Genomic DNA, 56973 nt, shown 5'->3' on the forward strand with positions numbered 1-56973 from the left:
GACGACGGTCGGGCCTGTGCCGGTCTGCGTGATGGTGCGCAACGCGTCGGCGCCCGTGGCGAAGTCTCCGAACGACCACGCCTCGTAGCGGGTGGCCGCCGGAATCGGGTGTACCCGCACCCGCACGCGCGTGATGATTCCGAACACGCCCTCGGAGCCGATCAGCAGTTGGCGTAGATCCGGCCCGGCGGCGGACTCCGGCGCGCGCCCGAGGGTCAGCATGCCGGCCGGTGTCACCGCGCGTAGGCCGCGGACCATGTCGTTGAATCGCCCGTAACCCGCGGAATCCTGGCCAGATGACCGTGTGGCGGCAAAGCCGCCGATCGTCGCGAAGCAGAAGCTCTGCGGGAAGTGGCCGAGCGAAAATCCACGCTCGCCGAGCAGTCGTTCGGCGTCCGGACCGGTCAGCCCGGCGCCCAGCTCGGCCTCCCATGACACCTCGTCGAGCGAATGGAGTTGGTTGAGCCGCCGCAGGTCCAGTGAGATGACGGCCTTGAAGTCGCCGCGCAGCGGGTCAAGACCGCCGACCACACTGGTGCCGCCGCCGAACGGAACGACGGCGATGCTCTTGCGCCCGCAGTACTGCAGGATCGCGGCTATTTCTTCTTCGTCAGCGGCCAGCAGCACCGCGTCGGGCGCATCCTGTACGCCGGAATCCTTGCGGCGTAACAGATCCAGGGTCGACTTTCCACCAGCGCGCAGCAGCCGGGCATTGTCGTCGACGCCGCAGTACTCGGGCCCGACGATCGCGGCCAGGCCCTCGCGATCAGTGTCGGACAGCGCCGACGGCCGCAGCCTCACCTGCTCGGGCTCCAACTCCGCGGTGGTTGAATCCTCGACGCCCAGCGCCTGCCGCAAAAGCGAGCGGATTCCCTCGGACAGGGGTTTTGCCTCAGCTGGGTCGCCCCATGCGTTCCATTTCATATCCGGACGCGTCATGAGTTACAGTATTACACATGTCGTCAACTCGTAACTCCAAGCCGGTCGAGGCTCGGATCCTCGATGCTGCCGCGGCGTGCGTGCTGGCGAATGGGGTGGAACGGATGACGCTGACCGATATTGCGCGACGCGCCCGGGTCAGTCGTCCGACCATCTACCGCCGCTGGCCCGATATCCGCCATGTGGTCGCCGATTTGCTGACTGCGCGCATCGCCGGCGTTCTCGATGAGGTACCGACCAACGGTGTCGGACGCGAAGCGATGGTCAAGCGCATCGTCGTGGTCGCCGAACGTCTGCGCGGCGACGAGGTCGTCATGTCGGTGCTGCACAACGCCCCGAGTATGGCGATGGTGTACATCACCGAGCGGCTCGGCACCAGCCAGCAGATTCTCATCGACGCACTGGCCCACGCAATCAAGCTCGGGCAGGACGAGGGCAGCGTCCGGGCAGGCGATCCCCGTCAGCTCGCGGCGATGTGCCTGCTGATCACCCAGTCGGCGATCCAGTCCGCCCAGATGGTCGCGCCGATCCTCGATGCCAATGAGCTGGCCGTCGAACTCGCGCACTCGCTGAACGGATACCTCAAGCCGTGACGGGCTCGACGGCGCTCAACGAATCCCGCCGCGCGGCCGATCTCGCCGCGCTGGCCGACGGCGAAACGCTCGACGTGATCGTGGTCGGCGGCGGCATCACCGGCACAGGCATCGCGTTGGATGCCGCAACCCGCGGCCTGCGCGTCGCGCTGGTGGAAAAGCACGACCTGGCGTTCGGCACCAGCCGCTGGAGCTCGAAGCTGGTGCACGGCGGCCTGCGGTACCTGGCGACCGGCAACGTCGGCATTGCCAGGCGAAGCGCCGTGGAACGCGGAATCTTGATGACGCGCAACGCTCCTCACCTCGTGAGGGCCATGCCGCAGCTGGTTCCGTTGCTGCCGTCGATGAGCCGGGGCAGCCGTGCCTTGGTGCGTGGCGGGTTCTTGGCCGGCGACGCGCTGCGCCGGCTGGCCGGCACGCCCGCATCGACATTGCCGCGCTCGTGCCGGGTCGGCGCCGAGCGTGCGATCGAGCTCGCACCAACGGTGCGTCGCGACGGTCTCGACGGCGCGTATCTGGCCTATGACGGGCAGCTGATCGACGACGCTCGGCTGGTCACCGCGGTGGCACGCACGGCGGCTCAGCACGGCGCCCGCATCCTGACCCGCGTCGCCGCGTCGAACGCGACACGCACCACAGTGACGCTGACGGATCGGCGCTCCGGCGAGTCGTTCGACGTGTCGGCCCGCGCGGTGATCAACGCCACCGGTGTATGGGCGGCCGACGTCGATACATCGATTCGGGTGCGGCCAAGCCGCGGAACGCATCTCGTGTTCGACGCCAGTGTGTTCGGCAATCCGATTGCGGCGCTCACCATTCCGATTCCCGGCGAGATCAACCGCTTCGTGTTCGCGATGCCCGAGCAGCTCGGCCGCGTGTATCTCGGCCTCACCGACGAGGACGCCCCTGGCCCGATTCCCGATGTGCCGCAGCCTACTTCGGAGGAGATTGCCTTCCTGCTGGACACGGTGAATACGGCGCTGGACGTCGCGCTCAGGCCGACCGACGTGATTGGCACGTACGCCGGGCTGCGCCCGCTGATCGACACCGGCGCTGGGCGAACCGCCGACGTGTCACGTGAGCACGCGGTCGTCGAGTCCCCGTCCGGGGTGATCAGCGTGATCGGCGGCAAACTCACCGAATACCGGTACATGGCAGAGGATGTCCTCGACCGCGCCGTGCAGTTGCGCGGCCTGGCGGCGTCGGCATGCCGTACCCGCAACCTGCCGCTCGTGGGTGCCCCGTCGAATCCCGTTGCGGCGCTGCGCTCACCGGTCGAACTGCCGTCGTCACTGGTTGCGCGCTTCGGTGCGGAGGCGCCGAACGTGATCGCCAAGGCAAGCTGCGAGCGGCCGACCGATCCGGTGGCTGACGGTATCGATGTCACCCGCGCCGAATTCGAGTACGCGGTGACCCATGAGGGCGCGCTCACCGTCGACGACATCGTGGACCGCCGGACCCGCATCGGGCTCGTCGAGTCAGACCGCGCCGCAGGGGTGGCCGCGGCGGAGGAGATGCTCACTCGAGTTTCTTGATGGCGGAATAACTGCGGCCGAAAGTGGGCAATCACTGTCCACCAAACGAAGGCCGGAGGGCGCCATGACCGCGACACCAACCCTGAAGAAAGCACTCAACCAGCGCCAATTGAGGATGATCGCGATCGGTGGCGTCATCGGCGCCGGTCTGTTCGTCGGCTCGGGGGTCGTCATTCATGACACCGGACCCGGTTCGTTCATCACGTACGCGATGGCCGGCGTCTTGATCATCATGGTCATGCGCATGCTGGCCGAAATGGCCGTCGCGAATCCGTCCACCGGATCGTTCGCCGATTACTCGCGTGACGCGCTGGGCAACTGGGCCGGCTTCTCGGTGGGCTGGCTGTACTGGTACTTCTGGGTGATCGTCGTCGGGTTCGAGGCGATCGCCGGGGCGAAGATCGTGCAGTACTGGATCCATGTCCCGCTCTGGTTGTGCGCATTGGTCTTCATGATCTTGATGACCGCGACCAATCTGTTCTCCGTATCGTCTTACGGCGAGTTCGAATTCTGGTTCGCCGGCATCAAGGTCGCGGCGATCCTCGTGTTCATCGGGCTCGGCACCCTGTTCGTCCTCGGTCTGTGGCCGCACAAGTCGATCGATTTCTCCAACCTCACGGCCCATGGCGGATTCACGCCGATGGGCTTCGGTGCGATCACGGTCGGCATCGTGACTGTGATCTTTTCTATGGTGGGTGCCGAGATCGTCACCATCGCCGCCGCGGAATCGTCAGATCCGGAGCGAGCGGTGTCCAAGGCCGCCAACTCGGTGATCCTGCGGATCCTTATCTTCTACGTCGGAGCGGTGTTCCTGCTGGTGGCGATCCTGCCGTGGAACGACAAGGGGCTTTCCGCGTCTCCGTTCGTCTCGGCGTTCACCAACATGGGCATCCCATACGCCGACCACGTGATGAACGCGGTGGTGCTGACAGCGGTCCTCAGCTGCCTCAACTCGGGCATGTACACCGCTTCACGGATGCTGTTTGTCCTCGCGGCCCGGCGCGAGGCGCCATCGGCGCTCGTCCGGGTGACCCGGCGAGGAGTGCCGGCCACGGCGATTCTGGCCTCCTCGATCGTCGGTTTTCTGTGTGTCATCGCGGCAGCGGTATCCCCGGACGCGATCTTCGCGTTCCTGCTGAATTCCAGCGGGGCGATCATTCTGTTCGTCTATCTGCTGATCGCCATCTCGCAGATCGTGCTGCGGTACCGGACGCCCGATTCGCAACTGCGGGTGAAAATGTGGCTGTTCCCGGTGCTGTCGATTCTGACTGCCGCAGGCATTCTGGCGATCCTCGTGCAGATGTACATCCAGAAGGATCTGCGGTCGCAACTGGAGCTGAGCCTGTTGTCCTGGGCGGTTGTGCTGGTGCTGTTTTTCCTCAACAAGTGGTTTGTGAATCGCCGCCCCGAGGCGGAGGAAGCCGCGGTCACCGTGCCGCCTCACCGTGTCCTGGTGATGGCCAACGAGACCGCCAACTCCGACGAGCTTCTCGATGAGCTTCGCCGCATCGGGGCTGGCAAAGACGCCACATATTACGTGGTCGTACCGACCAGTCCTATCGAGACCGGAGTCGCGGCCACCCACGGCCCGCTCGATCTGTGGGAGGCCACCCAGCGGGCGGCGCAAGCCAGGCTCGACTACACCTTGGACACGTTGCGATCGGAGAACCTCGAGGCTGACGGCGCAGTGGGGGATCAGCGACCTCTGCGCGCCCTCGCCGAGGCCGTCGACTCGTTCCATCCCGACCAGATCGTGATCGCAACGCTGCCGCCCGAATACTCGGTCTGGCACCGCTTCGAGGTCGTGGACCGCGCACGCGCTGCATACGACGTGCCGGTCACGCACGTGGTGGCGACCCCGGCAGAGGTCGCGCACACCATGCGCTGAACGCCTGAATTACAGCGGGATGTTCTTGTGACGGCCGCGGCGCTGAGGGGCCTCGGCCAACGCCTGAGTCAGCTTGCTGCGCGTGTGCGCCGGATCGATCTTCTCGTCGACGACACCGATCTCGATGGCGGAATCCACGCCACCGGCGATCCTTTCGTGCTCAGCAGCCAGCTCATCGTGCAGCGCGTCACGCTCGTGGTCGGGCGCGGCGGCCAACTTCTTCTTGTGCAGGATGCCGACCGCGGCCTTGGCGCCCATCACCGCGACCTCGGCATCCGGCCACGCGAACACCTTGGTGGCGTTGAGGGAGCGCGAGTTCATCGCGATGTAGGCACCGCCGTAGATCTTCCGTGTCACCAGCGTTACCCGCGGCACGGTGGCCTCACCGAACGCGTGCAGCAGCTTGGCACCGCGGCGCACGACGCCGCCCCACTCCTGATCGACGCCGGGTAGGTATCCCGGCACGTCGACGATGACCACCAGAGGAATCCCGAACGCGTCGCACAGCCGCACGAAACGCGCCGCCTTCTCCGCACTTTCGGAGTTCAGGCAGCCGCCGAGCCGCAGCGGGTTGTTGGCGATCACGCCGACCGTCCGGCCCGACAGCCGACCAAGGCCGACGACGATCGACGGAGCCCACTTGCCCTGGAACTCTTCGAAGGGCGCGTCGTCGTCGAGCAGCGCCTCGACGATCGGGTGTACGTCGTAGGCGCGACGCGACGAATCCGGCAGCAATGCGTGCAGATCGGTGTCTCCCGACTCGGCCTTGCTGCGGTCGAAATGGCCCTGCTGGCAGAACAATCCGACCAGACGGCGACCGCGGTCATAGGCGTCGAGTTCGTCGTCGGCGACGATGTGGCACACACCGGACTTCTTGTGATGGGTGTCCGGGCCGCCGAGCGACGCCATATCGACGTCCTCGCCGGTGACACTGCGAACGATGTCGGGTCCGGTGACGAACACCCGGCCCTCCTGCGCCATCACAACGACGTCGGTGAGGGCAGGCCCGTAGGCGGCGCCACCCGCGGCGAAGCCGACCACCACCGAGATCTGCGGTACATAGCCGGACGCGCGGATCATGGCCTCGAACACCAAACCGACCGCGTGCAACGCCTTGACGCCCTCGGCCAACCGCGCACCACCGGAGTGCCAGATGCCCACGATGGGGCTCTGCTCCTCGATCGCGGTGTCGTAGGCGTTGACGATGTGCGCGCAGCCTTCGGTACCCATGGCGCCGCCCATCACGGTGCCGTCGGTGCAGAACGCAATGGTGCGCACGCCGTTGACGGTGCCGGCCGCGGCCAGTACGCCCGAGCGGTCACGCTCGTGCAGCAGCTCGACGCTGCCGTCGTCGAAGAACGTGTTCAGGCGCAATAGCGGATCGCGTGGATCGAGCGATTCGCCGACGGCCTCGGGAGCCATGATCGTCATAGAAACCTCCTGTAGCCGGTCGGATGTCGGCTTGCGCCGTCGAGAAATCCTGTGTGTCAGTACTTCCCGAAGGCGAGCGCGACGTTGTGCCCACCGAATCCGAACGAGTTGTTGATGGCGTACTGGTAATTGCCCGACCGCGGCTCCCCGGCCACCACGTCCAGATCGATCTCCGGATCGAGGTTTTTCAGGTTCAGCGTCGGCGGAATGATGCCGTCCCGCAACGCCATTACGGTCAGGATGGACTCCACCGCACCGACCGCTCCGACCGAATGGCCGAGCGCCGCCTTGGGTGCGTACACCGCCGGCTTGTGGCCGCCCATCGCGTTGTTGATTGCCTTGCCTTCGGCCACATCGCCGACGCTGGTGCCAGTGGCATGCGCGTTGACGTGGTCGATGTCTGTGGGCTGCAGACCGGCAAGCTGGATTGCCCGCGTCATCGCGTGCCCGGCTTGTTCGCCGTTGGGGTCAGGCGCCACGATGTGGTAGCCGTCCGAGGTGATGCTCGCACCCATCAGCCTCGCGTAAATGGTCGCACCGCGAGCCTTGGCGTGCTCCTCGGTCTCGATGACCAACAGCGCAGCGCCCTCGCCGAATACGAATCCGTTGCGGTCCTTGTCGAACGGGCGGCACGCCCCGGCGGGGTCATCGTTGGTGTTGGACAGCACGATTCGCATCTGCGCGAACCCCGCGATCGGCACCGCCTCGATCTTTGTCTCCACGCCGCCGCAGATCGCGACGTCGGCCTCGCCGAGCACGATCTGCCGCCAAGCCTGCGCGATGCCCTCGGAGCCGGATGCGCAGGCCGAGACCGGGGTGCTGACCCCGGCCCGCGCCTTGCGCTCCAGCCCGACCGCGGCGGCCGCCGCGTTCGGCATGTACATCTGCACCGCGAGCGGTGACACGGCACGCAGACCCTTGGCCCGCATGCCGTCGTAGGCGTACACGAGTTCCTCCGTCGAGCCCATCCCGGTGCCGATCGAGACCATCAAGCGCCTCGGATCCACCTCGGGCGAACCCGCGTTCTCCCACACCCTCCGACTGAGAATCGTGGACATCTTCTGCAGATACGAGAGTCGGCGCAGTTCAACGCGCGTCAGCTCATGGTCGAAATCTTCGAGAAGATGCCCGCCGATGCGGACCGGAAGGTCGTACTGCTTGACGAACGGGTCCTCCAGTCTGCGGATCCCGCTCTGTCCGTCGAGCAGCTTCTTCCAGGTGTTGTCCGCGTCGGTTGCCAGTGCAGTCGTCATCGCATAACCCGTGACGACAACATTTGGGAAACCGTTCCCCGTAGCCAACCCCGCCATTACTGCTCCGAAAATTCCTCTCGCTCAGTAACGCCCGAACGCCAGGGCGACATTGTGTCCACCGAAACCGAACGAGTTGTTGATGGCGTACTGGTATTCGCCATATCGAGGCTCGCCCGCGACGATATCGAGATCGATATCGGGGTCAGGGGTTTCATAGTTGAGTGTCGGCGGAATGACACCGTCACGCAGCGACAGCACCGTCAGCAGCGATTCGAGAGCACCGACCGCACCGATGGAATGGCCGAGCGCCGACTTCGGCGCATACACCGCGGCGTGCTCCACTCCGGCGACCCGAATCGCATTGGCCTCGGCGACGTCACCGATCGAGGTGGCCGTCGCGTGGGCATTGACGTGCTGGATGTCCTTGGGGGACAAGCCTGCCGTCTCGATCGCACGCTTCATCGCGTGGCCGGCCCGCAGACCGTTCGGATCTGGTGCCACCATGTGGTAGGCGTCCGACGTGATGCCGGCACCCAACAGCCGAGCCAACGGCTTGGCGCCGCGAGCCTTGGCGTGTTCCTCGGTCTCGAGGATCATCATGGCGCCGGCCTCGCCGAACACGAACCCGTCGCGGTTCTTGTCGAACGGCCGTGACGCACCTTCGGGGTTCTCGTTGTTGGTCGACATGGCGCGCATCATCGAGAACGCCGCAATCGGCAGGGCCTCGATGCCGCCCTCCACGCCACCGCAAACGGCGAAGTCAGCGTCACCCATCACGATCTGACGCCAAGCGTGGGCGATGGCCTCCGAACCCGACGAGCAGGCCGACACCGGGGTGATGACCCCGGCACGCGCTCCGAGTTGAAGACCGACGACCGCGGCTGCGCCGTTGGGCATGATCATCTGCACGGCGAGAGGCGACACCTTGCGGGGGCCGCCCTCGTTCATCGCGTCGTAGGTTTCGACGATCTTCTCGCCGCCACCGAGACCGGTGCCGATGACCACTGCGAAGCGATCCGGGTCGACCTCGGGCGTACCCGCGGCCTCCCATAGCTGGCCGGAGAGGTGCTTGGCCATCCGCTGGACATACGACATGCGTCGCATGTCCAGACGGGTCATCTGATCGTCGATGGACTCCTTGAGGTGTCCACCGATGCGGACGGGCAGGTCCCATTTGGTGACGAAATCGTCCTCGAGGACGTGGATGCCGCTTTCACCGGCCAGCAGACCCTTCCACGTGCTCTCGATGTCTGGCGCGATCGACGTCGTCGCCGTGACAGCGGTGACTACGACGCTCGGAAAGCCGCCGTTAGCAGTGGAAGGTTTGGTCATGCTCGGTCCGATTCAATCTGCGCGCGGATGGCCGCGGCGGCCTCGGGGTTCTCTTCCTCGAGCTTCTGGATGTAGTTCACGACGTCACCAACGGTGCGCAGACCGGCCAGGTCCTCGTCGGGAATCTTCACGCCGTACTTGTCCTCGGTCTGCACGGCGATCTCCACCATCGACAGCGAGTCGATGTCCAGGTCGTCGACGAACGACTTCTCGGGGGTGACCTCCGACGGCTCGATACCGGTGACCTCTTCGATGATCTCGGCGAGACCGGTGATGATTTCTTCCTGAGTGGCGGGCACAATGGCTCCTTCTAATTGGGTTGATACTGCGGAAATTACGTTTGTTATGCGGTTGTCTGGCTAGGCGCCCCTGCTATAGCGCAGCAAGCCCGTCCAGGTCAGCGGGGGACTTGACGGCGTGCGTCGGCACCCCCCGAAGTTCACGTTTGGCGATCCCGGCCAGGGTTCCCGCGGGCGGGAACTCGACGATCGCCGTCACATTGTTTGCACGCATGGTCTCGGTGCACAGATCCCAGCGCACCGGGCGGGTCAGTTGCGCGACCAGCTTGCTCATGGCGTCGGCGGCCGATGCCACGGGTTGTCCGTCGGCATTGCTCAGCAGCGTGGCGTTCGGCGGCAAGGATTCAGCCGTCGTGACCTTTTGAACTGCACTGGCATACCCGTCGGTGGCCGAGGCCATGAAGTGGGTGTGGAATGCGCCCGCGGTGGCCAGCTGCCGGACCCGGGCCTTGGCCGGTGGATCCTCTGCCAGCTTTTCCAGCGCGGACAGCGCACCGGCGGCAACGATTTGACCGGCGGCGTTGCGGTTGGCAGGCACCAGGTCGAGCGCCTCGAGACGGGCGAGCACCTCGGCCTCGTCGCCACCCAGCACCGCGGACATACCCGTCGGCTCCAGCGCACAAGCCTTGGCCATCTCGGAACCGCGCGTGGCCGCCAGCTTGACGGCATTGTCGGCCGAGATCACGCCGGCAATCGCGTACGCGGCGATCTCACCGACAGAATGGCCGGCGACGATGGTCTCGGCACCGCCGAGCAGGCCACGCTTCGTCAGCTCCTCGTGGGCCAGCAGCGTCGCGGCCACGACCAGCGGTTGCGTCACGGCCGTATCGGTGATCTCCTCGGCCGTGGCGGTGGTGCCCAGACGGGCGAGGTCCAGGCCGCTGATCTCCGACCAGGCAGCCAGGCGGTCGGCAGCACCAGGCAGCTCAAGCCACTCGGTGAGCATGCCGGGAGTCTGGGAGCCCTGTCCGGGCGCGAGCAATGCAAGCACGTCTCTAAGAGAACACTGTGAAGACGGTTTTGCGCGGTGTAAGAGATTATGAACCTTGTCTTATGTTTTTGTGGGTAGTCCACAAAACGACATGTGATGGGACTCCATCGATACCGGCTCGCAACCTGTTACATCGCGCGATGCACACCTAGGGCCGGGGTTCGGTCGACGGAACCGGTCCGCCCTGGGCGTTTGACGTGCTGGAGAGGTGCGCCTGTCGGCCGAGCCGGCCTACCGTCGCCGCGACGCGCAGCACGTATGCGTCGCGCGGAAGGGTCGGATCGCGGCCGGTGAAGTCGGCGATCCGTTTGAGCCGGTAGCGGACCGTGTTTGGATGAACGAACAATTTGCGAGCACAGGCCTCTATCGCGCCTCCTGAGTCCAGGTAAGCGTCGAGTGTCTCGGTCAACGCCGGTCCAGCGTCCGCCAACGGTCGCATCACCTCCGCCTCGAGCCCCGCGATCGCCGTCGCATCGCCCAGCAGCGCCCGTTCGGGCAGCAATTCCCGCGCCGACACCGGCCGCGGCGCCCCAGTCCAGCCCGCGACGGCGTTCATTCCCGCGATCGCTTCGGTGGCGCTGATGTAAGCCGCGCCCAACGTCGGCGCTGTCGGCCCGATCACCACCGGCCCGTCGGCGAAGACCGTGAGTAGTTCGGTGAGGAACCGGTCGGTCGGCGAGAGCGGGCCCGAGATGATGGCCACCAGCCATGTGCCGTGCACATCCGATAAGGCGCCGCGCCCGTTGCGGTCGACGACGTCGTGGACGTCGTCGCTGGCGAGGTCGATTCGATCGGGTTGGGGCAGCCCGACGACCACGGTGGCGGGCGCGGTGGCATCCCAGTTCAGTGCCGCGGCCTGGGACTGCAACTCCGGACCGGTGTCACCGCGGACCACGGCGTCGACGACGTTGGCCTCCATCCGCGTGTCCCACGCGCCGCGGGCCTCAGCCTGGTCGGCGTAGGCGGTGGCCGCGGCGAACGCCAAATCCCGGCTGTAGCGCAGGATTCCGGCCGTCAGCGCGGTCAGCTGCTCCTCCGAGCGCGCCAGCAACGGCACCACTTCCTCGAAGAACTCCATGGTGGTCCGCACCATCTCGACGGATTGCCTCAGCGCGATGCGCCGCCGCAGGTCCTGCGGAACCACCTCGAAGGCCTGCGCCGTGTAGCCGACGTCGCTCCGCGGGTCGCGCATCCACTCGACGAAGTTGACCACCGCGGTCTGCACGACGAGTTGCACGCTGGCCCGCTGCGACGCCTCGAGGGCGGCGAAGAACGGCAGCCGCTCCTCCAGGGCGCGCACCGCTTGGGTGGCCAATGTGCCCGAGTACTGCTTCAACCGGCGCAGCACCGAGTCGGGCACGGTCTCCAGCACCTCGACCGTGGACTTCGGCGGGATGTACCGATTGTCGACCATCCCTAAAATCTACGCGACTACGCTGTGGGATTCCTATAAAGCTAAGCCACTCCGGGGTCTGATGTCGTGGCCTAAGCCACTCCGGGGTCGGATGTCTGCTCGGGCGCCGCCATCACGTCGTCGATCTTGTACTTGTTGGCCGCGTCGACGGCCACCGACTTGTCGATGTTTCCGTCCCGGGCCAGGCCCTCGAGCACGGCGACTGCGATGGATTCGGCGTCGGTGTTGTAGTAGCGACGCGCCGCCGGGCGCGTGTCGGAGAATCCGAACCCGTCGGTGCCTAGCGTGATGTAGGTGCCGGGGACCCAAGGCCTGATCTGCTCCGGCACGGCCCGCATCCAGTCCGATACCGCGACGACCGGGCCGGCGGCGTCGGCGAGCGCCTTGGTGATGTACGGAGTGCCCGCGGGGCGTTCGGGGTGGCGCAGTTGCTCCTTTTCGATCGCCACACCGTCGCGGTTGAGCTCACCCCAGCTGGTCACCGACCACACGTCGGCCGCCACGTCCCATTCGTCGGCCAGCAGTTCGGCGGCCTTCAGCGCGGACGGCATGGCCACGCCGGAGACCAGGATCTGTGCGACGTTCGACCGCCGCTCCGGCGCAGGCCGGTAGCGATAGATGCCGCGCAGCAAGCCCTCCACGTCCAGCCCCTCAGGCTCGGCGGGCTGCACATAGGGCTCGTTGTAGATCGTCATATAGAAGTAGACGTTCTCCGGGTTCTCGCCGTACATGCGGTGCAAGCCGCTTTCGACGATGTAGGCGATTTCGAAGGCGAACGCCGGGTCGTAGGCGACAACGGCGGGGTTGGTCGCGGCCAGCAGGAGCGAATGCCCGTCGGCGTGCTGTAGGCCTTCACCGACCAGCGTCGTGCGCCCGGCGGTGGCGCCGAGAACGAAGCCGCGGGCCATCTGGTCGGCGGCCGCCCAGAACCCGTCGCCGGTGCGCTGGAAGCCGAACATCGAGTAGAAGATGTAGAGCGGGATCATCGGCTCGTTGTGCGTGGAGTACGCCGTACCCGCGGCCGTGAACGAGGCCGTCGACCCCGCCTCGTTGATGCCCTCGTGCAGGATCTGGCCGACTTCGCTTTCCTTGTACGCCAACATCAATTCGGCGTCCACGGAGGTGTAAAGCTGGCCGAGACGGTTGTAGATCTTGAGGTTCGGGAACCACGAGTCCATGCCGAACGTACGGGCTTCGTCGGGGATGATGGGCACTATTCGGTACCCAATCTCCTTGTCGCGCAACAGTTCTTTAAATGTGCGCACGGTGGCCATCGTGGTGGCCACCTCCTGAGTGCCCGAGCCTTTCTTGAGGGCCTTGTAGGCGTCGCGGCCAGGCAGCGTCAGCGCCTTGGATTTGGTGCGCCGCTCGGGCACGAAACCGCCGAGCGCGCGCCGGCGTTCGAGCATGTACCGAATCTCCGGCGCCTCCGGGCCGGGGTGGTAGTACGGCGGCAGGTATGGATTCTGCTCGATCTGCTCGTCGCTGATCGGGATGCGGATGGCGTCGCGGAAGTACTTGAGGTCTTCTATCGCAAGCTTTTTCATCTGATGCGTGGCGTTGCGGCCCTGGAAGTGAGCACCCAGTGAATAGCCCTTGATGGTCTTGGCGAGGATGACCGTCGGCTGGCCCTTGTGTTCTATTGCCGCGCGGTAGGCGGCATACACCTTGCGGTAGTCATGGCCGCCGCGCTTGAGGTTCCAGATCTCGGTGTCGGACATGTTCTGCACCAGCGCCTTGGTGCGCGGGTCACGACCGAAGAAGTGATCGCGCACGTAGGCGCCGTCGTTGGCCTTGTACGTCTGGTAGTCCCCGTCGGGCGTGGTGTTCATCAAGTTCACCAGCGCGCCGTCGCGGTCGGCGTGCAGGAGCGCATCCCACTCGCGGCCCCACACCACCTTGATGACATTCCAGCCGGCGCCGCGGAAGAACGACTCCAACTCCTGGATGATCTTGCCGTTGCCGCGCACCGGGCCGTCGAGGCGCTGCAGGTTGCAGTTGACGACGAAAGTGAGGTTGTCGAGGCCCTCGTTGGCGGCCACCTGAATCAGCCCGCGGCTTTCCGGCTCGTCCATCTCGCCGTCGCCGAGGAACGCCCATACGTGCTGATCGGAGGTGTCCTTGATCCCGCGGTCATGCAGGTAGTGGTTGAACCGGGCCTGGTAGATCGCGTTCATCGGGCCAAGGCCCATCGACACGGTGGGGAATTCCCAGAAATCCGGCATCAGCCGAGGGTGGGGGTACGACGGAAGACCGCCGCCAGGGTGGCTGTGCTCCTGGCGGAAGCCATCAAGTTGCTCTGCGCTGAGTCGCCCTTCTAAGAATGCGCGCGCGTAGATTCCAGGTGAGGCATGGCCCTGGATGAACACCTGGTCGCCGCCGCCCGGATGAGCCTTGCCGCGGAAGAAGTGATTGAAACCGACCTCGTACAGCGCCGCCGAGGACGCGTACGTCGAAATATGGCCTCCCACACCGACTCCCGGCCGCTGCGCGCGGTGCACCATGATCGCGGCGTTCCACCGGATCCACGCCCGGTATCGCCGCTCGACGTCCTCATCACCGGGGAACCACGGCTCCAACTCGGTTGGAATGGTGTTGACGTAGTCGGTTGACGTGAGCGCGGGGATGGCCACGCGCTGTTCGCCGGAACGCTCCAGCAGCCGCAACATCAGATACCGCGCTCGCGCAGGGCCGGAGCGCTCGAGCAACTCATCGAACGACTCGAGCCATTCGGCGGTCTCTTCGGGATCGATGTCCGGCAGGTATGACGCGACGCCTTCCCGAATGACCCGAACCCGGTCGGGTTCGGCTGTGGTGCTGGAGTTTTGGGCCAGGTCTTGGCGCACGAACTCGGTGGTCAACTTCCGCTCCTTGTTAGGCGGTATAGGTGCGTACGCGATCGGCGTAGCGGCCTCCATACTTCTCTCATCCTGCCCCACTCGCACCGTCGGGGGTGGCCAGTGGAATGAACCCGCGATTGAGTGAACAAACCGGTAACGTCTGCAGACCGTGCTGATCGCGGGGCTGGGTGGCAAGCGGCTGCGGATCGCCGCCTTGGCGGTGGGCAGCCTGGCTGCCATGGCGATGATCATCGTCGGCTGCACCAGCGTCACGCAGGGCACCGCGACAGTCGACAAGGCCGACGGCCCCGTGTACCGCGCGTCAGTGTCGGCGTCGATCGAGGAGTCGGCCGCCAGTTCCAGTACGCGCGAGTCGGAACGGCAGGCGTCGCTGACCACGCAGGCGGTCCACTCGTCATGTGAAGCGCTCAGTTCGAGCAGTGTGGACGCCGTCACCGCGGTGAACAACTACGTCGACGCCTTCAACAAGAACGCCGCCGACGTGGCTGCTAAGGCCGGCCCGGCCATCGACGCGCTGAACCACAGTGCCGACCTTGTCGCACGCAGCCTGTCCGACGCGCTGAGCACGCAGTTGAGGGACGCGCTGAACGCCTGGGTCGACGCCGCCAGGGGCGTCGCGACCGCTGTCGCGGGTAATTACGGGCCCGACGAATTCAACGCGGCGATCACCAAGTTGAACGACACGAAGACCACCGCGCTGAACATGTGCGACGCCGCATATCGATGAACCTGACCGGCAGGCGTCAGTCCTCGGGGCGCGGCGTGCGACGATAGGGCAAGCGCACAGTGCGTCGAGCTGGCTGAAGGAGGACCGACCGTGGTCGCGGCGGATGACGCCCCGAACTACGCCCGCAGACTGGGCATCCAAAAACAACAGGTTGTGCAGGAGTTGGGCTGGGAAGAGGACGTCGACGACGACATCCGGGCCGACATCGAAGAGGCGTGTGGCGGCGAGCTGCTTGACGAGGACGCCGATGAGGTCATCGACGTCGTCTTGTTGTGGTGGCGCGATGATGACGGCGATCTCGTCGACACGCTGATGGACGCCATCACGCCGCTGGCCGACGACGGGGTGATCTGGGTGGTCACCCCGAAGACGGGCAAGCCGGGCCACGTGGTGCCGGCCGAAATCGCCGAATCGGCGCCGACGGCCGGGCTGATGCAGACGTCGTCGGCCAATCTCGGTGACTGGATCGCCAGCCGGCTTGTGCAACCCAAGTCCAAGGCGGCGGGGCGGCGCTAGTGCTGGAGGTGGGTGCCGAAGCCCCGGACTTCACGCTCAAGGACCAGAACGGTCAGTTGGTCACGCTGAGCGATTTCCGGGGCTCCAAGAACGTGCTGCTGGTGTTCTTCCCGCTGGCGTTCACCGGTATCTGCCAGGGCGAGCTCGATGAGATCCGCGACCATCTGCCGCGTTATGAGAACGACGACACCGCCACCTTGGCCATATCCGTGGGTCCGCCGCCGACGCACAAAATCTGGGCGACACAGAGCGGCTTCACGTTTCCGGTGCTGTCGGACTTCTGGCCGCACGGCGAGGTCGCCCAGGCGTTCGGGGTGTTCAACGACGCTGCCGGCATCGCCAATCGCGGCACGTTCGTCGTGGATCGGTCCGGGGTGATCCGATTCGCGGAGATGAAACAGCCGGGGGAGCCGCGCGATCAGGCGGTGTGGACCGAGGCGCTGACGGCGCTGTCGTCTGGTTGACGGATTTCCACATGCCCGTTGCAGGCCTGTAGCCTGCCCGGCAAGGGGCGCGTAGCTCAGTGGTAGAGCTCTGGTTTTACACACCAGCGGTCGGCGGTTCGATACCGTCCGCGCCCACCAATCACTCCGGCGGAGCGAAGAACTCCAGCGCGATGCCGTCGGGATCGCGGAAGCTCAGCCCCGACCCGTACGGCGCGTCGACGATGCCGCCATGCTTGATGCCTAGGAGTTCGAGCCGCTCGACCCATTCCTGCAACTCGGCGCGGCTGGCGCATCCGAATCCAACATGGTCGAGCCCGGCTTTGAACTCGGTGAACTGCTCGTCCGGGGCCGACCGATCGTGCTGATGGATGCCGAACAGCGTGCCGTTGTCGAATGCCCAGACCAGATGATGGAACCCCGTGTCGGTGTGCTCGTCGAGCACCGGTTCGGTGCCTATCAGCGCTTTGTACCAAGGTCCGCTGATGCTGAGGTCACGCACGGTGAGCGCGACGTGGTTGAGCGCCGGGAAAGCCATCGTGGACTCCTCACTGTTCTCCTGTGATCATCGGCTGTCCCGCAGATCTGCGCGGCCAAACGTCGCTATCTGATTTGCGGATCAAGCTCACACGATTCGCCTGCCGCGGCGCGCCCGCGACCGCATATCGCGCAGGTACAGCTGATAGCCCAGCATCCAGAAATCGCGCGGGATCACGCGGTCGGCGATCCGCAATGCGGTCAGCAACCACTCGAACCTCCGCTGTTGTGCGGTCGTCCATTGCAGGCCCATCCGGGAGCGGAACTCCACGGGCAGGAAACCGGTGGTCGCGAATGAGTTCAACGGGCCGGCCAGCTGCCGCAGCGGTGTTGGCAGGAAGGCCATCGCCGCCACTCCGCGCAGGTGCTCGCGCACCGGCGGGTCTATCCGAAGTTCGTCCAGCGATCGCTTCCAGAACTCGTCGAATGCGACGCGGTCGGCTGGCCACATGTCCTCGCGAACCTGCAACGTGGTGCCCAGCTTTTTGGCGTCCTGGTACACCGCGTCGGCGGCATCGTCCTCGAGTGGCCCGTAGAGAAATTCGTGCTGGTCGACGTAGTAGCGATACAGGCAAGCGGCCACCCACAGTTGCAGCCGGGGGTCGAACGCGTTGTAGGGCACCGGGCTTGACTTCGTCGAACGCACGAGTGCGTGTACGCGGTCGACCTCGTCGCGGATCAGCGTGCGGTCCGCATCTGTGCCAAGAGTCGCCGCGGCCAGGTAGGTACCCGTGGTATGTGCCCGCTTGAACGGATGTTGGTAAACGTTTCCGCTGTCGACGGGGCTCTCGAGGACGCCGTATCCCACTGCGGGCGAGGCCAGCTGCATGATCACGTTCGCCGCGGGCAGCAACACCGCGGCGGGGTTGAGAAGATCGACGACCCGCGTCGGCCGCCGTGGCGGACCCAGCCTCATGAAATTTCAGTAGACCATTTGTGAGACGCTCCCGGGGTGTTTGAGTCAGCGCGGCGGGGCCGCGCCGCGGGGATAGCGGTCGGATACCTGGCCGACCTGACGTTCGGCGACCCCCGCCGCGGGCACCCCGTCGCGGTTTTCGGTCGCGGCGCAGCGGCTTTCGAGAGGCTGACTTACGCCGATTCCCGCGTCGCCGGCGTGGTGCACACAGGCGCATTGCTGGGCGCACTCGCCGTATTCGGATTTACCGTCGAGCAGGTCGGCAGCCGTCGGCGTGCCCTGTGGACGGCGGCGGCCACGTTCGTCGCACTCGGCGGCACCTCGCTGTGCCGTACCGGCGAACAGATGGCGGACCTGCTGACCGCCGGAGACGTCAGCGGCGCCCGTCGGCTGTTGCCGTCGCTGTGCGGACGTGATCCCGCGGTGCTCGACTCCGCTGGCCTGACCCGAGCGGCGCTCGAGTCGGTCGCCGAGAATACGTCCGATGCCCAGGTAGCGCCCCTGGTGTGGGGCACGGTAGCAGGCATACCGGCGGTGCTGGTCTACCGCGGCGCCAACACGCTGGACGCGATGATCGGTAACCGTTCGCCCCGCTACGCCCGATTTGGCTGGGCCGCAGCATGTTTCGACGATACCGTGAACTTTGTGGCCGCGCGGTTGACAGCGGCTCTGGTGGTGACGTGCGCACCACTGGTCGGCGGATCACCCGCAGGCGCGGTGCGCGCGTGGCGCCGTGACGCCGCCCGCCATCCCAGCCCCAATGCGGGCGTGGTGGAAGCGGCATTCGCCGGCGCGCTGGGGGTGCGGCTCGGCGGTCCGACACAGTACGCCCACGAGCTAGAGATCCGGCCGACGCTGGGGGACGGTCGTCCGCCCGATGTGTCGGATCTGTCGCGGGCAGTGCGCTTGTCGCGAGCGGTGCAGGGCGCGGCCGCGGTTGTTGCGGTATTGCTCAGCGCCGTCGTCCGTAGCGGTTGGCGAGTTTCTCCTCGGTCGTGAGTGGCGCCGAGGGTACCTGCGACGGTGCGGCCGCCGCCTTTTCGCGTCGGCGCTGACGGACCTCGGCGTAGATGAAGTAGCCCAACAGGATCGGGGCGATGATGCCGAAGGCGATCCACTGGATTCCGTACGACAGGAACGGCCCGGCATCGAGGTGGGGCAGCGCGATCGCGCCCAAGCCGCCGGGCTGATCCTCGACCAGCTGCAGATACGAATCCGCCAACGGCGTCCCGGCGAGCGTGCCGATCTGGGATGTGCTGATCGAATACACCTGCTGCGCACCGTCCTGGCGGAACGGGTCCTTGCCCTGCACGACCGGTTCCGAATCACGAAGGCGCGCTGTGATCGTCACCGTGCCGGTCGGCGGGGGCGGAATCGCCGGCACTTGTGAGCCATTGACGGGTCGCACGTAACCCCGGTCCACCAACACCACCGGGCCGCCGTCGACGGCGAACGGCACCAGCACTTCGAACGCGGGATCGCCGTCGACCACCCTCAGGCGGGCGAGTACCTGGCCGTCGGGCAGATAGCGCCCGGCCGCGGTTACCCGCCGCCATTGAGCATCGGGAGCCGACGAATCCTGATGTGGCAGAACGCTTGTGACCGGTACCGGGTCAGCGGTCAGCGAATTGGAGATCTGAGCGTTCTCCCGCGACGTCTTGGTGTTCTTGCCGAGCTGCCAGGGCGCCAGCACGGTAAAACACAGGTAGGCGAACGCGATCACCACGACGAACAGGGCCAGCCATGCCGGCCGTAGCAGGAACGCCCAGCGTTGCATCAGCTCGCGATTCCCGGACCGGCCAGCTGTTCGTCCACCCACTGGTGCAAGCCCGGCAGCGCGGCATCGATGACGGCGAAAACGTCTTCGAAGTCGTCGTGTGTGCCGTAGTAGGGGTCCTCGACATCGAGCGCATGTGCGCCCGACCGCGGGTCGAACGACCGCAGCATCCGAATCCTGTTGGCTGGGATGCCCATTTCCATCAGCATCCGGAGGTGGTTGCGTCCCAACGCAACCACCAAGTCCGCGGACACGTGGTCATCGCCGATCTGCGCGGCGTGATGCGCACTCGGGTAGCCGTGTTCGCGCAACACGTGGATGGCTCTGTGGTCGGCCGGCTCACCGGCATGCCAGCCGCCGGTTCCGGCGCTGGTCACCCGCACCGCATCGGACAGGCCGCGCTCCTTGATCTGGTGGGCGAACATCTTCTCCGCCATCGGCGAGCGGCAGATGTTGCCCGAGCAGATGAAGGTGATGTGCAGCGGCTCAGACACCGAGGACCTCACGCAGATCGTCGACCGTGGACACATGAGCCAGCCCAGCAGCGGAGTCGAGGTCGTCGAAGTCCGCTCGGCCATAGCCCCAGCCGACCACCACCGTGTCGATGCCGTGCTCGGCGGCGCCCTCGACGTCGTGAGAACGGTCACCGACCATCAGCACCCGGTCCGGCAGTGGCTGCAACTGCGCCAGCGCGTGCGCGACCACGTCGGCTTTGGTGGCGCGCGAACCGTCGACGCTCGCGCCCGCGATGACCTCGAAATGCTCGTCGAGCCCGAAATGCGCGAGAATCCGCTGCGCGGTCGGTTCCGCCTTGGACGTGGCGACCGCCAACCGAATACCGGCCTCGCGCAGGTCCTCCAATAGCCCCGGTATCCCGTCGAACAGCCGGTTTATCGCCCACCCGCGGGTCATGTAGTCGGCCCGGTAGGCGGCGATCGCGGCATCCGTGTCCTCGCCGAGCCCCATCTCACGCAGCGTGTGATGCATCGGCGGGCCGACGATGCGGCCTGCCAGATCCCCGTCGGGAACGACGGCGCCGACCTCGCCGAGCGCATGGCGGAAACTGGACACGATGCCCTGGGCCGAGTCGGTCAGGGTGCCGTCGAGGTCGAAGATCACCAACTGCGGGCGAGTCGCGGCCGTGCTGTCCAGAGTTCTCCTCACCGGTCCATTGTCCCCGACGTCTAGTGTCGTGATGTGGCGAGTCAACCCCGTGCGGCTGCGCGCTACCACGGCGATCAGGCCGCGGTTCCCGGCATGCTGGATTTCGCGGTCAACGTCCGCGCCGCCGCGCCGCCGTCGTGGCTGGTCGAGCGCCTCGCCGCCCGGCTTCCAGACCTCGGTCGCTACCCGAGCGCCGCCGACGAGCATCGCGCCGTACAGGCCGTCGCAGCGCGGCACGGGCGCAGTGCCGACGAGGTGGCGCTGCTGGCCGGTGCGGCCGAAGGCTTCGCCCTGCTGGCCGACCTGCGGCCCCGGCTGGCCGCGCTGATCGCGCCGTCCTTCACTGAGCCAGAGGCGGCGCTGGCCGCGGCCGGCGTGCCGTTGCGGCACGTCGTCGTGGCTCCACCGTTCGACTTGACCGATGCGGAGGTGCCCGACGAGGCGGACTTGGTCGTCGTCGGAAACCCGACGAACCCGACCGCGGTGCTCCATACCCGCGAACAGATCCTGGCGCTGCGCAAACCCGGCCGCATCGTGGTCGTCGACGAGGCGTTCGCCGACGCGATTCCCGGTGAGCCGGCTTCACTGGCGAACCACCGCCTGCCCGACGTGGTGGTGCTGCGCAGCCTGACCAAGACGTGGTCGGTGGCCGGGCTACGGGTCGGCTACGCGCTCGGTGACGCCGACGTCCTGCAAGAGCTGAACGCGCGGCGCGCCCATTGGCCGCTGGGCACACTGCAATTGGAGGCGATCGCGGCCTGCAACACGTCCGAAGCCGTGGCCGAGGCCGACCAGGCTGCACGGCGGCTGGCGACGCTGCGCGCCGAGATGGTGGCGGGCCTGACTACCATCGGCGTCGATGTTGTCGACGGCTGCGCACCTTTCGTGCTGTTTGCCGTTCCCGACGCCGAGTTGATGCGAAAACATCTGGGCACCAAGGGAATCGCTGTCCGGCGCTGTGACACGTTCGTGGGCCTTGACGGCGAGTTCCTACGGGCAGCAGTCCGTCCCGAGTGGCCGGTCTTGGTCGAGGCGATCGCCGAGGCGCTGCGATGAGTGCCAGGCTTGCCGACATCATCGATGTGCTCGAGGCCGCATATCCGCCGCGGCTCGCGCAGGACTGGGATTCTGTCGGCCTGGTCTGCGGCGACCCGTCGGAAACCGTCGAGTCCGTGACCGTCGCGGTGGACGCGACCGCGGCCGTCGTCGCAGAGGTGCCGGACCGTGCCCTGCTCCTGGCGCATCACCCGCTGCTGCTGCGCGGGGTCGACACCGTCGCTGCCAGTACGGCCAAGGGTGCCCTGGTGCATCAGATGATCCGTACCGGCAGGGCATTATTCACCGCGCACACCAATGCCGACGCGGCCTCGCCGGGCGTGTCCGACGCGCTCGCCGGCGCGCTCGGTCTCACGGTCGAGGAGGTGCTGGCGCCGGTCTCCGCAGGAGCCGAGCTGGACAAGTGGGTGGTGTTCGTGCCGGCCGGCGACGCGGAAGCGGTGCGGGAAGCGATGTTCGGCGCCGGGGCCGGCCACATCGGCGACTATTCGCATTGCAGTTGGAGCGTCGCGGGCACCGGCCAGTTCCTGCCGCATGAGGGCGCGTCGCCGACGATCGGCAGCGTGGGCAGCGTCGAGCAGGTTTCGGAGGACCGGGTGGAGATGATCGCGCCGTCGCGGCTGCGCGCACATGTCCTGGCCGCGTTGCGCGGCACTCATCCGTACGAGGAGCCCGCCTTCGACATCTATTCGGTGGCACCTGTTCCTGGCGATGTCGGACTCGGCCGCATCGGCTCTCTACCACGGTCGGAACCGTTGTCGGCGTTCGTGTCTCGCGTACACGACGCGCTGCCCGGCACATCGTGGGGCGTCCGGGCGTCGGGTGACTCCGAGGCGCCCGTGACGAGGGTTGCGGTATGCGGCGGAGCCGGTGACTCGTTGCTCGACGTGGTCGCGGCCGCAGAGGTGCAGGCCTATGTCACGGCCGACCTGCGACACCATCCCGCCGATGAGCACCGGCGGGCGTCGGACGTCGCGCTCGTCGACGTCGCGCACTGGGCAAGCGAGTATCCGTGGTGTACCCAGGCGGCAGAACTGCTACGAGATCGATTCGGGGAGTCGTTGCCTGTGCGAGTGTCGGCGATACGCACCGATCCGTGGAATATCGAGAGAAACGGGACATGAAAGCTGAAGTAGTCCAACAACGTTCGTTACTCGAGCTGGCCGAACTGGATGCCGAGCTGCGCCGTATCGAACACCGCGCCAAGAACCTGGCCGAGCAGCGCCAGGTCGAGGAGGTTCAAGCAAGCCACCGAGACGCCAACGACCGCTTGGCCGCACTGCAGATCGCGCTCGACGATCTTGACGCCCAAGCGGCGAAGTTCGAGTCCGAGATCGATGCGGTACGCCAGCGTGAGGACCGCGATCGGGCGCTGCTCGACGGGGGAAGCATCGACGCCAAACAGCTCACCGACTTGCAGCACGAGCTGGAGACGTTGCAACGTCGCCAATCCAGTTTGGAGGACTCGCTGTTGGAGGTGATGGAGCGGCGCGAGCAGCTGGCCGGACAGCAGGCCGACGAGTTGGCGACGATCGACGAATTGCAGACGAAGCGGTCGGACGCCCAGAAGGCGTGTGACGATGCCCGCCACGAGATCGATCAACTGCGGCATCAGTCCGTGTCGCGACGCGATGAACTGGTCGCCGAGTTGGACGCGGACCTGGTGGCCTTGTACGAACGCCAACGGGCCCACGGCGGTGCAGGCGCCGGGCTGCTGCAGGGCCGACGCTGCGGTGCGTGCCGGATCGAGATCGACCGCGGCGAGCTCGCACGGATATCGGCGGCAGCGGAGGACGAGGTGCTGCGCTGCCCCGAGTGCGGGGCGATCCTGCTGCGTGTCAAGGGGTCTGGCCAGTGAGGGTCGTCGTCGAGGCCGACGGCGGGTCGCGTGGCAACCCTGGCCCCGCCGGTTACGGGTCGGTCGTGTGGTCGGCTGATCGCAGCGCGGTGCTGGCCGAGAGCAAGCAGGCCATCGGCCGGGCGACCAACAACGTCGCCGAGTACCGGGGGCTGATCGCCGGGTTGGACGAAGCGGCGAAGCTGGGCGCCAGCGACGTCGAGGTTTTCATGGACTCCAAGCTTGTGGTGGAACAGATGTCGGGACGTTGGAAGGTCAAGCATCCCGATCTGGCGCCGTTGCATCAGCAGGCCACGGCGCTGTCGACGCGGTTCGGACGGATCAGCTACACGTGGATTCCGCGGGCCCGGAACAGCCATGCAGACCGGCTGGCCAACGAAGCCATGGACGCGGCGGCCGAGATCGAGGCGCCCGCAGAGGCGCCCAAGACGGCGCCCGCGCCGACGTCTCCGGTGGGGTGGATCGGGGCGCGTGGTGCACCGACCCGGTTTCTGCTGTTGCGGCATGGGCAGACCGAATTATCTACGCAGCGGCGCTATTCCGGCCGCGGTAATCCAGCGCTGACGGATGTCGGTCGCCGCCAGGCCGACGCTGCCGCCCAATATCTCGCGGCCAAGGGCGGCATCTCGGCGGTCATCACGTCGCCGTTGCAGCGCGCGTATGACACGGCCGCGGCCGCGGCCAAGGCGCTCGGCCTCGACGTCACCGTCGACGACGACCTGATCGAAACCGACTTCGGGGCGTGGGAAGGACTGACGTTCGGCGAAGCGGCCGAACGGGATCCCGACGTTCATCGGCGATGGTTGCGCGACACGAGCATCACCCCGCCGGACGGGGAGAGCTTCGACAGCGTGGCGACGCGCGTGCGGCGGGCGCAGGCCCGCATCATCAACGAACATGGCGGGGACACGGTGTTGGTGGTCTCGCACGTGACGCCGATCAAAACGCTGCTGCGGCTGGCGTTGGACGCCGGCGAGGGCATCCTGTACCGCCTGCACCTCGACCTGGCGTCGCTGTCGATCGCGGAGTTCTACCCGGACGGGGTGGCATCGGTTCGGTTGGTGAACCAGACGGCCTACCTGTAGTCAGCTCTGGAGGTGAAGCCGCTCACCGTGCGCCCCGAACAACGTGATCGCCTCGACGGGGCCGTCGACCGCGCCGAACCAATGCGGTGTCCAGGTCGAGAACTCCACGGCCTCACCGGGTTTGATGGTGAAGTCGCGCTCGCCCAATATCAATCGCAGCCGACCGGAGAGCACATATATCCAGTCCTGGCCCTCATGCACCGGTAGCTCAGGCGGCGGGATGCGTCTGCGGGCGCTCACCCGGATCTTGAACGCGTGCAGTCCGCCTGCTGGGCCGTGGCGGGTCAGCGGCCAGTAGGTCACCCCCTTGTGCGTATGCGGGCCGCTCCGCACGCGTGGGTCCTCGGCCTCGGGTGCCCGGAGCAGCTCGTCGGTGCTGACCGACAGCGCTGCGGAGAGGCGGGGGAGATGGTCGAGCGCGAGGCGCCGTTTGCCCGACTCCAACCGGCTCAGCGTCGACACGTCGATGTTCGACCGGCTGGCCACATCTTCAAGGGTCAGTCCACGCTCCATACGCAGCTGCCTCAGCCTCTGGCGTACCCGCGCGTCGACGTCTTCCTCACCCGGACTCTTTGCCTGCATGGCAAATGAGTTTGGTTGAGCCCACGATTGTGGGCAAGCTCGGGACATGGATTCGATATGGGATTGCGATTCCGGAATGGAGGACAGATGTCAACGCCTGATGCCAAGTCGACCTGGGAGGAGCGCTACGGCGAGCAGGACCGGATCTGGAGTGGTCGGGTCAATTTCCGTCTCGCCGAGGTGGCGTCGACGCTGAAGCCGGGCAGCGCACTGGATCTGGGGTGCGGAGAGGGTGCGGATGCGTGTTGGCTCGCCGAGCGTGGGTGGCACGTCGTCGCTGTCGATATCTCCGAAACCGCTCTGCTGCGCGCTGCCGAGGAAGCCCGTGCGCGTGGGCTAGATGATCGAATCGATTTCCAGCAGCACGACTTATCCGACAGCTTTCCGGTCGGCACCTTCGATCTGGTATCGGCGCAGTACCTGCACTCCATGGCGCACCTGGACAGGCCGCGAATCTTCGAGGAGGCCGTCGAGGCCGTCGCTTCGAACGGGCTGTTGTTGATCGTCGACCACGCCGGTCCTCCGCCTTGGGCGTCGAAGCTGGCACATCACCATGAGTTCCCAACTGTCGAGGAAGTGGTCGAATCGCTGAATATCGATGCGGCCGAATGGGAAAGGCTTCGGGTGGAAGTCGCCGAGCGGGAAGCCAGCGGGCCGGACGGGCAGAGCGGCCCGCTCATCGACAACGTGATCGTTCTGCGCCGGCGGTAGCGCTTCGCTTCCAGTCGCGGTACCGCTCGGGCAGACAGCGCGCGCAGGGCCGGTATCCGGCGGCGATGGCGGTGAATTCGTCGGCGAAGAACACCCGCTGGGCGACATAGCCACCATTGGCGATCGCGCGCAGCGCCGACGGGCACTCCAGCCGACCGTAGATCCGGGTTGATTTGTGGCCTCCGAACTCTCCCGGCTTGGTGGACTTGTGCGGTGTTCCGTCGGGACCGATCAGCTTGTACTGCTTCATCGTTCACGCGGCGTCGTGGAATACCAGCCCGAGCGTGTACCGCTCCCCGGAGCGAATGGTCGAGACGCCATGGCGTACCGGCGACGCGGACCAGCCGCGTGTGGACTGCACCGGCCGCTCGCGGGTGGTGAACACGAAGCCATGTCCGTGAGGCAGCAGTGTGGCGGTGCCGCGGGATTGGGCCCGCGGGCGCTGTTCGACGAGTAGGAATTCGCCTCCGGTGTGGTCGACCCCGGCCTCGCTCAGGTTGATGACGACTTGCAGCGGAAACACCAAGTCGCCGTATAGGTCTCGATGCAGCGCATTCCAGTCGTCTTGGCCGTACTTGAGCAGGATTGCCGTCGACTTCTTCTGTCCGGCGGCATGGCACATCTCCAGCCAGTCGTCGAGGGAGTCTGGCCACGGCGCTGTGCGGCCCAGCTTGGTCCACCAGTCTCGCGCGATGGGCAACAGCCGTGGATACAGCGCCTGCTTGAGCTGTTCGATGGGCTCAGGGTAGGGCTGCTCGAAATAGCGGTATTCGCCCTCGCCGAATCGGTAACGGCGCATGTCTATGGTGGCGCGGAAGAGATGGTCGTCGGGATAGAGCTTGCGGATCTTCTCCGCCTCGGACTTGGTGAGCAGCCGAGGCAGCAATGCACCGCCGAAGTCGTTGACCTCAGCGGTGATTGCGTCCCAGTCACCCGAGTCAACGCGCTTCTGCCATGTGGACTGGGCCATCAGAACAACCTGGCCGCCTTCGCTTCGACGGGCTCTTCGAGTTCGAGCAGAAACTGCTTGCGTTTCAGTCCGCCGGCGTAGCCGGTGAGCTGGCCGTTGCGGCCGACCACGCGATGGCATGGGACGACGATGCACAGCGGATTGCGGCCGACGGCCTGTCCGACCTCTTGGGCGGTAGTGCCGTCGGCGAGCGTCGTGGTCAGTTCGCCGTAGGTCACCGTCTCGCCGTAGGGGATGGCCGTCAGCAGGTGCCATACGCGGCGCTGCGCGTCATCGCCGATCAGCGCGATCGGAAGGTCGAAGTCGTTTCGGTCGCCGGCCAGGTAGTCGGCCACCTGTGTTCGCGCCGTCGCGAGCAGGGGGTCGGCGTCGGCGTCGAATTGTGGTCCTAATGTGCCGGTGCCGGGCCGATACCAGTGATGCCGGAAGTACAGTCCGGTCAACGCATCGCCGTCGGCTACCAGAGTGAGCTCGCCGAGCGGGCTGTCGATTACCGCATGTCTGGTGTCCATACCCAGTAGACGATGCCCACAGCCCATGTGTGAGATTTGTCGGCCCCGCCCTCTAGGATCGAATGTATGTTCGAGGCCGTGGAGGATGCCGAGCTCGTCGAGGTGATGGGTGAGGCGACGCGGGATGAGTCGGCGGCGGTTGCGCAGCGGTTGTTGGCGGTGGGTGAGTTGTATGCGCGGCGTGCTGTGGAGCTGTCGGAAACGTTTTGGTGGCGTAGCGATCCGACCGATGAGGTCGCCGCGGAGGTGTCGGCGGCGCAGAACATCAGCCATGCCGGCGCGGTGGGCCAGATCCACTACGGGCGCACGTTGCGCGAGCGGCTGCCCCGGCTGGCCAGGGTGTTCGCCCGGGGAGTGATCGATTTTCGGATGGTCTCGACGATCATTGCGCGCACCGACAACGTGGACGACGCGATCATCTCGGACCTCGATGAGGCGGTCGCGCGCCATGCCGAGAAGTGGATGAAGCTCTCCGGGCCCAAGCTGCGCGACCGGGTGGATCTGTGGGTGGCCAAGTTCGACCCGGCCGCGGTGCGGGTCCCGCCCCAGGTCGAGGACAGTCGCTATATCGAGATCGTGCCGACCGATGTGGGGATGGCCGGCATTTTCGGCAACGTCCACGCCGCGGACGGGGCGGCGCTGGACAAGCGGCTGGAGGCCTTGGCCGCCACGGTGTGTGCGAACGATCCGCGCACCCAACAGCAACGCAAGGCCGACGCGGCGGGCCCGTTGGCGCGCGGCGAGGACCGGTTGGCGTGCCACTGCGGATCCGACCAGTGCCTGGGCGCCGTGGAGCGCAACGCCGCGGCGACGGCGGTGATTCACGTGCTGGCCGAACAAACCACCCTCGACGGCAGCGGTGACACACCGGGGTATCTGCCGGGGTTTGGGATCCTGCCAGCCGAGTCGGTGCGTGAACTGGCCAAAACCGCCACGCTCAAGCCCGTGACGCTGCCGACCGCGGTGGCCCCGGATCCGGGGTATCGGCCCTCGGCGTTGACCAAGGAATTCGTGCGCTGGCGGGATTTGACGTGCCGCTGGCCGGGCTGTGATCGGCCCGTGGATCGCTGCGATGTAGACCACACGGTGCCGTGGCCCTACGGGCCGACGCATCCGTCCAACAACAAGCCGTACTGCCGCACCCATCATCTGATCAAGACGTTCTGCGCTGGCTGGACCGATCAGCAGCTGCCCGACGGCACCATCATCCTCACCGCACCGACCGGGCACACCTACACCACCACACCCCACGGCGCCAGCATGTTTCCCGCACTAGGCCGGCACACCGGTGAACTCGACATCCCGCCGTGCGCGATGCCGCCCGACACCGACCGCTCGGCAATGATGCCGCGGCGCAAACAAACCCGCGACCAAGACCGCCACGACCGCATCAACGCTGAACGACGCCAACGCACCGAACTCATCGCCGCAGAAGAACGGCAACGCCAAGCCTGGCTCGCCGCCAACTACGAACCACCGCCATTCTGAAGCACAGGTGTCCAGGGCCGCAGGCGTGGAATCCACGCAGGCACATTGCGGCGGTACTCCTCGTACCGCTCGCCGTACTGACGTACCAGGGTCGGCTCTTCATACCAATGGACGAATGACGCAGTGACGATCCAGCCGATCGCCGCGTACACCAGCAGCCACTGACTGTCGAACAGCAATGCCTGGCCGAGGATCGCGGTGAGCAGTCCGGCGTACATGGGGTTGCGGATAAATCGATTGAATCCAGTGACGACCAGGCGCTCTGTTGGCGCGATCGGCATTGGCGTTCCGCCCGCTTTGGCGAATTGGATGAACGCATGCATGGGCGGAATCAGGCCGATGACGATCAACAGCACACCCAGGATCACCCGCACCGGTGGGCTCGACGCCGGTATTTCCCAGTGGGTGATCAGCCAGGGTCCCAGCCCGGCAAAGGTTCCCGGTGCGACGACAAAGAAGGCCGCTGAGCCGACCGCTGCGGGGAGGGTTCGCACCTATCCAGTATTGGCCCCGATGTCGGCCAGTTGGGTCAGTCGCACACTGTTTCCGGACGGATCGCGAAATCCGCAGTCGATCCCGTACGGCATCTGGTGGGGTTCCTCGGTGAACTCGACACCGCGGGACTTCATTTCCTCATAGGAGGCCTGGCAGTTCTCGGTTGTGAGGAAGACGGTGCCGGCGAAACCTTTGGCGGTCAGGTCCAGCACCTGCTTGCGGGTGGCTTCGTCCATCACCGGCTCGCCGGGCACCGCCATCAGCACGATCGACACGTCGTCCTGGCCGCGTGGGCCGACTGTCAGCCAGCGGAAGGTGTCATCCAAATCGGGCAGCGAAACGTCTTGGCGCACTTCCATACCCACCTTTTCGGTCCAGTACTTCAGTGCCACTTCTTGGTCGTGTACCCACAAGTGGGCGCTTGCAATTTTGATCATGTGCACGACGCTACGGTCGGTCGCCGCGGCCCGTCTTCTCCCGGTGTGCTGTCTTGCGGACGCGGCTGTCGGCAGGCGGGCGGGTATCGCGCTTGAGAATGCAACTCGGCACCCGGGCGTGTATCGCCGCGGGCGGCATGCTGGCCCGATAGGCGGCGGGTGGCATTCCGTACACGCGCGCAAAGCTCGTGGTGAACGACCCGACGCTCTGCAGGCCGACCATCACGCAGATGTCGGCCACCGAGCGATCGGTGTGGCGCAGCAGCGCCGCGGCACGCTCCAGCCGCCGCGTCTGCAGATACGAGCGCGGCGATTCGCCGAACGTCCGGGTGAACATCCGGCTGAAATGCGCGCGCGACAACCCGGCCGCCGCGGCCAGATCGTCGATGGTGATGGGATCGGCGTACCGGGCATCGACCAGATCCTTGGCCCGCAGCAGGTAGCGGGCCGGTGGCACGTGCGCCATGCCGTCAAGTATGGCCTGCTCGCGGAATCGGTATCCGACGCAGTACGTTTATATTGCGGATGAGTTGGCTGGGCGGCCGCGGATCATTTGTCTGTCTATGGGGGAAAGGGCAGGCGGTGGTTCGAGGAAAGTCCGGACTTCACAGAGCAGGGTGATTGCTAACAGCAATCCGAGGTGACTCGCGGGAAAGTGCCACAGAAAACAGACCGCCACCCTTGCGGTGGTAAGGGTGAAACGGTGCGGTAAGAGCGCACCAGCATTCCGGGTGACCGGAATGGCTAGGCAAACCCCACCCGAAGCAAGGCCAAGAATGCTGCATGAGGGGATGCGGCAGCGCAGGCGCCTGAGGGCTGCTCGCCCGAGCCTGCGGGTAGGCCGCTTGAGGCACCCGGCAACGGTGTGTCCAGATGGATGGTCGCCGCCTTGCCGCCGTGGTAATTCGCGGCGGCGAGGAACAGGATCCGGCTTACAGGCCAACTCATCCGCCCCGTCGGGCTAGCGCGCCCGGCGGACCGACCTGTCCAGCTTCTTCAACGCGTCGTCGAGCTGCTCGCGGGAGCGCCGCGCCAGGTCGTCCTCGAGCTGATAGAGCAGCCCGTAGGTAAAGGTGTCTTCGCCTGCCGCGTGTGCTGCTTCGGCTTGGTGAGTCAGATGCGTGCGGCTGACCACGCTGTCTTGATGGTCACCGAGCAGCGTCTGGATGGTCTTGGCCCGACCGGACACCTTGTCCGCGCCCGTGGCCGAAGCCGTGTAGCGAAGTCGCTTGGCGCCCTTGCGGATTCGGTGCAGTGCCTCATCCCGGTCGGCGTCGACGGCCTCCGCGGCGGCTTTGGCTGCCTTGCGCACCCGCTTGTACGCCGAGTCGATCGTCAGCTGTGCCGGTTGCTGACCCGGCTGGGTTGGCGCCGGTTCGGAGGCCACGACCGCTTCGAGCGCGTCGAGCAACCTGAAGTAGCGCTCCGACCGCATCGCGATCAGCGACCGTCGCAGCCCCGACTGATAGTGCCGCTTGGCACCGTCGACCAGTCTTTCCCGCACCGGTCCTCGCACCAGCTCATCGGGCAGTTCGTCCAATGCCCGTTCGTAGCGCTCGGCGAGCACCTCGGCATCTCGCGCAACACCCAAAACGGCTGCCAATTGGCGCAACTCGTCGAGAATCCAGGCGTCATCGGAGATCCCGAACGTGTCTTCCGACGCCTGTAGCAGACTGCGGATCTTTCGCGTCGTCACACGCATCTGGTGCACGGAGTCGTAGACGTCGGCGCGTACCGCGCGATCCCACTTCAGCAGTTCCTCTACCTGTCCGGCCACCGCGCGGTGCACCGGATCGGCCGGCGGCGCGACGGGTTCCGGTTCAGGACCGCCTGCCGATTCCAGGACGCGTGCGAGCTTTGAGCCGTGGCCGGCCCGCACCGCACCCGCATCGAGCAGGCGGTTCGACAGCCGATCGAGTAGAGATGGGTCCGCGCCGTCGACCAGCTCCAGCTCCCATTCGCGCCAGCGCTGCTCCTCACCGTCGGGCTCACCCTTGGCCGTGACCAGGTCGTCGCAGAACTCGGCGATCGCGACGCCGTCTGGCCCGTACAGCGTGTCAACTGTGCGGTTCGTCGTGATGCGCGCGACCGGGCTCAGTGGGTGGTCCCGCACGATGGCCAACACGACGTCGAGCAACGCCTCCGGCACGCTGTGCGCATCACCGGACCCAAGCGGCGCCCGCACCTCGGTCCGCGCATCGGGCCCGGCCGGCAGCTTGACGTGCCATCCCTCGTCGGCGCCGCCGGTGCGGCGACGCAACGTGACACGGCGGGTGGCGAGATCACGCCCCGCGGTGTCGAAGTAGACGGCATCGAGACGTTGCGAGGGCCACCGCTCGACCCGCGATACCAACGACAGGCCATCGAACGAGGGCGACACCGTCGACTCGACGACCTCAAACTTGCGCTCGACCTCCAGGTACCTGGAATTCGCCTGGTTACTGGGTATCGCCATGGTGCAAGCAGTGTCCCTTCGCTGACGCCCGTGATGGTTAATGAACGGTGCACAGCGTGCCACACAAAGATGAACAGCCCTCACGAGGGCGAGCGGGCGCGGCGTGGTGTCAGCATGCGGTCGACTCACGGATACAGTCCACGTGTGACCGAATACCAGACCATCAAGTTCGAGCAATCCGGCCCCATCACTCGGATCACGCTCGACCGGCCAGATGCCGCAAACGGCATGAACGACACGATGACTCGCGAGCTGGCCGACGCCGCCCGGCGCTGCGACACCGATTCGACCAAGGTCGTCGTGATCACCGGGTCCGGGCGATTCTTCTCCGCCGGAGGCGATCTGAAGTCGTTCGCCTCCGCGCCGAGCCGCAGCCTGTTCATCAAGGGCATCGCCGACGACTTGCACCGAGCGATCTCGACGTTCGCTCGCATGGACGCCGTGCTGATCACCGCCGTGAACGGCGTCGCCGCGGGCGCGGGCTTCTCTCTCGCAGTGACCGGTGACCTGGTGCTGGCGGCCGAGTCCGCCTCGTTCACGATGGCCTACACCCGCGCCGGGCTCAGCCCCGACGGGAGTGCGTCGTACTTTCTTCCGAGGCTCATCGGCATCACCAAGACCAAGGAGCTGATGCTGACCAACCGCACGCTGTCGTCACAGGACGCGTCGCAGTGGGGACTGGTCACCGAAGTGGTTCCCGACGACGAGCTCGCCGCTCGCACCGATAAGCTCGCCGAGCAAATGGCCGCCAGCGCAAGGGGATCCAACGGTGCGGTCAAGGCCCTCCTGCTGTCCACGTTCTCCCGCGGGCTCGAAGAGCAGACGGAACTCGAAGGTCGCCTGATCGCCGAACTCGCCGAGTCCGCCGACGGGCGCGAAGGCGTCGACGCGTTCCTCGCGAAGCGTAAGGCCGAGTTCTCCTAGAAGCTGTGGTCTTCGGCGGGGAATGCCCCTGAGGCCACCTCGTCGGCGTACTGCGTTGCGGCACGGTGTAATTCGGCACCGACATCGCCGAAGCGCTTGACGAACTTGGCGGTCTTGCCGCTGGTGAGCCCCGCCATGTCCTGCCACACCAGCACCTGCGCGTCGCAGTTGGGCCCGGCGCCAATGCCGATGGTGGGGATGGTCAGCTTGCCGGTGATCTGGGTGGCCAGTTCGGCGGGCACCATCTCCATCACCACCGAGAAAGCGCCGGCCTCCTGCACGGCGATCGCGTCGTGGATCGTCTGATCGGCGGCGTCGCCGCGGCCCTGAACCCGGAATCCGCCGAGGCTGTTGACGCTTTGCGGCGTGAAGCCGATGTGCGCCATGACCGGAATACCGGCCGCGCTCACCGTCGCGATCTGATCGACGACGCGCTCGCCGCCCTCGAGCTTGACCGCGTGCGCGCCCGTCTCCTTGAGGAACCGGGTCGCCGTGGCAAGCGCTTGGGCCGGGGATGACTCATAGCTACCGAACGGCATGTCGGCCACCACCAACGCGTGCGGGGCGCCGCGCACGACACCGCGAACCAGCGGAATCAGCTCGTCAACGCTGACCGGCACCGTGGTGTCGTAGCCATAGACGACGTTGGCGGCCGAATCGCCGACCAGCAGCACCGGAATCCCAGCGTCGTCGAAGATACGGGCGGTGGAGTAGTCGTAGGCCGTCAACATGGCCCACTTGTGGCCTTCGGCCTTCCATTTCTGCAGGTGATGGGTGCGAACTCTTGTCCGCGGAGCGGACGATTGGGCAGTGCCGCGCGTCCTTGCATCGGCGGCAGCACCGTAGACGGTCTGCTCAGACATCGTTGTCCCCCATAGGGTGGGTCGGGTCGAATCCTCGAGGCCGTGATGGTCCCCGGGTTTCTTCTGACCCTGCCAGTCTGCCACCCCGTCACAAGAACCTGAACTTCAGGTTAAGTGGATTTCCTCACACTACGATCGGCCCATGCAACGGCTCAGCGGACTTGACGCCAGCTTTCTGTACCTCGAAACCGCCAAGCAGCCGTTGCATGTGTGTTCGATCCTCGAGTTGGATACCTCGACCATGCCGGGCGGCTATACGTTCGACCGGCTGCGCGACGCGCTGAGCCTGCGAATCAGGGCGATGCCGCAGTTCCGTGAAAAGCTCGCAGATTCACGGCTGAACCTCGACCATCCAGTTTGGGTGGACGACAAGGATTTCGACGTCGATCGGCACCTGCACCGCATCGGCCTACCGTCGCCAGGTGGCAGGCACGAACTCGCCGAGATCTGCGGTCATATCGCCTCGCTGCCACTGGATCGCACCCGGCCGCTGTGGGAAACCTGGGTGATCGAAAACATCGCGGGCACCGACGCGCACGCCGGCGGCCGGCTGGCCGTGATGACCAAGGTGCACCATGCCGGCGTCGACGGTGTCACCGGTGCCAACCTGATGTCGCAGCTGTGCAGCACCGAACCCGACGCGCCGCCGCCCGACCCGGTCGACGGTGTCGGCGGTGCCAGCGGCCTCGAGATCGCCGTCGGCGGCGCCGTCAAATTCGCGACCCGGCCACTCAAGCTGGCCAATGTGCTGCCGCTGACGGTGTCGTCGGTGGTCGACACCGTCAAACGCGCCCGCAGTGGCCTGACGATGGCCAGTCCGTTCAGCGCTCCGCAGACGGCGTTCAACGCCAACGTGACCGGCCACCGCAACGTCGCGTTCGCCCAGCTCGACCTCGAAGACATCAAGACGGTCAAGAACCACTTCGGCGCCAAGGTCAACGACGTCGTGATGGCCCTGGTGTCCGGGGTGTTGCGCAAGTTCCTGTACGACCGTGGCGAGCTGCCGGACAACACTCTGGTCGCGATGATTCCGGTTTCGGTGCACGAAAAATCCGACCGGCCCGGCCGCAACCAGGTTTCCGGCATGTTCTCCAGGCTCGAGACCCACATCGAGGATCCCGCCGAGCGCCTCAACGCCATCGCGGAAGCGAATTCCGTTGCTAAACAACATAGTTCGGCGATCGGCGCGACGCTGCTGCAGGACTGGTCGCAGTTCGCCGCGCCCGCCGTGTTCGGAATCGCAATGCGGGTGTACGCGGCGAGTCGGCTCAGTGGCGCCAAACCGGTGCACAACCTGGTTGTCTCCAACGTGCCGGGCCCGCAGGTGCCGCTGTACTACCTGGGCTGCGAGGTCAAGGCGATGTACCCGCTCGGCCCGATCTTCCACGGCTCCGGCCTGAACATCACCGTCATGTCGCTGACCGGAAAGCTCGACGTCGGCATCGTGTCGTGTCCCGAGTTGCTGCCCGATCTGTGGGACCTGGCCGACGACTTCGAGCCAGCGTTGAATGAACTGCTCGACGCCACGCGATAACTGCCTCGCCAGGGCCGATCCGGGTTCATGGCAGCATGTGGTCCCATGAACCTGAAGACCGGGGTCCTGCGATCCGGTGCGCTCGTTGCGGTCTCGCTGTTAGCCCTTGCCGGCTGCAGCAAGCTGATCGACGGGCGCGCCGTTATCTCGGCGCCCCGGCCAGGCACGCCGATCCAGTGGGCGCCCTGCAAGTCCGCCGCCAGCGACCAATCTCGCATCCCGCCGGGCGCTGAGTGCGGAATGCTTTCGGTGCCGGTCGACTACACCAAGCCCGACGGCGACGTCGCGCAGATCGCGATGATCCGGATCAAGGCGACAGGCCAGAAGATCGGCTCGCTTATCGTCAACCCCGGCGGCCCCGGTGAGTCAGGCGTCGAGGCCGCTGCTTCACTCGTTCCGACGCTGCCGCAGTCGGTGCGTGACCGGTTCGATCTGGTCGGCTTCGACCCGCGCGGCGTCGCGAACTCCACGCCCTCGGTGTGGTGCAACTCCGATGCCGACAACGACCGGTTGCGCGCCGACCCGCAGGTCGACTACTCGCCCGCCGGCGTTGAGCACATCGAAAAGGAGACAAAGGAGTTCGTCCAGCGCTGCGTCGACAAGATGGGCAAGGACTTTCTGGAGAACGCGGGAACGGCCAACGTGGCCAGGGATCTCGACTCGATGCGAACGGCGCTCGGCGACGAGAAGCTGACATACCTGGGCTATTCGTACGGCACCAGAATCGGGTCGGCCTATGCGGAGGCGTTCCCGGACAAAGTGCGGGCGATGATCCTCGACGGCGCCGTCGACCCCAACGCCGATCCCATTGAGGCTGACCTCCGTCAGGCCGCCGCGTTCCAGCAGGCGTTCAACGACTACGCCGCCGACTGCGCCAAGAGTCCTGACTGCCCGTTGGGTACCGACCCTGCCAAGGCCGTTGAGGTCTACCGCAGTTTGGTCGACCCACTGGTGGACAAGCCGGCGAAGACCAAGGACCCTCGCGGGCTGAGCTATAGCGACGCGATCGTGGGGACGATCCTGCCGCTCTACTCGCCGAGCCTGTGGCGGCACCTGACCCAGGCGCTGTCCGAGCTCAAGAGCGGTAAGGGCGACACCATGCTGACGCTGGCCGACCTCTACATGGGTCGCGACGCCCAGGGCCGTTACAACAACTCCACCGATGTGCGGGTTGCGGTCAACTGCGTGGACCAACCGGCCGTCACCGACCGCGCGAAGACCGTCGATGAGGACCGCCGCAGCCGCGAGCTGGCCCCGTTCATGAGCTACGGCAAGTTCACCGGCCACGCTCCGTTGGAGACCTGTGCGTTCTGGCCGGTGCCGCCGACCAGCACGCCGCACGAGATCAAAGTCAATGGGCTGCCGCCGATCCTGGTGGTGTCGACGACAAACGACCCTGCCACGCCGTATCAGGCGGGCGTCGATCTGGCCAAGCAACTCGGTGGCACGCTTCTTACCTTCGACGGAACCCAGCACACCGTCGTCTTCCAGGGCAACGCCTGCGTCGACGACATCGCGGCGCGCTATCTTGTCGACGTGACCGTGCCGCCGCCGAACACGCGATGCTGAACATCGGCACGGTCGGGCCCGCCGATCTGCCCGAGCTGATGCCGATGCTGCGGGCCTACTGCGATTTCTATCGCGTCGATCCGCCCGAGGAGCGGTTGCGGGCGTTGGCGAATGCGCTGATCGACAACCCCGCCGAGGGAGCGCAGCTGATTGCTCGCGATAGCCATGGAACACCAGTCGGATTCGCGACGATCTACTGGACATGGCAGACACTGCACGCCGCCCGCGTCGGCGTGCTCAACGACCTGTTCGTGGTGCCGGCATCACGGGGAAGCGGGACCGGCAGGGCACTGATCGAGCGGAGCCTCGAGTTCTGCCGCGAGCGTGGCGCCGAGAAACTGGCGTGGGAGACGGCGCCCGACAACGCTGCCGCCCAACGACTTTACGACGGCATCGGAGCCCAAAAGTCGACCTGGCTGACGTACGAACTCGACGCCTGATCACAGCAAGGTCACCGTTGTATCCCAGGGGCAGACCCATGTGGGATCCGCGTGCAACCATGTCTGCCATGTGGCGGGCGGGACGGTGGACGGTAGTACCGCTCGCCCTCTTCACGGTGTCCGCGATGACCTGCCCGGTCGCGTCGGCGACTCCGGAAGGCGAATCCACCCAGCTCTATGGTCAACCGCCGGTCTGGGGAAGCTGCGGGCGGTTCATCGGCGATACCACCGCTATCCCCACGGCGCAGTGCGGCACGGTAGCTGTTCCCGTGGACTGGAACAACCCCGCCAAACCCGAAGGCGCGCAGGCGGAATTAGCCGTCATCCGGATCCCCGCCACCGGTGATCGGATCGGCACGCTCGTCGTCAACCCAGGTGGGCCAGGGGCATCGGCCGTTGACACCGTCGCCGGCATGGGGGCTTCCCTGGCCGACACCGACATCACCCGCCGGTTCGACCTCGTCGGCATCGACCCGCGCGGCGTCGGGCATTCCACCCCGGGGTTGCGCTGCCGCACCGACGCCGAGTTCGATGCGTATCGCCGCGAGCCGATGACCGACTACAGCCCTGAGGGCGTCGCGCACATCGAGCAGCTCTCCAGGCAGTTCGCTCAGATGTGCGCCGACAAGATGGGCACCGATTTCCTCGCCAACGTCGGCACCGCATCGTCGGCGCGCGATATGGACGTCGTGCGTACGGCGCTCGGCGAGGACCAGATCAACTATCTGGGCTTCTCCTACGGCACACAACTCGGCGCGGCCTACGCCGAGCGCTACGGCGACCACATACGCGCCATGGTTCTCGATGGCGCGGTCGATCCGAACTTGGACCCGATCGCCGAGAGCGTCAGCCAGATGTCGGGTTTCCAAACGGCTTTCAACGACTACGCCGCCGACTGTGCGCAGTCTGCGGGCTGCCCGCTGGGCACCGATCCGGCGAAGTTCGTCGAGCGCTTTCACCAGCTGGTCGATCCGCTGGTGGCCAAGCCGGGCGGCACGTCGGACCCGCGTGGGCTGAGTTACCAGGATGCGATGACGGGCACGGTCAACGCGCTCTACACGCAGCGCTACTGGAAATACCTCACCAGCGGGCTGCTGGGCCTGCAGCGCGGTTCCGATGCGGGTGATCTTCTGCTGTTGGCCGACGACTACCAGCACCGCGACGAGTCGGGGCACTACCAGAACCTGCAGGACGCGTTCACCGCGATCCGATGCGTGGACTCGCCGTATCCAACGGACTCAGCGGTGTGGGCCGACGCCGACCGGCAAATCCGGGAGGTGGCCCCGTTCATCTCGTATGGCAACTTCACAGGGTTTGCCCCACGCGATGTCTGCGCGATGTGGCCGGTGCCACCGACGTCGTTCCCACGGCCGGCCACCTCGCCCGGACCGGGCAAGGTGGTGGTGGTGTCGACCACCCACGACCCGGCCACGCCGTATCAAGCGGGCGTTGATCTAGCTCATCAAATGGGTGCCGCGCTGATCACGTTCGACGGCACACAGCACACGGTGGTGTTCAACGGCGACCAGTGCGTCGACACCGCTGTGATGAACTTCCTGGTCGACTCGGTCGTACCGCCCAATGATCTACGGTGCTAGACCTAGCAGCCGCGTAACACAGAATTAACAGCCGGAACCTACGCTGCGATCATGGATCGGCAGAAGGAATTCGTGCTGCGCACGCTGGAAGAACGCGATATCCGCTTCGTCCGGTTGTGGTTCACCGACGTGCTCGGATACCTCAAGTCCGTAGCCATCGCACCGGCCGAGCTCGAAGGCGCCTTTGAGGAGGGCATCGGCTTCGACGGCTCCTCCATCGAGGGGTTTGCCCGGGTATCGGAAGCCGACATGGTCGCCCGGCCGGATCCGTCGACATTCCAGGTCCTGCCGTGGACTTCCAGCGCAGGAGATCACCATTCGGCGCGGATGTTCTGTGACATCACCATGCCCGACGGCTCGCCGTCCTGGGCCGACTCGCGTCACGTGCTGCGCCGGCAGTTGTCGAAGGCCAGCGACCTCGGCTTTTCCTGCTACGTACACCCCGAGATCGAGTTCTTCCTCCTCAAGCCCGGCGAGGACGACGGCGCGCCGCCGGTGCCGGCCGACAACGGCGGCTACTTCGACCAGGCCGTGCATGACGCGGCGCCGAACTTCCGCCGCCACGCCATCGATGCGCTCGAGCAGATGGGCATCTCGGTGGAGTTCAGCCACCACGAAGGTGCGCCGGGTCAGCAGGAGATCGATCTGCGCTACGCCGACGCGCTGTCGATGGCAGACAACGTGATGACGTTCCGCTACGTGGTCAAGGAGGTCGCCCTCGGCGACGGCGTGCGCGCGTCGTTCATGCCCAAGCCGTTCGCCGAGCACCCCGGGTCGGCCATGCACACCCACATGAGCCTCTTCGAAGGGGACACCAACGCCTTCCATAGCGCGGACGACCCGCTGCAGCTGTCTGACGTCGCCAAGTCGTTCATCGCCGGAATTCTTGAGCACGCCATCGAGATCAGCGCGGTCACCAATCAATGGGTGAACTCCTATAAGCGGCTCGTGCACGGCGGCGAGGCCCCGACAGCCGCGTCCTGGGGTGCCGCCAACCGCTCGGCGCTGGTGCGGGTGCCGATGTACACCCCGCGCAAGGCCTCGTCGCGCCGCATCGAGGTGCGTAGCCCCGACTCGGCATGCAACCCGTACCTGACCTTCGCGGTGCTCCTGGCCGCAGGCCTGCGGGGCGTCGAAAAGAACTATGTGCTGGGCCCGCAGGCAGAGGACAACGTATGGAGCCTCACGCCCGAGGAACGCCGGGCGATGGGCTACAAGGAGCTGCCGTCGTCCCTCGGCGTGGCGCTGACCGAGATGGAGAACTCCGAGCTGGTCGCAGAAGCGTTGGGGGAGCACGTCTTCGACTACTTCCTGCGCAACAAGCGCACCGAATGGGAGAACTACCGCAGCCACGTCACGCCGTTCGAATTGAAGAACTACCTGTCGCTCTGAGCTGCGGGCCGTGCGCGCCCGCCCGTGCGATAACCGCTGCGCTACCGTGACTGCGTGGCCAAACCTGCGACGCAGCGTCCAAAGCTGCCCAGCGTTGGCCGGCTCGGGCTGGTCAAACCCCACGCCCAGGCGGATCTGGACCGGCTGGGCTGGAACACCGACGCCCACGTCGAGCTGCTGTGGTCACTGTCACGGGCACCCGATGCCGACACCGCGTTGCATGCGATGGTGCGACTTGCCGACGCCGCAGACGATTGGCAGGAACTCAACGCGGGTTTACTCAAGGACCGTGGGCTGCGGGGCCGGCTGTTCGGTGTGCTCGGATCGTCGCTGGCGCTGGGCGATCACGTTGTCGCTCACCCGCAGTCGTGGCACTTGCTGGCCGGACACGTGACATTGCCGTCTGCCGAGGAACTGCGAGCCGCATTCGCCGAGCTGGCCGAAAGGGCAACGGACACAAAGGCTGCGTTGTTGCCGCTGCGCAAGCATCACCGCGACCGACTGCTGGTGCTGGCCGCGCTCGATCTGGCGCCGACGGTCGAGAACGAACCAGTGCTGCCCTTCACGGCGGTCGGCGAGCACCTGTCCGATGTGGCCGACGCCGCACTGGGCGCCGCACTGACCGTTGCGACGCGCAGCGTCTGCGGTGGCGACGGCGCCCAGCCGCGGATCGCCGTCATCGCGATGGGCAAATGCGGTGCCCGGGAACTGAACTACGTCAGCGACGTCGACGTCATCTTCGTCGCCGAAACCGCCGACGCGATCGCCACGCGCGTCGCAGGCGAGATGATGCGGTTCGCAGGCGATGCGTTCTTCGAGGTGGACGCGGCGCTGCGACCGGAAGGCAAACACGGCCAGTTGGTCCGCACGCTCGACTCCCATATCGCCTACTACCAGCGGTGGGCCAAGACGTGGGAATTCCAGGCGCTGATGAAGGCGCGCCCCGCCGCAGGGGACGCCGGACTGGGCCGCGCCTACATCGCGGCGCTGATGCCGATGGTGTGGACTTCCAGCGAGCGTGAGGATTTCGTACCCGAGGTGCAGGCGATGCGCCGGCGCGTCGAGGAGTTGGTGCCCGCAGGTGTACGGGCCCGCGAGATCAAGCTGGGCACCGGCGGGTTGCGCGACGTCGAATTCGCGGTGCAGCTACTGCAGTTGGTGCACGGCCGCAACGACGAGTCGCTGCATGTCGCATCGACGGTCGATGCGCTGGCCGCGCTCGGCGAGGGCGGCTATGTCGGTCGCGACGATGCCGCCAACATGACCGCCTCTTATGAGTTTCTGCGGCTGCTCGAACACCGCCTGCAGCTGCAGCGGCTCAAGCGCACTCACATGCTGCCCGAGGCCGACGACGAGGAGGCGCTGCGCTGGCTGGCCCGCGCCGCGCACGTGCGCCCCGACGGCCAGCACGACGCGTTGGGGGTGCTGCGCGAGGAGCTCAAACGCCAGAGCCTGCGAGTTTCCCGCCTGCACGCCAAGCTGTTCTATCAACCGTTGTTGGAGTCTGTTGGGGCCGTTGGTATTTCAGCGGGTATGACGCCCGAGGCAGCCGAACGTCAGCTGGCCGCACTGGGTTACGAAGGGCCGCAGAGCGCGCTGACTCATCTTGCCGCGCTCACCAGTCATAGCGGCCGGCGTGGACGCGTACAACGGGTGCTGCTGCCCACACTGCTGGACTGGCTTTCCGACACGCCTGATCCGGACACGGGCCTGCTGGCGTATCGGCGGATCAGCGAGGCGCTTGCCGATCATCGCTGGTATCTGTCGACGCTGCGCGACGAGGGTGCTGTGGCCAAGCGGCTGATGCAGGTACTGGGCACCTCGGCATACGTGCCCGAACTGCTGATGCGGGCGCCCGAAGTGATCCAACTGTACGCCGACGGCCCTGAGGGGCCGAAGCTGTGCGACGTCGAACCCGATTCGGTGGCAGGGGCTTTGGTCGCCTCGGCGGGTCGGCATTCCGATCCGGTGCGCGCGATCGCGGCGGCGCGCACGTTGCGCCGGCGCGAACTGGCCCGGGTGGCGTCGGCAGATCTCCTCGGCATGCTCGAGGTGACCGACGTATGCGCCGCGCTGACGTCGGTGTGGGTGGCTGTGCTGCAGGCCGCGCTGGACGTGGTGATCCGGGACAACACGCCGGACACCGATGTGCCCGCTCGCATTGCGGTGATCGGGATGGGCCGCCTGGGCGGCGGCGAACTCGGTTACGGCTCCGACGCCGACGTGATGTTCGTCTGCGAACCCCAAGATGGGGTCGACGAATCCGTCGCGGTGCGTTGGTCGGTGAGCATCGCCGAGCAGGTTCGCGCCCTGCTTGGCACGCCGAGCGCTGACCCGCCGCTGGAGGTCGACGCGGGGTTGCGTCCCGAGGGCCGCAACGGGCCGCTGGTGCGCACGTTGGCGTCCTATGAGGCGTATTACGCGCAATGGGCCCATCCGTGGGAGATTCAGGCGCTGCTGCGTGCACATCGGGTCGCGGGCGATCACGATCTGGGCGAGCGGTTCCTGCTGATGGTCGACAAGACGCGCTACCCGTCGGGCGGCGTGTCCTCACAAGCAGTGCAGGAGATCAGGCGAATCAAGGCCCGCGTCGACGCCGAACGGCTGCCGCGGGGTGCGGACCCGAACACCCACACCAAGCTTGGCCGCGGCGGCCTGGCCGACATCGAGTGGACGGTGCAGCTGCTGCAGTTGCGGCACGCGCACAAAGTGCCTGCGCTGCACAACACTTCGACACTTGCGACGCTCGACGCGATCGGCGCCGCCGAGCTGATCGCGGAGGGCGATGTGGAGCTGCTGCGGCAGGCATGGCTCACCGCGACCCGCGCGCGCAATGCGCTGGTGCTGGTGCGCGGCAAGCCGACCGACCAGTTGCCCGGCCCCGGACGTCAGCTCAATGCCGTTGCTTTAGCGGCGGGTTGGGGCAGCGACGACGGCGGCGAGTTCCTCGACAACTACCTGCGGGTGACTCGCCGCGCAAAAGCAGTGGTACGGAAGGTGTTTGGCGCGTGAGCATGGATTTCGGTGTCGAGGTGATCGGCGCGGAGGAGTACGAGCGCCAACGAGTGCTGTACGAACCGCTGACCGACGCGATCCGCAAGCTCATCGACGCGGGCATCCACACCGGCGTCGACGAAGCAACCGCCCGCGACGCACAGGCCGCGATCGAGGCCGTGACGGCGATGCTCGAGAGCAAGCGCCGCACCGCGACGTCGACGCTGCGCCATGAGAGCACCGGACGTCCATTGGCGTGGGCCAATCCCGCTGTGGGGCTGCGCAACGCAATTGCACCGCCGATGATCATCCACCATGAGGAGGACGGGCGAGCGTGGAGCGAGTTCAGTCTGGGCGGTGCATACGAGGGCCCGCCAGGTTGGGTGCACGGCGGCATCTGCGCACTGGTGCTCGACCACATTCTCGGTGAGGCGGCCAGCGACGGTTTGACCAAGCCAAAGTTCACGGGGACCATCACGCTGCGCTATCTACGCGGAACACCGCTCGGGCCATTGCACGCCGAGGCCTTCATCGAACGTATCGAAGGCGTAAAGACTTTCGCGCGCGGATATCTCAGCGACGCCGACGGAACGACCGTCGAAGCCGAAGGCGTGTTCATCCAACCGACCTGGGCGCGGGACGCCGAATGAAGTACTACATCAGCCCGGCGTTCCTGGAAACCCGCGAGATCGTCGAAATAGCCAAGGCCGCTGACGACCTCGGCTACGACGGGCTCGGAATTCCCGATCATGTCGTCAACCTGGAGACGCTGGCCACGCCGTATCCCTACACCAAGGACGGCCAGCGCCGGTGGCAGGCATTCACCGACTGGCCCGATCCGTGGGTGTTGGTCGGGGCGCTTGCGCAGGCGACCACGCATCTGCATTTCGTGACGACGGTGTACATCCCCGGCATGCGGGATCCGTATTCGGTCGCCAAAGCCGTTGGCACGGCGGCATACCTGGCCGGCGGACGGGTGGAACTCGGTATCGGCGTCGGGTGGTGTGAAGAAGAGTTCACGCTGATGGGTCAGCGATTCGACCGTCGCGGCAAGCGTACCGACGAAATGCTCGATCTGATCCGTGCGCTCTGGCAGCCGGGTTGGACGGAATTCGCCGGCGAGTTCTACCAGACACCGCGGCTGGAGATGGAGCCGACGCCGCCGCACATTCCCATCTACGTCGGAGGGCTCAGCGATATCGCGCTTCGCCGGGCGGCACGTAACGACGGGTGGATCGGTGACCTGATCACCACAGACCGGGCCATCGCAGCGGCTCAGCGATTACGTGAGCTGCGGGCCGAAAACGGTTTGCCGATGGACGATTTCACCATCCTCACGCCGCTCACCGACGCGCTCACGATCCCGGATTACGAGCGTGCCGAGGCTGCGGGCATCACCCACATTTTGACGATGCCGTGGATGTTCTACACCGGCGCCGAGTCGACCACAGCCGAGAAGATCGACGGCATGCGCAAGTTCCGCAAGGATCTCGCGCTCGACGGCTGACTCTCACGTGAGCACGGTGACCGACGCCAACTGTGGGTGAGTCGCGGCCCACAATGCCATTTCGTAGGCGCCGGGCTTCAGCGTCCAGTCGTCGCGCAGCACACCGAAGGTGTAGTCGATCCATCCGCTGTCGGTATCGGTGTCGCGAGTCGTGTAGATGAATGACGGTCCGGCGTAGGGGAGTTGACTCCACGCATTCAGATAGTCCTCGATGTAATCGGCCTGGGTCGCTTCACTGGCCACCGCTGTTGGCTCGCCGTATTCCGTCGACCAGATCAGCTTGTTGCCGTCGCCGTTGGCGACCATGATGTCGTGCATCATCGACATCTGGTTGAGCGGCGAGAGATCCCACCACGGCGCGCCCTCGGAGAACTTCAGCGTGTAGTGGTACGGGTGGAACGACAGTGCATCGAAGTAGCCCGCCGCACCGGCGTCGTACATCTGTTGCAGATAGGTCACCGGATTGACGTAGTAGGGCGACCATGTTGCGATCGAAATGAGCACTCCGCCAAGAACAGTGGCGTTCGGATCGGCGGCCTTGATGGCCGTGTAGCCCGCTTTCAGCACCTGGGTGTAGGCGGCCGCGTCCGGCGTCGGCGCCCAGAAGGCGTAGGTGTTGGGCTCGTTGTAGATCTCGTAAGCCGTGACCTTGCCCGCGTAACGTGCGGCCACGAGGCCGGCGAATTCCGCGTATTGCGCTACGTCCGTCGGCGCACCGGCGTAGGCCGGCTGACCGGGCGTAGCGGCCCAGTCCGGTGTCGAGTTCAGGATCCCGAGCACTCCCATGTGGCGCGCGTAGGCGGCGTTGACGACGTTGTCGACCGCGGTCCAGGTGTAGACGTCTTTCGTGGCCTCGACGCCGGCCCATGGGATCATGATCCGGACATTGTTGACGCCCATGGCCTGCATCTGGTCGAGCGTCTTGTTGATGTCGGCCTGCGACATGAAGTAGAGCCCGGAATCGGCAAATCCGACCGTCGTATTCGATGTGTTGATCGCGTTGGTCGGCGTGGTCAGCGGTGACCAGTTGTAGGTGAGAAGTTGGTTGACGGTGCCGCCGTGACCGTCCGTCACCGTGATGGTGAAGGTGTCGCTACCCGAGGTCATGCCGGAGTAATAGGCCGCATTCGGGGTGTAGGTGAGAATGCCGCCACCTGAATTGAAGAGAGTTCCGTGGGCAGCCTGGGTCGTCACGGTATAGGTGAGCGTGTCGGCGTCGGCGTCGGTACCGACCACCTGGTAGAACTCGGCACCTGTAATCGGGGTACGGACGCCGATGGTCTGGTTGGGAATCGTCGGCGCGACGTTGGCGGGGCTGATCGTCACAGTGACGGGGACCGCGGTGGTCCCGCCATGACCGTCGCTGACGGTGATGTTGAAGGTGTCTTGTTTGTCGGCCGTGGTGGCGTTGGTCGCCGAGGCGGCGTGGCGGGCGGCGGCCGTCGGGGTGTAGGTGAATGAGCCGCTGGAGTTGACGGTCACCGAACCCTTCGTTGTGGTGGCGCCGGTGTAGGTCAGCGGATCGAAGTCGAGGTCGAGGGCGATCACCGTGCCGGTGACGACTCCAGTCGTGTTGTCGGGTAGGCCCGCAATGGCCGTCCCCGTCGGTGCGGTGTTGGCGGGGCCGATAGTCACTGTGACGGGGACGTTGGCGGTGCCGCCGTGCCCGTCATTGATGGCGACGGTGAAGGTGTCTTGTTTGTCAGCGGTGGTGGCGGTGGTGGCCGCTGCGTTGTGGCGGGCGGTGGCGGTGGGGGTGTAGGTGAATGTGCCGTTGGCGTTGACGGTCACCGAGCCCTTGGTTGTGGTGGTGGTGCCGCTGTAGGTCAGCGTGTCGGCATCGGCATCAGTGCCGTTGACGCTGCCGGTGACGACACCGGTGGTGGCATTGGGTGTGCCCACATTGGTCGTCGCTGTCGGTGCCGTGTTGGTGGAGCCGATGGTCACGGTGACCGAGGTGCTGATCTGTCCGCCGTGGCCGTCGTTGACGGTGACGGTGAAGCTGTCTTGTTTGTCGGCAGCGGTGGCGGTGGTGGCCGAGGCGTTGTGCCGCGCAGCGGCCGTTGGCGTGTAGGTGAATGTGCCGTTGGCGTTGACGGTCACCGAGCCCTTGGTTGTGGTGGTGGTGCCGGTGTAGGTCAGCGTGTCGCTGTCGGCGTCGGTGGCGCTGACAGTGCCGGTGACGACACCGGTGGTGGCGTTAGGTGAACCCACGTTGGCCGTCGCACTTGTCGGTGCGGTGTTGGTGGGGCTGATGGTGACCGTCACTGGGACGGCGGTGATGCCGCCGTGGCCGTCGTTGATGGCGACGGTGAAGGTGTCCTGCTTGTCAGTGGCCGTGGCGGTAGTAGCGGCCGCGGCATGGCGCGCGGCGGCAGTCGGTGTGTAGGTGAATGTGCCGTTGGCGTTGACGCTGACCGATCCCTTGGTGGTGACGGCTGAGCCTGCGTAGATCAGGGTGTCACCTTCGGCGTCGGTGCCATTGACGGTGCCGGTGACGACACCGGTGGTGGCGTTGGGTGTGCCCACATCGGTCGTCGCTGTCGGTGCCGTGTTGGCCGGGCTGATCGACACGGTGACGGCGACGTTGGTGGTGCCGCCGTGGCCGTCGTTGATGGTGACGGTAAAGGTGTCTTGTTTGTCAGCGGCCGGAGCGGTATCAGCAGCTGCGTTGTGGCGGGCGGTGGAGGTCGGGGTGTAGGTGAAGGTGCCGTTGGGGTTGACGGTCACCGAGCCCTTGGTTGTGGTGGTGGATCCGGTGTAGGTCAGGGTGTCGCCGTCGGTGTCGGTGCCGTTGACGGCGCCCGCTACCACACCGGTGGTGGCGTTGGGTGTGCCCGGATTGGCTGTTCCCGTTGGCGCGGTGTTGACCGCGCTGATGGTGACGGTGACTGTGGTGGTGGTTTGGCCGCCGTGGCCGTCGGTGACGGTGACGGTGAAGGTGTCTTGTTTGTCGGCGGTGGTGGCGGTGGTGGCCGCTGCGGCGTGGCGCGCGGCGTAGGTGGGGGTGTAGGTGAATTGGCCGGGGCTGGTCATGGTGATCGACCCTTTGCCGGCGGGGGTGCTGACCGCGTAGGACAGTGAATCTCCGTCGGTGTCAACGGCATTGACTGCTACTGCGACTGCGCCGTTGGCCGGTGCGGGTGATCCGACCGTGACTGATGCGGTGGGGTTTTGGTTGGCGGTGGAGGTGTTGGCGACTTTGGTGAGGGTGTTGGTGTTGCGGTTGGTCAGGTAGGTGTAGGTGCCGTCGGGGGAGACTGCGGCGCCATAGGACCAGGTGTTGTTGGGCAGGGTGGCGATGGTGGTGTTGGTGGTGGTGTCGAGGACGGTGACGACCCCGGCGGGGGAAGACCAGCTGCCGATGCTGGAGACGTAGAGGCGTTTGCCGTCGGGGGTGAGCGCGACGGCGACGGGCAGGGTGGGTACCGAGAGGGTCGCGGTGATCTGTTGGGTGGTGGTGTTGATGACGGTGACGGTGTTCGACCCGGCGTTGGCGATGTAGAGGCGGGTGCCGTCGGGGCTGGCGGTGATACCGCGGGGGTTGGAGCCACCGGTGGAAAAGGTGGCGATGACGGTGTTGGTGGCGGTGTTGATCACCGAGACGGTGTGGGAGTTTTGGTTGGTGACGTAGGCGCGGGTGCCGTCGATGCTGATGGCCACCCCGGCCGGGGTGGAGCCCACCGCGATGGTGGCGGTCACGGTGTTGGTGGCGGTGTTGATGACCGAGACGGTGTTGGCGTTGGTGTTGGTGACATACAGCTGGCCGCCGTTGGGGCTGATGGCCGCGCTGTAGGGGCCCGTGCCGACCGCGATGGTGGCGGTCACGGTGTTGGTGGCGGTGTTGATCACCGAGACGGTGTTAGAGGCGGCGTTGGTGACATACAGCTGCCCGCCGTTGGGGCTGATGGCCGCGGCATAGGGGGCCTTGCCGACCGTGATGGTGGTGGTCACGGTGTTGGTGGCGGTGTTGACCACCGAAATGGTGTTGGACCCAAAATTGGTCACATAGGCCCGGCTGCCGTCAGGGCTGAACACCACCCCGGTCGGCTGAGACCCCACTCCAGTCGTGCCCACCACCGGCGCCGGCGTCGACACCAGCGACACCGTGACTGCGGTGGTGGTTTGGCCGCCGTGGCCGTCGGTGACGGTGACGGTGAAGGTGTCTTGTTTGTCGGCGGTGGTGGCGGTGGTGGCCGCTGCGGCGTGGCGCGCGGCATACGTCGGCGTATACGTGAACTGATTGCCGGTCATCGACACCGAACCCTTTGGCGGGGTGGTGGTCACCGAGTACGACAACGAATCTCCGTCAGCATCAGTCGCATTCACTGACCCCAACACGACACCGTCGGTCGCGCCGGGCGTCCCCACGGTGACGGATTGCACTTGCGGGTCGCTATTGGCGGCAGCGGCAAGTGTGGTGAACGTCTGGCTGGTGGTGAGTGTCTGGCTGGTGGTGGTGTTCTTCGCGACTGCGGTGTTGCGGCGTGACGCCGCCCACGTGAGTTCAAGCATCGACGCCGGCGTGGCAGGGCCTGACGGCGAATCGGATGCGAAGGGATTCACCGCGGTCCAGCCGAACAGGCCCGCAAACATCTGAGCAGCGTTCAACGGCTTTGTCACCGTCGCTGGGGTCTGGGCGGCCTTGATCGTCGCCACTGCCGGTACAGGCTGGACATCCTTGGACACGGTGACCGAACTCGGCGCGGGCGAGGACTCAGCCGAAGCGGCTGCCGTGGAGCGGTCTTCGCGGGAAGGCTTGGTCGAATCAGGAGCGGTCGTAGAAGAACGATCCGTCGCATGTGGGCTAGTAGTCGTCTTGCGGTCCGACTGGTCGGAGCGCCGCACAATCGGACGTGGATCGAGTGCGCGCTGATTGTCGGTGGACCGCGACGGCTTCGGGGTTGCCGTGCGCTTTTCGGTCGTCGGAGTGGGCGACGGCGTCGGTTGGGCAGAGGAGCCCGTCGGCTCATCTTTGGCCGGTGTAGTGGCGCCCGTGCCGTTTGTGCCGGCATCCTGTGTCGAACCGGATGTATTCGTCGTTGACCCGGTCGACGATGACGTACTCGACGAATCGGATGACGGCGAAGAGGAGTCCGTCGTGTCTGCCAGGGCCGTCGGCGCGTTCGAGGCGACCGCGACACCCACCCCCAGTGCTACCGCTAAGGCTCCCACCCGTCCGACATGACGCGCATACCCCATAGTCGTGCCCTTCCCCCGATCCGCGCTCCCCAGCGAAATCTTTAGACAGCCTATTTGGCGCAGACGGCAGAAAGATATCGGGAGAAACCCTAAGCTTTGCTCAGCTGACTCCCTGCGGTTTGCTGGCAGCAACAACGAGGATCGTGGTGAAACGGTCGCAGCCACGGTCTTCGTGACTACTCCGCCATGCCCGTGGCGACGTTGAGCTTGTTTCCCTTCGCAACTAATGCGTTGGGGCTAACGTCGCTAGTGTTCGGCGCTGATCCGGTCGGCGGTATCGACAATCGACAACCGACTGCGTAGATGTGGTTTCCGCTGGCACCGAACGCAATTGCGATTCGACTGCCCGGGAGCGTCTCGATGACTTCGCGGCTGGCAGAGTTGAGGACCGCAGCGGTTCAGATTGGGAATCGGCATAGCTGTCGTCGTCATTTGTCACGTAAACCCGTTTGCCATCCGGGGAGACGGCGACGGCGGTGGGATAGTGGCCGGATGTTCGCTGTCAGCGCCGCGCACGGCGGCGGCGCATGGTGTCCAGCGCGTATGCTCCCGGCCCGGTGAAGGCGAGCAGAAAGAACGCGAAGCAGAACAGGATTGCAGGCAGGCCGCCGTTGCCACCCATCTCGGGGCCGACGATCGGCCAGAGGCCGTGCGGCTGATGTTGCCAGAAGTAAGCGACCGCCATTTCGCCCGAAGCGATGAACGCGGCGATGCGGGTAAACAATCCGACCAGGATCAGCAGCCCGGTGACCAGTTCGATGATGCCGGCGTACCAGACCGGCCAGTTGCCGGTGGGCACGCCGAAAGCGATCGGCCAGTCGAAGAGCTTCGACGCACCAAATGCGGCGAACAGAAACCCGAATATGGCGCGGAACAAGCTCAGAACGGCAGGGGAGTACGAGTTCAGTCGAGCGTCCAGGGTTGTCATGGGCCGACTTTACGACGAAACAACAACGCGGGGCGAAGGGAAAGCCCTCGCCCCGCGTTGTCCGACGAAATCAGACGTCGTAGTAGAGCGCGACCTCGTACGGGTGAGGACGGATCTGCACCGGCAGAATCTCGTTCTCCCGCTTGAAGGAGATCCAGGTCTCGATCAGGTCCTCGGTGAAAACGCCACCCTCGGTGAGGTATTCGTGATCCTCCTCGAGCCGGTCGATCACCGCCGAAAGCGACGTCGGCGCCTGCGGGATGCTGGCGGCCTCGTCCGGCGGCAACTCGTAGAGGTCCTTGTCGACCGGGGACTGCGGCTCCATCTTCTTCTTGATGCCGTCAAGGCCGGCCATCATCATCGCCGCGAACGCCAGGTACGGGTTGCCCGAGCTGTCCGGGCAACGGAACTCGAGGCGCTTGGCCTTCGGGTTGTTGCCGGTGATCGGGATACGTACGCACGCCGAGCGGTTGCGCTGGCTGTACACCAGGTTGATCGGGGCCTCGTAGCCCGGCACCAGACGCTTGTAGGAGTTCACCGTCGGGTTGGTGAACGCCAGCAGCGACGGGGCGTGGTGCAGGATGCCGCCGATGTAGTGACGCGCCGTGTCGGACAGGCCCGCGTAGCCGGACTCGTCGTGGAACAGCGGGCTGCCGTCCTTCCACAGCGACTGGTGACAGTGCATGCCGGAACCGTTGTCACCGAACAGCGGCTTGGGCATGAACGTGACTGTCTTGCCCGCCTGCCATGCCGTGTTCTTGATGATGTACTTGAACAGCAGCAAGTCGTCAGCTGCGTGCAGCAGCGTGTTGAACTTGTAGTTGATCTCGGCCTGGCCCGCTGTGCCCACTTCGTGGTGACCGCGCTCGAGGACGAAGCCGGCATTCTGCAGGTTGGTGCACATCTGGTCGCGCAGGTCGACGTAGTGGTCGTACGGCGCGACGGGGAAGTACCCGCCCTTGGGCCGAACCTTGTAGCCACGGTTGGCGCTGCCATCGGACTCGACGGGCTCACCGGTGTTCCACCAGCCGGATTCGGAGTCGATCTCGTAGAACGTGCCGTTCATCCGCGAGTCGAACGAGACCGAGTCGAAGATGTAGAACTCGGCCTCAGCACCGAAGAAGGCGGTGTCGGCGATGCCGGTGCTGGCCAGGTAGTTCTCCGCCTTGCGCGCCACGTTGCGCGGGTCGCGGGAGTAGGCCTCACGGGTGAACGGATCGTGCACGAAGAAGTTGAGGTTCAGCGTCTTGGCTTCGCGGAAGGGATCGATGCGCGCCGTGTCGGGGTCGGGCAGCAGCATCATGTCGGATTCATGGATCGACTGGAAGCCGCGCACCGATGAGCCGTCGAAAGCCAGCCCGTCCTCGAACACGCTCTCGTCGAAGACCGAAGCCGGGACCGAGAAGTGCTGGACGACACCGGGCAGATCGCAGAATCGGATGTCGACGTACTGAACGTCTTCGTCCTTTATCTGCTTGATGATGTCGTCGGCGGTCTTTTCTGCCACGTAAGTACTCTCCTTAGATCTGGTAAACCCGCGGGTTGACGCTATGGACACGATGTTGCACCGTCGTCAACCGCATGTTGCGCTGAAGTTACGCAATCTCGCTGCAGCGGCGGCAGTTGGGTCCGGAAAGGCCCCGCTTATCCTGACAGTATGGCCCGCACGATTGGGTCCTGGTTGTCGGGTCCCGAACCGGGGTCGAACAGCCCGGACCAAACACTCAACGACTATCCGGGCCAGCGGCTCGGGTTGCCGCAGAACGGCCCGCGGTCCCTCGCCCGGATGGGCAGGCGAATCGCCGCGCTGTTCGTCGACTGGCTGATCGCCTACGGGCTGGCCGCTCTGGCGATGACATTCGGACTGGTGTCGATGGCCAGCCTGTCGACGGCCGTCCTGATCGTCTGGTTCGTGCTGGGTGCCGTCTCGGTCCGGTTGTTCGGATTCACCCCCGGCCAGTTCGCGCTGGGACTGATGGTGGTGCCCGTCGACGGCCGGTTGCATGTCGGTTTCGGCCGGGCACTCGCGCGCGGAGCGCTGATCGCGGTCGTCATCCCCGCGCTGATCACGGACCGTGACCTGAGGGGATTACAGGACCGGGCGACCAACACCGCGGTCGTGAGGCGTTAACGCCTGCGCACAGTGCGTTGCACCCCGCGCATCTTGGCCTGCGTCGGCAGCGGGCCCTTGGGCATCGCCGCGGGGCCGACCTTGGTGCCCAGTGCGGCGAGCCGCGACTCCAGCGAGTCCATCTGCTTGGCCGTGATGTTCGCAGGCAGCTTGGTCATGTGGCGTTCCAGCTTGGCCAGCGGGACCTCGCCATCACCGTTGCCGACCACGATGTCGTAGATCGGGATGTCGCCGACCAGGCGTGCGGTTCGCTTTTTCTCCTGAGCCAAAAGCGGTTTGACTCGTGACGACGACCCCTCGCCGACGAGGATCACGCCCGGCCGCCCGATCACCCGGTGTACGGCGTCCAAGTGGCCGGTGGCGGCCACGCCAGACGTGACTCTCCACTTGCCGCGCAGGTTCTCCAACGCCCACGCCGCCGCTCCGGCCTGGCCCTCGGCCTTTCGGTACACGGACTTCTGCGCGCGGCGGCCGAAGATGACAAATGCCACCAGGGCGCCTAGCACGACGCCCAGCGGGATCATCATCCACCCGGTGAACCCGCCGAAGAAGATCCCGAAGACCACCGAGGCCGCCACGATCAGCACGAACGCGCCGATCATGTACGGCAGCAGCCGCTTGTCCTCTTTGCGCTGCATCTGAAACGCCTGCCACAGCTGGCTGCGGCGCTGCTTGGACGCCGCCTTACGCGCCGCCTTTGCCTCGGCCTTCGCGGCCTTCACCTCGGCAGGATTACGGGATTTCGCCATTACGTCAGGATACGGCGGGCCGAGATGCGACGGCCTGGGCGTACAGCCTGCCAGCCCGATACGAGGACCGGACCAGGGGACCAGCCAGCACCCCGTCGAAACCAAGGCTCTTGGCGAACCCCTCGTGCTCGACGAACTCCTCGGGCTTGACCCAGCGCGCCACCGGGTGGTGACGCAGCGACGGCCGCAGGTACTGGGTGATCGTGACGATGTCACAGCCGGCGTCGTACAGATCCGTCAGTGCGGTGCGCACCTCTTCGGGCGTCTCACCCATCCCAAGGATTAGGTTGCTCTTGGTCACGAGTCCGAACTCGCGCGCGGCAGTGAGCACCGCGAGGCTGCGCTCGTAGCGAAATGCGGGACGGATCCGCTTGAAGATTCGTGGCACGGTTTCGACGTTGTGTGCCAACACTTCTGGCCGCGATTCGAAGACCTGCTCGAGCAGTGCCGGATCGCCGTTGAAGTCCGGTATCAGCAACTCGACGCCGGTGTTCGGGTTGAGCTTGCGGATGGCGCGCACGGTCTCGGCGTACAGCCACGCGCCCCCGTCGGGCAGGTCATCGCGCGCCACCCCTGTGACCGTCGAGTAGCGCAGCCCCATCGCTTGAACACTTTCGGCGACACGCCTCGGCTCGTCACGGTCGAGCTCCGCCGGCTTACCGGTGTCGATCTGGCAGAAGTCGCAGCGACGGGTGCACTGTTCGCCACCGATCAGGAACGTGGCCTCGCGGTCTTCCCAGCATTCGAAGATGTTCGGGCAGCCGGCTTCCTCGCAGACGGTGTGCAGGCCTTCGCGGCGGACCAGCGCCTTGAGTTCCTTGTACTCCGGGCCCATCTTCGCCCGGGTCTTGATCCACGGTGGCTTGCGCTCGATCGGCGTCTCGGCGTTACGGACCTCGAGACGCAGCAGCTTTCGACCTTCCGGCGCGACCGTCACGGTGTCAATGCTACTGACAGCCGGCCGTCGAGCGCGTCACACGCGGCGTCGGCCACCGGGGCGATCACGTCGGCCACCGAAACACGCCGCCCGAGTTCGGCGGTCAACGACGTGACCCCGGCATCCGAAATCCCGCACGGCACGATTGCGGAGAAAGCGCTCAGATCGCAGTCGCAGTTGAGTGCGAACCCGTGCAGCGTCGTCGCGCGGGATACCCGGATGCCGATGGCGCCCACCTTGCGTGCAGGGCGTCGGCCGTCGGACGGCACCCACACGCCGGAGCGACCATCGACGCGGCCGGCCTCGAGCCCCAGCCGAGCGCACACCTTGATCATCGCTTCCTCAAGGCGCCGAACAAAATTCACCACATCCAGCGGTTCGGCGAGCCCGATGATCGGATAGCCGACAAGCTGGCCCGGCCCGTGCCAGGTGATCTTGCCGCCGCGATCGGTGTCGACGACGGGAGTGTCATCGACGGGGCGCTCCTCGGGCAGCGTGCGACGGCCCGCCGTGTATACCGGCGGGTGCTCGAGCAGCAGCAGGGTGTCGGGGCCGCCGGCGACGCGGGTGTCGGCGAACTCACGCTGCAGCTGCCAAGCCGACTGGTAATCGACGGTGCCGAGCCTTCGCACCTCGATGGGCGAGGTGGCCGACCGGATGGATGCCGCCATAGGTAAAACGCTACCCGTCGCTGATCTTCGCCGTCGCGAAGGCCAGCGCCTCGCCGATTGTGTTGTGGTGGAAGGTAAAGCCGGCGCGCTCAAGCGCAGCCGGGATTGCGCGCTGTCCGCCGAGCAGACCCTCGTCGGCGAACTCGCCCAGCAGCGTGCGAAGCGCGAAGCCGGGGACCATCAACGGGGTCGGCCGGTTCACCGCACGGCCTAGCGCAGCGGTGAACTCGGCGTTCGTCACCGGCGCGGGCCCGGTCAAGTTGACCGGGCCGGACACCTCGTCGTGCGAAATGGCGAACAGCAGGGCACGGACTTCGTCCTCGATGCTGATCCACGGCATGTACTGACGGCCGTTGCCCAGCCGCGCGCCCAGGCCCAACGAGAACAATGGCTTGATGCGAGACAGAATCCCGCCGGCGGGTGCAAGCACCAGCCCGGTGCGCACCAGCACCACGCGGGCGCCGTCGTGCTGGGCGACGGAAGTCGCACCCTCCCAGTCCTCGCAGAGCTGGGCCATGAAACCTCCACCGGCAGGGGTGGTTTCGTCGACGGTCTGGCTGTTTGTGTTGCCGTAGTAGCCGACTGCGCTGGCATTGATCAGCGCGGGAACGCCTGCCTCGACGACCGCGGCGGACAGCACCTCGGTGGGGCCGATGCGGCTGTCGCGCAGGCTCTGTTTGAAGGCGCCCGACCACCGCTTCTCGCCGACGTTGATGCCGCACAGGTTCACCACCGCGTCGACCCCGTGCAACGTCGAAGCATCGAACTCGCCGGTGTCGGGATTCCAGAACACCTCGTCGGCATTGGACGGCGCACGTCGCACGATACGCAGCACGCGACGGTCTGTGGCCCGCAACGCGTACACCAACGCGGATCCGATCAGACCGGAAGAACCGGCAATCGCGACGACCGGGTTGGCCACCGTCTACAGTCCCAGATCGGCCTCGAACGCGCCTTCTTCGAGCCGTCGCTTGATGGTGGTCAGGAAGCGGCCTGCGTCGGCGCCGTCGATCAGCCGGTGGTCATAGGTCAGCGGCAGATAGCTGACCGACCTGATGCCGATCGACTCGTTGCCATTGTCGTCGACGATCACCCTGGGCCGCTTCACGATCGCGCCGGTGCCCAGCATCGCCGCCTGCGGCGGCACCAGGATCGGCGTGTCGAACAGCGCGCCCTGGCTGCCGATGTTGGTGATCGTGAACGTGCCGCCGGACAGCTCGTCGGGTTTCAGGTCGCCCGACCGTGCCCGCGCCGCGATGTCGGCGATCG

54 protein-coding genes, 1 tRNA gene and 1 other RNA gene (1 of these 56 only partly in view) are annotated in these 56973 nt (G+C 66.0%); 26 read left to right on the forward strand and 30 right to left on the reverse strand.

The window, feature by feature from the left end:
- Positions 1-924, reverse strand: a 924-nt coding sequence (locus VJV41_RS24930) for an FAD-binding oxidoreductase (RefSeq protein WP_325338463.1), incomplete at its 3' end; no start/stop codon positions are given.
- Positions 925-956: 32 nt separating this feature from the next.
- Here VJV41_RS24930 and VJV41_RS24935 point away from each other — a divergent pair.
- The 3 genes from VJV41_RS24935 to VJV41_RS24945 all read left to right on the forward strand — a co-directional run bounded on the left by VJV41_RS24935 (position 957) and on the right by VJV41_RS24945 (position 4955).
- Entirely contained in the window at positions 957-1532 is a 576-nt protein-coding gene (locus tag VJV41_RS24935) for a TetR/AcrR family transcriptional regulator (RefSeq protein WP_325338286.1), read from the forward strand.
- Positions 1529-3067 (forward strand): glycerol-3-phosphate dehydrogenase/oxidase, encoded by a 1539-nt coding sequence (locus VJV41_RS24940; RefSeq protein ID WP_325338288.1) that lies wholly within the window; start codon positions 1529-1531, stop codon positions 3065-3067. The genes VJV41_RS24935 and VJV41_RS24940 overlap by 4 nt, the downstream gene beginning before the upstream one ends.
- 64 nt (positions 3068-3131) lie before the next feature.
- Positions 3132-4955 (forward strand): amino acid permease, encoded by a 1824-nt coding sequence (locus VJV41_RS24945; protein ID WP_325338290.1) that lies wholly within the window; start codon positions 3132-3134, stop codon positions 4953-4955.
- Positions 4956-4964: 9 nt separating this feature from the next.
- Here VJV41_RS24945 and VJV41_RS24950 read toward each other — a convergent pair whose 3' ends face one another.
- The 7 genes from VJV41_RS24950 to aceE all read right to left on the reverse strand — a co-directional run bounded on the left by VJV41_RS24950 (position 4965) and on the right by aceE (position 14536).
- Positions 4965-6386 (reverse strand): acyl-CoA carboxylase subunit beta, encoded by a 1422-nt coding sequence (locus VJV41_RS24950; RefSeq protein ID WP_325338292.1) that lies wholly within the window; start codon positions 6384-6386, stop codon positions 4965-4967.
- Positions 6387-6442: 56 nt separating this feature from the next.
- Positions 6443-7696, reverse strand: coding sequence for a 3-oxoacyl-ACP synthase KasB (gene kasB / locus VJV41_RS24955; RefSeq protein ID WP_325338293.1), 1254 nt, complete (start codon positions 7694-7696; stop codon positions 6443-6445).
- Positions 7697-7720: 24 nt separating this feature from the next.
- Positions 7721-8971 (reverse strand): 3-oxoacyl-ACP synthase KasA, encoded by a 1251-nt coding sequence (gene kasA, locus VJV41_RS24960; RefSeq protein ID WP_325338295.1) that lies wholly within the window; start codon positions 8969-8971, stop codon positions 7721-7723.
- Entirely contained in the window at positions 8968-9270 is a 303-nt protein-coding gene (gene acpM / locus VJV41_RS24965; protein ID WP_325338297.1) for a meromycolate extension acyl carrier protein AcpM, read from the reverse strand. The genes kasA and acpM overlap by 4 nt, the downstream gene beginning before the upstream one ends.
- A 73-nt stretch (positions 9271-9343) precedes the next feature.
- Positions 9344-10261: an ACP S-malonyltransferase gene (locus tag VJV41_RS24970; RefSeq protein ID WP_325338299.1), complete on the reverse strand. Its 918-nt coding sequence runs from the start codon at positions 10259-10261 to the stop codon at positions 9344-9346.
- Between the two features lie 148 nt (positions 10262-10409).
- Positions 10410-11675: a PucR family transcriptional regulator gene (locus VJV41_RS24975; protein WP_325338301.1), complete on the reverse strand. Its 1266-nt coding sequence runs from the start codon at positions 11673-11675 to the stop codon at positions 10410-10412.
- A gap of 71 nt (positions 11676-11746) precedes the next feature.
- Positions 11747-14536 (reverse strand): pyruvate dehydrogenase (acetyl-transferring), homodimeric type, encoded by a 2790-nt coding sequence (gene aceE / locus VJV41_RS24980; protein ID WP_325338303.1) that lies wholly within the window; start codon positions 14534-14536, stop codon positions 11747-11749.
- A 217-nt stretch (positions 14537-14753) separates the two neighbouring features.
- Between aceE and VJV41_RS24985 the strand changes: the two genes are divergently transcribed.
- The 4 genes from VJV41_RS24985 (at position 14754) to VJV41_RS25000 (ending at position 16363) form a co-directional block, all read left to right on the forward strand.
- Positions 14754-15263, forward strand: a complete 510-nt coding sequence (locus tag VJV41_RS24985; RefSeq protein ID WP_325338464.1) for a hypothetical protein — start codon at positions 14754-14756, stop codon at positions 15261-15263.
- A gap of 90 nt (positions 15264-15353) precedes the next feature.
- Positions 15354-15779 carry a DUF3052 domain-containing protein gene (locus VJV41_RS24990; protein WP_325338305.1) on the forward strand — a complete coding sequence of 142 codons (426 nt, stop codon included), beginning with the start codon at positions 15354-15356 and terminating at the stop codon, positions 15777-15779.
- The gene (locus tag VJV41_RS24995) at positions 15779-16243 is read left to right on the forward strand and encodes a peroxiredoxin (RefSeq protein ID WP_325338306.1); all 465 of its coding nucleotides are present in this window, start codon (positions 15779-15781) and stop codon (positions 16241-16243) included. The genes VJV41_RS24990 and VJV41_RS24995 overlap by 1 nt, the downstream gene beginning before the upstream one ends.
- Positions 16244-16288: 45 nt before the next feature.
- Positions 16289-16363, forward strand: a tRNA-Val gene (locus tag VJV41_RS25000).
- 1 nt (position 16364) lies between these two features.
- On the opposite strand, the gene VJV41_RS25005 is transcribed toward VJV41_RS25000, so the two are convergent.
- Entirely contained in the window at positions 16365-16760 is a 396-nt protein-coding gene (locus VJV41_RS25005; protein ID WP_325338308.1) for a VOC family protein, read from the reverse strand.
- An 87-nt stretch (positions 16761-16847) separates the two neighbouring features.
- Positions 16848-17675 carry an oxygenase MpaB family protein gene (locus tag VJV41_RS25010; protein ID WP_325338310.1) on the reverse strand — a complete coding sequence of 276 codons (828 nt, stop codon included), beginning with the start codon at positions 17673-17675 and terminating at the stop codon, positions 16848-16850.
- 36 nt (positions 17676-17711) lie between these two features.
- Here VJV41_RS25010 and VJV41_RS25015 point away from each other — a divergent pair, with 36 nt between their 5' ends.
- A complete protein-coding gene (locus VJV41_RS25015) occupies positions 17712-18674 on the forward strand; it encodes a cobalamin biosynthesis protein (protein ID WP_325338312.1) in 963 nt (320 codons plus the stop codon).
- Here the strand turns inward: VJV41_RS25015 and VJV41_RS25020 are convergent.
- The 3 genes from VJV41_RS25020 to VJV41_RS25030 are packed head-to-tail and all read right to left on the reverse strand — an operon-like array spanning position 18628 to position 20616.
- Positions 18628-19452: an SURF1 family protein gene (locus tag VJV41_RS25020; RefSeq protein ID WP_325338314.1), complete on the reverse strand. Its 825-nt coding sequence runs from the start codon at positions 19450-19452 to the stop codon at positions 18628-18630. The two genes, VJV41_RS25015 and VJV41_RS25020, sit on opposite strands and share 47 nt — an antisense overlap.
- A complete protein-coding gene (locus tag VJV41_RS25025) occupies positions 19452-19946 on the reverse strand; it encodes a low molecular weight protein-tyrosine-phosphatase (protein ID WP_325338315.1) in 495 nt (164 codons plus the stop codon). Before VJV41_RS25025 ends, VJV41_RS25020 begins: the two co-directional genes overlap by 1 nt.
- Positions 19939-20616, reverse strand: coding sequence for an HAD-IA family hydrolase (locus VJV41_RS25030; RefSeq protein WP_325338317.1), 678 nt, complete (start codon positions 20614-20616; stop codon positions 19939-19941). Before VJV41_RS25030 ends, VJV41_RS25025 begins: the two co-directional genes overlap by 8 nt.
- 33 nt (positions 20617-20649) lie before the next feature.
- Between VJV41_RS25030 and cobC the strand changes: the two genes are divergently transcribed.
- The 4 genes from cobC to VJV41_RS25050 are packed head-to-tail and all read left to right on the forward strand — an operon-like array spanning position 20650 to position 24615.
- Positions 20650-21672 (forward strand): Rv2231c family pyridoxal phosphate-dependent protein CobC, encoded by a 1023-nt coding sequence (gene cobC / locus VJV41_RS25035; protein ID WP_325338319.1) that lies wholly within the window; start codon positions 20650-20652, stop codon positions 21670-21672.
- Positions 21669-22796, forward strand: a complete 1128-nt coding sequence (locus VJV41_RS25040; protein WP_325338321.1) for a Nif3-like dinuclear metal center hexameric protein — start codon at positions 21669-21671, stop codon at positions 22794-22796. The genes cobC and VJV41_RS25040 overlap by 4 nt, the downstream gene beginning before the upstream one ends.
- The gene (locus VJV41_RS25045) at positions 22793-23530 is read left to right on the forward strand and encodes a zinc ribbon domain-containing protein (RefSeq protein ID WP_325338323.1); all 738 of its coding nucleotides are present in this window, start codon (positions 22793-22795) and stop codon (positions 23528-23530) included. Before VJV41_RS25040 ends, VJV41_RS25045 begins: the two co-directional genes overlap by 4 nt.
- On the forward strand, positions 23527-24615 hold the full coding sequence (locus VJV41_RS25050) for a bifunctional RNase H/acid phosphatase (protein WP_325338325.1): 1089 nt from the start codon (positions 23527-23529) through the stop codon (positions 24613-24615). Before VJV41_RS25045 ends, VJV41_RS25050 begins: the two co-directional genes overlap by 4 nt.
- Here VJV41_RS25050 and VJV41_RS25055 read toward each other — a convergent pair whose 3' ends face one another.
- Entirely contained in the window at positions 24616-25197 is a 582-nt protein-coding gene (locus VJV41_RS25055) for an XRE family transcriptional regulator (protein ID WP_325338326.1), read from the reverse strand.
- Between the two features lie 87 nt (positions 25198-25284).
- Between VJV41_RS25055 and VJV41_RS25060 the strand changes: the two genes are divergently transcribed.
- Positions 25285-25908, forward strand: a complete 624-nt coding sequence (locus tag VJV41_RS25060) for a class I SAM-dependent methyltransferase (protein ID WP_325338328.1) — start codon at positions 25285-25287, stop codon at positions 25906-25908.
- Here VJV41_RS25060 and VJV41_RS25065 read toward each other — a convergent pair.
- From VJV41_RS25065 to VJV41_RS25075, 3 genes are read right to left on the reverse strand one after another with little or no spacing between them, the layout of a single operon-like run.
- Complete coding sequence (locus VJV41_RS25065) at positions 25874-26158, reverse strand: Ada metal-binding domain-containing protein (RefSeq protein WP_325338330.1); 285 nt, start codon at positions 26156-26158, stop codon at positions 25874-25876. The genes VJV41_RS25060 and VJV41_RS25065 overlap by 35 nt on opposite strands.
- Before the next feature lie 3 nt (positions 26159-26161).
- Positions 26162-26878: a 2OG-Fe(II) oxygenase gene (locus VJV41_RS25070; protein WP_325338332.1), complete on the reverse strand. Its 717-nt coding sequence runs from the start codon at positions 26876-26878 to the stop codon at positions 26162-26164.
- Entirely contained in the window at positions 26878-27390 is a 513-nt protein-coding gene (locus tag VJV41_RS25075) for a methylated-DNA--[protein]-cysteine S-methyltransferase (protein WP_325338334.1), read from the reverse strand. Before VJV41_RS25075 ends, VJV41_RS25070 begins: the two co-directional genes overlap by 1 nt.
- Positions 27391-27456: 66 nt before the next feature.
- Between VJV41_RS25075 and VJV41_RS25080 the strand changes: the two genes are divergently transcribed.
- The gene (locus VJV41_RS25080; protein ID WP_325338336.1) at positions 27457-28878 is read left to right on the forward strand and encodes an HNH endonuclease signature motif containing protein; all 1422 of its coding nucleotides are present in this window, start codon (positions 27457-27459) and stop codon (positions 28876-28878) included.
- Here the strand turns inward: VJV41_RS25080 and VJV41_RS25085 are convergent.
- From VJV41_RS25085 to VJV41_RS25095, 3 genes are read right to left on the reverse strand one after another with little or no spacing between them, the layout of a single operon-like run.
- The gene (locus tag VJV41_RS25085) at positions 28857-29372 is read right to left on the reverse strand and encodes an isoprenylcysteine carboxylmethyltransferase family protein (protein ID WP_325338338.1); all 516 of its coding nucleotides are present in this window, start codon (positions 29370-29372) and stop codon (positions 28857-28859) included. The two genes, VJV41_RS25080 and VJV41_RS25085, sit on opposite strands and share 22 nt — an antisense overlap.
- Positions 29373-29810: a VOC family protein gene (locus VJV41_RS25090; RefSeq protein ID WP_325338339.1), complete on the reverse strand. Its 438-nt coding sequence runs from the start codon at positions 29808-29810 to the stop codon at positions 29373-29375. It lies immediately after the preceding gene.
- A 10-nt stretch (positions 29811-29820) separates the two neighbouring features.
- Positions 29821-30276, reverse strand: a complete 456-nt coding sequence (locus VJV41_RS25095; protein WP_325338341.1) for a helix-turn-helix transcriptional regulator — start codon at positions 30274-30276, stop codon at positions 29821-29823.
- A 60-nt stretch (positions 30277-30336) separates the two neighbouring features.
- On the opposite strand from VJV41_RS25095, the gene rnpB reads away from it, so the two are divergent.
- Positions 30337-30761: RNase P RNA component class A (rnpB, locus tag VJV41_RS25100), an RNA gene on the forward strand.
- A gap of 10 nt (positions 30762-30771) precedes the next feature.
- Here rnpB and VJV41_RS25105 read toward each other — a convergent pair.
- Entirely contained in the window at positions 30772-32265 is a 1494-nt protein-coding gene (locus tag VJV41_RS25105) for a CYTH and CHAD domain-containing protein (protein ID WP_325338343.1), read from the reverse strand.
- A 144-nt stretch (positions 32266-32409) separates the two neighbouring features.
- Between VJV41_RS25105 and VJV41_RS25110 the strand changes: the two genes are divergently transcribed.
- Positions 32410-33189 carry an enoyl-CoA hydratase/isomerase family protein gene (locus VJV41_RS25110; RefSeq protein WP_325338345.1) on the forward strand — a complete coding sequence of 260 codons (780 nt, stop codon included), beginning with the start codon at positions 32410-32412 and terminating at the stop codon, positions 33187-33189.
- On the opposite strand, the gene panB is transcribed toward VJV41_RS25110, so the two are convergent.
- Complete coding sequence (panB, locus tag VJV41_RS25115; RefSeq protein ID WP_325338347.1) at positions 33186-34052, reverse strand: 3-methyl-2-oxobutanoate hydroxymethyltransferase; 867 nt, start codon at positions 34050-34052, stop codon at positions 33186-33188. The genes VJV41_RS25110 and panB overlap by 4 nt on opposite strands.
- A gap of 142 nt (positions 34053-34194) precedes the next feature.
- Here panB and VJV41_RS25120 point away from each other — a divergent pair, with 142 nt between their 5' ends.
- The 8 genes from VJV41_RS25120 to VJV41_RS25155 are packed head-to-tail and all read left to right on the forward strand — an operon-like array spanning position 34195 to position 45086.
- Positions 34195-35586, forward strand: a complete 1392-nt coding sequence (locus VJV41_RS25120; protein ID WP_325338348.1) for a wax ester/triacylglycerol synthase family O-acyltransferase — start codon at positions 34195-34197, stop codon at positions 35584-35586.
- A 45-nt stretch (positions 35587-35631) separates the two neighbouring features.
- The gene (locus tag VJV41_RS25125) at positions 35632-37155 is read left to right on the forward strand and encodes an alpha/beta hydrolase (protein ID WP_325338350.1); all 1524 of its coding nucleotides are present in this window, start codon (positions 35632-35634) and stop codon (positions 37153-37155) included.
- Positions 37149-37595: a GNAT family N-acetyltransferase gene (locus tag VJV41_RS25130; RefSeq protein ID WP_325338351.1), complete on the forward strand. Its 447-nt coding sequence runs from the start codon at positions 37149-37151 to the stop codon at positions 37593-37595. The genes VJV41_RS25125 and VJV41_RS25130 overlap by 7 nt, the downstream gene beginning before the upstream one ends.
- A 59-nt stretch (positions 37596-37654) precedes the next feature.
- A complete protein-coding gene (locus VJV41_RS25135; RefSeq protein ID WP_325338352.1) occupies positions 37655-39193 on the forward strand; it encodes an alpha/beta hydrolase in 1539 nt (512 codons plus the stop codon).
- A gap of 51 nt (positions 39194-39244) precedes the next feature.
- Positions 39245-40585 carry a type I glutamate--ammonia ligase gene (glnA, locus tag VJV41_RS25140; protein WP_325338353.1) on the forward strand — a complete coding sequence of 447 codons (1341 nt, stop codon included), beginning with the start codon at positions 39245-39247 and terminating at the stop codon, positions 40583-40585.
- 54 nt (positions 40586-40639) lie between these two features.
- The gene (locus tag VJV41_RS25145; RefSeq protein ID WP_325338355.1) at positions 40640-43597 is read left to right on the forward strand and encodes a bifunctional [glutamine synthetase] adenylyltransferase/[glutamine synthetase]-adenylyl-L-tyrosine phosphorylase; all 2958 of its coding nucleotides are present in this window, start codon (positions 40640-40642) and stop codon (positions 43595-43597) included.
- Between the two features lie 2 nt (positions 43598-43599).
- Positions 43600-44229, forward strand: a complete 630-nt coding sequence (locus tag VJV41_RS25150; RefSeq protein ID WP_325338465.1) for a PaaI family thioesterase — start codon at positions 43600-43602, stop codon at positions 44227-44229.
- A complete protein-coding gene (locus VJV41_RS25155; protein WP_325338356.1) occupies positions 44226-45086 on the forward strand; it encodes a TIGR03619 family F420-dependent LLM class oxidoreductase in 861 nt (286 codons plus the stop codon). Before VJV41_RS25150 ends, VJV41_RS25155 begins: the two co-directional genes overlap by 4 nt.
- Positions 45087-45089: 3 nt before the next feature.
- Here the strand turns inward: VJV41_RS25155 and VJV41_RS25160 are convergent, their stop codons facing one another.
- Positions 45090-49745 (reverse strand): Ig-like domain-containing protein, encoded by a 4656-nt coding sequence (locus VJV41_RS25160; protein WP_325338358.1) that lies wholly within the window; start codon positions 49743-49745, stop codon positions 45090-45092.
- Positions 49746-49968: 223 nt separating this feature from the next.
- Between VJV41_RS25160 and VJV41_RS25165 the strand changes: the two genes are divergently transcribed.
- Entirely contained in the window at positions 49969-50274 is a 306-nt protein-coding gene (locus VJV41_RS25165) for a hypothetical protein (RefSeq protein WP_325338360.1), read from the forward strand.
- Between the two features lie 516 nt (positions 50275-50790).
- On the opposite strand, the gene VJV41_RS25170 is transcribed toward VJV41_RS25165, so the two are convergent.
- Together VJV41_RS25170 and glnA (VJV41_RS25175) are read right to left on the reverse strand one after the other, a co-directional pair.
- The gene (locus VJV41_RS25170) at positions 50791-51216 is read right to left on the reverse strand and encodes a DoxX family protein (protein WP_325338362.1); all 426 of its coding nucleotides are present in this window, start codon (positions 51214-51216) and stop codon (positions 50791-50793) included.
- 70 nt (positions 51217-51286) lie between these two features.
- Entirely contained in the window at positions 51287-52723 is a 1437-nt protein-coding gene (glnA, locus tag VJV41_RS25175) for a type I glutamate--ammonia ligase (protein WP_325338364.1), read from the reverse strand.
- 150 nt (positions 52724-52873) lie between these two features.
- On the opposite strand from glnA (VJV41_RS25175), the gene VJV41_RS25180 reads away from it, so the two are divergent.
- A complete protein-coding gene (locus VJV41_RS25180) occupies positions 52874-53347 on the forward strand; it encodes an RDD family protein (RefSeq protein ID WP_325338366.1) in 474 nt (157 codons plus the stop codon).
- Here VJV41_RS25180 and VJV41_RS25185 read toward each other — a convergent pair.
- The 5 genes in view from VJV41_RS25185 to sucB are tightly spaced (at most 10 nt apart) and all read right to left on the reverse strand, a layout consistent with a single transcriptional unit that may run on beyond the window.
- Entirely contained in the window at positions 53344-54096 is a 753-nt protein-coding gene (locus VJV41_RS25185; RefSeq protein ID WP_325338368.1) for a DUF4191 domain-containing protein, read from the reverse strand. The genes VJV41_RS25180 and VJV41_RS25185 overlap by 4 nt on opposite strands.
- Before the next feature lie 4 nt (positions 54097-54100).
- Positions 54101-55033: a lipoyl synthase gene (lipA, locus tag VJV41_RS25190; protein WP_325338370.1), complete on the reverse strand. Its 933-nt coding sequence runs from the start codon at positions 55031-55033 to the stop codon at positions 54101-54103.
- A complete protein-coding gene (gene lipB / locus VJV41_RS25195; protein ID WP_325338372.1) occupies positions 55030-55704 on the reverse strand; it encodes a lipoyl(octanoyl) transferase LipB in 675 nt (224 codons plus the stop codon). Before lipB ends, lipA begins: the two co-directional genes overlap by 4 nt.
- Positions 55705-55714: 10 nt before the next feature.
- Positions 55715-56626 carry a TIGR01777 family oxidoreductase gene (locus tag VJV41_RS25200; RefSeq protein WP_325338374.1) on the reverse strand — a complete coding sequence of 304 codons (912 nt, stop codon included), beginning with the start codon at positions 56624-56626 and terminating at the stop codon, positions 55715-55717.
- Between the two features lie 3 nt (positions 56627-56629).
- Positions 56630-56973: the final stretch of a 2-oxoglutarate dehydrogenase, E2 component, dihydrolipoamide succinyltransferase gene (sucB, locus tag VJV41_RS25205; RefSeq protein WP_325338375.1), read on the reverse strand. 1387 nt of this gene lie beyond the right edge of the window; 344 of the gene's 1731 nt are visible here — the last part of the coding sequence; the start codon falls outside the window, past its right edge; it ends in the stop codon at positions 56630-56632.

The sequence above is a fragment of the Mycobacterium sp. genome, from assembly GCF_035274705.1.
Taxonomy (GTDB): domain Bacteria; phylum Actinomycetota; class Actinomycetes; order Mycobacteriales; family Mycobacteriaceae; genus Mycobacterium.

Excerpts from the sequence above, each read along its gene's own strand:
- VJV41_RS24935 (WP_325338286.1), top strand. The coding sequence starts at position 957 with ATGTCGTCAACTCGTAACTCCAAGCCGGTCGAGGCTCGGATCCTCGAT.
- VJV41_RS24945 (WP_325338290.1), top strand. The coding sequence starts at position 3,132 with ATGACCGCGACACCAACCCTGAAGAAAGCACTCAACCAGCGCCAATTG.
- VJV41_RS24950 (WP_325338292.1), bottom strand. The coding sequence starts at position 6,386 with ATGACGATCATGGCTCCCGAGGCCGTCGGCGAATCGCTCGATCCACGC.
- kasB (WP_325338293.1), bottom strand. The coding sequence starts at position 7,696 with ATGGCGGGGTTGGCTACGGGGAACGGTTTCCCAAATGTTGTCGTCACG.
- kasA (WP_325338295.1), bottom strand. The coding sequence starts at position 8,971 with ATGACCAAACCTTCCACTGCTAACGGCGGCTTTCCGAGCGTCGTAGTC.
- VJV41_RS24975 (WP_325338301.1), bottom strand. The coding sequence starts at position 11,675 with ATGGTCGACAATCGGTACATCCCGCCGAAGTCCACGGTCGAGGTGCTG.
- VJV41_RS24985 (WP_325338464.1), top strand. The coding sequence starts at position 14,754 with ATGGCGATGATCATCGTCGGCTGCACCAGCGTCACGCAGGGCACCGCG.
- VJV41_RS25005 (WP_325338308.1), bottom strand. The coding sequence starts at position 16,760 with ATGGCTTTCCCGGCGCTCAACCACGTCGCGCTCACCGTGCGTGACCTC.
- VJV41_RS25010 (WP_325338310.1), bottom strand. The coding sequence starts at position 17,675 with ATGAGGCTGGGTCCGCCACGGCGGCCGACGCGGGTCGTCGATCTTCTC.
- VJV41_RS25020 (WP_325338314.1), bottom strand. The coding sequence starts at position 19,452 with ATGCAACGCTGGGCGTTCCTGCTACGGCCGGCATGGCTGGCCCTGTTC.
- VJV41_RS25040 (WP_325338321.1), top strand. The coding sequence starts at position 21,669 with ATGAGTGCCAGGCTTGCCGACATCATCGATGTGCTCGAGGCCGCATAT.
- VJV41_RS25045 (WP_325338323.1), top strand. The coding sequence starts at position 22,793 with ATGAAAGCTGAAGTAGTCCAACAACGTTCGTTACTCGAGCTGGCCGAA.
- VJV41_RS25055 (WP_325338326.1), bottom strand. The coding sequence starts at position 25,197 with ATGCAGGCAAAGAGTCCGGGTGAGGAAGACGTCGACGCGCGGGTACGC.
- VJV41_RS25060 (WP_325338328.1), top strand. The coding sequence starts at position 25,285 with ATGTCAACGCCTGATGCCAAGTCGACCTGGGAGGAGCGCTACGGCGAG.
- VJV41_RS25065 (WP_325338330.1), bottom strand. The coding sequence starts at position 26,158 with ATGAAGCAGTACAAGCTGATCGGTCCCGACGGAACACCGCACAAGTCC.
- VJV41_RS25070 (WP_325338332.1), bottom strand. The coding sequence starts at position 26,878 with ATGGCCCAGTCCACATGGCAGAAGCGCGTTGACTCGGGTGACTGGGAC.
- VJV41_RS25075 (WP_325338334.1), bottom strand. The coding sequence starts at position 27,390 with ATGGACACCAGACATGCGGTAATCGACAGCCCGCTCGGCGAGCTCACT.
- VJV41_RS25080 (WP_325338336.1), top strand. The coding sequence starts at position 27,457 with ATGTTCGAGGCCGTGGAGGATGCCGAGCTCGTCGAGGTGATGGGTGAG.
- VJV41_RS25090 (WP_325338339.1), bottom strand. The coding sequence starts at position 29,810 with ATGATCAAAATTGCAAGCGCCCACTTGTGGGTACACGACCAAGAAGTG.
- VJV41_RS25095 (WP_325338341.1), bottom strand. The coding sequence starts at position 30,276 with ATGGCGCACGTGCCACCGGCCCGCTACCTGCTGCGGGCCAAGGATCTG.
- VJV41_RS25105 (WP_325338343.1), bottom strand. The coding sequence starts at position 32,265 with ATGGCGATACCCAGTAACCAGGCGAATTCCAGGTACCTGGAGGTCGAG.
- panB (WP_325338347.1), bottom strand. The coding sequence starts at position 34,052 with ATGTCTGAGCAGACCGTCTACGGTGCTGCCGCCGATGCAAGGACGCGC.
- VJV41_RS25120 (WP_325338348.1), top strand. The coding sequence starts at position 34,195 with ATGCAACGGCTCAGCGGACTTGACGCCAGCTTTCTGTACCTCGAAACC.
- VJV41_RS25125 (WP_325338350.1), top strand. The coding sequence starts at position 35,632 with ATGAACCTGAAGACCGGGGTCCTGCGATCCGGTGCGCTCGTTGCGGTC.
- VJV41_RS25130 (WP_325338351.1), top strand. The coding sequence starts at position 37,149 with ATGCTGAACATCGGCACGGTCGGGCCCGCCGATCTGCCCGAGCTGATG.
- VJV41_RS25135 (WP_325338352.1), top strand. The coding sequence starts at position 37,655 with ATGTCTGCCATGTGGCGGGCGGGACGGTGGACGGTAGTACCGCTCGCC.
- glnA (WP_325338353.1), top strand. The coding sequence starts at position 39,245 with ATGGATCGGCAGAAGGAATTCGTGCTGCGCACGCTGGAAGAACGCGAT.
- VJV41_RS25150 (WP_325338465.1), top strand. The coding sequence starts at position 43,600 with ATGGATTTCGGTGTCGAGGTGATCGGCGCGGAGGAGTACGAGCGCCAA.
- VJV41_RS25155 (WP_325338356.1), top strand. The coding sequence starts at position 44,226 with ATGAAGTACTACATCAGCCCGGCGTTCCTGGAAACCCGCGAGATCGTC.
- VJV41_RS25170 (WP_325338362.1), bottom strand. The coding sequence starts at position 51,216 with ATGACAACCCTGGACGCTCGACTGAACTCGTACTCCCCTGCCGTTCTG.
- VJV41_RS25180 (WP_325338366.1), top strand. The coding sequence starts at position 52,874 with ATGGCCCGCACGATTGGGTCCTGGTTGTCGGGTCCCGAACCGGGGTCG.
- VJV41_RS25185 (WP_325338368.1), bottom strand. The coding sequence starts at position 54,096 with ATGGCGAAATCCCGTAATCCTGCCGAGGTGAAGGCCGCGAAGGCCGAG.
- lipB (WP_325338372.1), bottom strand. The coding sequence starts at position 55,704 with ATGGCGGCATCCATCCGGTCGGCCACCTCGCCCATCGAGGTGCGAAGG.